Raw genomic sequence first — 57,671 nt, forward strand, 5'->3', positions numbered from 1 at the left:
TAACTTGATTATAAAATTCGCGTAATCATATTAATATAAAAAGCAAGCCTATTTTTAACATTACCTTTGATGGCACCAATAATGGTTCGTTCAGAATGTGAATGGGCCCTTAAGATAGCAGCTACTCCAGTTACCAAAATAACTCCTAAGTATAACAACAATGCAAAATAAGCCATGATTCGATAACAATTCGTGAACTTACTTATCCACATATAAATTATCAGCACAACAATGCCAAGTAAATAACTACTTAAAAAACAGCCTTGATCATCTACAAAAGTGTCAAACGCATCATCAAAATTCGACATGCCCAACAAATTACGAACATTGGCTTTTTTTAAGTTATGTAAATTAGCCAAAATAATAACGATTCCCATTACTAAAAAAACCAATATTAGAATACTAGATATTTGGGTGGTATTCAGAAAATTAGAAATATTCCAATTCCAACTCTCGTTGATTTGGGCGTACTGGATACCATTACGTTTAAACATTCGTTGAATCGAACCCTGACTAACATGCCCGACAAAGTAAAGGGGATAACGAATATCACTCGTTTGCATCTCTTGTTTTGAAGCAAGCGATTCTTTAGGCACTCTGGCCTTTCCATAAACGTACATTTTAGTTTGGGTATTTCCTGTATCGTTTACGGTTTGCACATTAAACACCTTTATAGCCGAAACATGATGTTTGTTGGTGTAATTTGTAACCACCCTATTAAACTTTTTACTATCAACCCCACCCTGCATTCCATTGATTTCATACGCGTTCGACTTGATTCAATATATGTCGGTGCCGTCGACTGAACAAAAGTAAAAAGTACGAGTAAACAAATGATACTGACCATCCAAATCGTGATACGTCTAATTCTATTCACTTTAATTACTCCCCCCCGAGAATTTTATATTTGAGGACCTAAATTCACAAAAACTGAATATGGTGGATCTGTAACTACATAAATTCATAATAACTACTACTCTGAAAAATTTTAGCTCACTTTAGTTTAGCAGTTACCAACTCAAATGAAAATGTTACTATGCCAATGACATTCAAAAGACTGGAAAATAAAAAAGGTCGTTATATCAACGTTTTACCGTTGTATAACGACCTCAAAATCATATATACTGCTCCGGCTGGGCTCGAACCAGCGACCTCTTGATTAACAGTCAATTATTCTACCACTGAACTACGGAGCATTACTATGTTTATAGTTATATCATGAAAACCACAGACTTGTCAACTAAATTTTAATAATTGATGCCCAGATAGTCAGTTTTGACCGGAATATAACTTATGAAATATGATTTTCTTTTAAAACAGCATTAAAATCCGTCATAATCTTATCGTCTTTTTTCCATTCTTCCCAATGATCCATATCTTCTTCGGGCACCTGATAGCGTTCGTTAATATAATCCTCATAATTCACAACATGAGCAGAATGTGGAATGTTCAATTGCAAAATTCGAACTTCCTTAATAAAATGACGTTCCGCTGCTAATTCAGCGCGCCCATTCATGATCATGTTTGCAATCTCTGTATATTTTGAACCATCATTACGCGTAATTTCTTCAATTAATGTAAATGTTTGTTGTCGTTGTCCCATCAGTATCATTCCTCCACCATTAAGTATAGAGGACAAACAATCTGTGAAGCAAGTGATTTTCAAAAAGAAAAAAAGAGTGTTCTGAATTTCCGTTCAGAACACACCTTTTTGGCATAAGAGAGAAAGAGAATTGATTAAAGGTAGAGGAGATGCACTACTACCTTTCAAAGGTAATCATACCTTTTTATGTAAGCGGTGTCAAACTATTTTTTTAAAATATTTAAAGGGTAATAAAAAAGGACCAGAATGTAATTCTGATCCTCACCATCTGATGTATACATCGTAGAGATGTCCCTCAACTATGTTCATTTGGGGTAAACAGGAAGAGGAAATAAATAAATGGTAATTACAATATACCTCATTTTCTCATTTTAGTCTACAGTGTTTTTAATTTTTGCTCATACTTCTTTAATAAATTGTGTTAAGCATCAACCACATTAGTTAAAGCACCACCATAAATCCAACCAATTTGCTTACTACCAATATAGCAACGATAATATGGTGTCCTAGTTCCGACGCGGAGGGCTTGCATATTAATTGTCACATTCCGATTTTTATACGTCTTACCATAATGAAGTCGTTTAGTCGCGTAAACACTATAGGTCAAATGGTTATAAAAATCATTGGAAGGTGCCGCACTCACTGTGGCTGTCTTTTTAACTGTCTTATACCTTGCGACCTGCACAACGGCAGTAGAATAAATCCAGCCAATTAATTTTCCCTTATAATAGCAGCGATAGTACGGTGTTTTAGCTCCACGCTTAACACCTTGGTTATTAATCGTAATTGTTTTTCCTTTATAGGTTGTTCCATAATGCTTAAGTTTATAGGCATACGTACTACCGGGAATATGTGTATAGAAATTATGACCAGGCTTTAATCTGACCTGCATAGTTAGTTTCTTTGTCGTATATTTAACTGCGACTCCATCAACCAACGCATGCAAATTGTATCCCTTGATAATGCTAATTAAAGACTTCGCATAGGAAGGTGCAGTTGCATAACGACCAGTTAAGTAATTAGCTGCAGCTTCAGGCGTTGACGCGTTTTCTTTCCAAGTTCCTTTGTAATAGGAACTGTTCCACGCCGTTCCATAACGAAGCACTTTCCCGTTATCATTCAACGATGCCTTTACATTAGGATATTTTCGGAACTTTGCGTTTGTATAGTAAAGCTTGCCCGATGAAGTGTACTCAGCCGTCCGCATCGTCACCGATTTCCCGTTATATGTACCTTTAATTCCAAAATAATTATTACCTTTGACCGCCAATTGACTTTGTCCCCAAGCACTTTCACAGGCTGCTTGAGCCATCATCAAAGATCCATATAAATTATATTTATTGGAAACTGTTTTAACATCAGGTGTTAACCGCGAAATAAACGCCTGTGGTGAATCTGCATGAACCGCTTTTGTATGTGTGCTAAAAACAGCAACCGCCGAAAGTAATATTAAGAATGAAACAAATGTTATCCATCGTTTATGCATACTGCTTCCCCCGTATCTTAGTCATCTTAAATATAAGTATATAACTTAAATCCGGAAAAATTAATGCCTTTAATTGTATTGAAACATCCAAAAATTACCGACATTTGCTAAATCCCTACAAATCAAGCTTCTTCAAGGCTCATATATTGATTGTAACTAAAACTTAACATTTAAAAGAAAGACTTTTCCACAAAAAAAGAGTCTTACCAAACGATGGAAATGGTAAGGCACTTCATTCTTCTTTATTCTACTGTGACACTTTTGGCTAAATTTCTTGGCTGATCAACATTGTATCCGCGCTCTAGGCTGGCATAGTATGCTAACAATTGAGCGGGAATCACACTTATTAATGGCATGAGTAATTCAGAAATTGTTGGGATCACGATTTTATCATCAGGTTTGGCTAATTCTTCGGAAACAATTGCCAACACTTGAGCCCCACGCGACTTCACCTCTTGGATATTACTTCGTGTGTGACTAGCCGTTTTCCCCTGCGTAATAAGCGCGATAACTGGCGTTTGATCTTCAATTAACGCAATTGTGCCGTGTTTTAACTCACCTGAAGCAAAGCCCTCAGCCTGAATATATGAAATTTCTTTGAGCTTCAATGCAGCTTCTAAAGCAACAAAGTAATCCACACCACGACCAATATAAAACGCATTGCGGGTTTTAGCCAAATCTTCATGGGCAATCTCTTTGATTTTCGCTTTTTCGTCTACAATGGCTTGAATTGCATTTGCAGCCAAACTCAATTCTCGCTGCAAGTCAAAGTTCTTCGCAACCTCAACACCACGTGCCATTCCAAGCGCTTTAGCCACAACGGCTTCCACAGCAATTTGAGCAGTATATGCTTTCGTTGAAGCTACAGCAATTTCTGGACCTGCGTTCAACAACAATTGATAGGTGGCTTCTCTGTATAACGTTGAGTTTTCAACATTGGTAATCGTTAAACTTGGTGCGTGCCACTCTTCATTGACGCGAACCAAAACTTGCCTACTATCTGCTGTTTCTCCGCTTTGAGTTAAGAAAATGAAAAATGGATGTTTGGAAAGCATTGGATCTGCATAAGCAAACTCAGAGGCCAAAACCACCTCGGTAGGAATCTCAGTCAACTTTTCAAATAATTGTTTGCCAACCAGGCCAGCGTGGTAACTTGTTCCTGCGCCCACGATGTACAAACGATCAGCTTGTTTCATGGCTTCCAATAAATCGGGAGAAATCGCAGGTTTGTCGCCAGACTCTAGATATGCTTTTTGAATTCGATGTAAAACTGCAGGCTGTTCATCGATTTCTTTCAACATGTAATAAGGATAGGCACCCCGATCCGTTTCCTTTGGATCCAAATCAACGTGGAAAGAGTCCCGTTTTACTTGCTTCCCAGTTTGATCCGTAATTTCAACTGCCTGTGGCGTAACGACCACCATTTCCCCATCGTGTAATTCCAAAAAGTCTTTGGTGACATTCAACATAGCGAGTGCATCGCTGCAAACAACATTAAATTCATCACCTAGTCCAATTAACAAGGGACTTTTGTTTTTTGCAACATACAGGGTATCTGGTTCTTCATGGTCCATTAATAAGAAAGCGTAAGAAGAACCCTTCAATAAACTCAACGTTTTTCTAAACGCCTGTTTTGTTGTCATGTTTTCTTGAACGACAAAGTGATCAACAAGTTGCACAACCACTTCAGTATCTGTTTGACTTACAAACTCAACATCACTTAAATACTGTGCTTTTAATTCCTCATAATTTTCAATCACACCATTATGAACTAAATAAAAACGATCATCTGCAGAAAACTGTGGATGCGCATTTTCGATACTTGGCACTCCGTTTGTTGCCCATCTTGTATGACCAATTCCAGCAGTTCCCTTAATCTCAGGGGTTAATTTAAGTTTCAAATCTGTAATTTTTCCTCTTGCCTTAACTAAATGAGCTTGTTTTTCTGCAGTATTTACATAAATTCCGGCAGAATCATAGCCTCGGTACTCCAATTTTTCTAATCCAGAAATCAAAATTTCGACTGTATCTGTTCTTCCTGTTACACCGACAATTCCACACATAGCTGACATCCTTTACAAATAAGTTATAATTGGTATATATAGATAATTAAAATTGGTACGCTTGAAACATCTATAAATTTATCGCTAATTAAAAGGATTGTCAACTGTTTTAATCATATTTGGTTTATTTAGTTCTCTAGATTGGTCTATTTTAGTATTGGGACAAAAAAATAGTTACTGTTATCGTTTTTAAACTTCTCGATAACAATAACTACTCATTTTTTAATTCTAAGCACCAACTTCTTCACGCACGACATCTACAATGCGATCAACATATGCAGAAACTTCTTCCTTGGTAGAAGCTTCGGCCATTACTCGTAATAGGTCCTCGGTCCCACTTGGGCGAACTAACACACGACCTTCGCCATTCATTTCTTTTTCGACCGTTTTGATGATTGCCTGAACTTTTTCATTATTCAAAGCGGCCTTTTTGTCTTGGACTTTTACATTAACTAATTTCTGTGGATAAGTTTTAACTTCAGCTGCTAATTCAGATAACTTTTTGCCAGTCTGTTTAACGATATTCATTAACTGTAAGGCAGTCAGCATCCCGTCACCAGTTGTATTAAAATCAAGGAAAACAACGTGACCAGATTGTTCACCACCAACGTTATAGCCATTTTTTAACATTTCTTCAACCACATAACGGTCACCAACTTGTGTTTGCACGGAGTGAAGACCATTTGCTTCAAGTGCCTTGTATAGGCCTAAATTACTCATAACAGTTGTGACCACTGTGTCTTTCTTGAGACGACCACGTTTGCTGAGATATTTTCCACAAATGTACATGATTTTGTCGCCATCAACGATATTTCCCAATTCATCTACTGCGATACACCGATCACCATCACCATCGAAAGCGACCCCTAAATCAGCGCCTTTTTCGACAACAAATTTTTGTAATTGCTCTGGATGAGTAGAACCCACATTGGCATTAATATTCAAGCCATTCGGCGAAGTGGCCATGGTATCAAAATCTGCACCAAGATCGGCAAAAATTTGAGAAACAAAACCACTAGTGGCACCATTAGCAGAATCTACACAAATGTGCAAACCGTCCAAATCATCTGGGATCGTTTGTTCTAGAAATTGGGTATACTTCAAAGCGCCTTCTGGATAATCATTTTCAGTTCCTAAGCCTTCAGCAGAAGGACGTGGTAAGTCATCGGTTTCTTTGTCCAAGAGAACCTCAATTTCACCCTCTAGTTCATCAGAAAGTTTGTAACCATCTGCACCAAAGAACTTGATTCCATTATCCTGTACAGGATTATGTGAAGCTGTGATCATAACACCCGCATCGGCTTCTTGTTTTCGAACTAAGTAAGCCACCCCAGGAGTGGTCACAACCCCCATATTTAAAACTTCAATTCCGACTGATAAGAGACCGGAAATCAAAGCTGTTTCAAGTAATTGTCCTGAAATTCGTGTATCACGGGAAACCAATACCCGTGGTTGTTCGTTTTTATTTTCAGCGTGCTGGGTTAAAACATAGCCTCCCGTTCTTCCTAATTGAAAGGCCATTTCAGGCGTTAAGCTTTCATTTGCTATTCCTCGTACACCATCAGTTCCAAAATATTTTAATGCCATAATTTTCCTCATTCCTAACTTTTGAATTTAATTACTTTTTGAACTTGTACTACTTGATGAAGTTGAACTCGCCGAACTAGTTTCTTGGGACGAACTTGATGAACTCTTAGTCCGTTTATTATCAGCCTCAGTACTAGACGACTCTTCATCTGATCCACTGCTTGATGAACTCGTCGATTTTTCGACAGGCACGGTCACACTGACTGTTTGTGGACTTAGGATAACATTTACTGTATCGCCAGAATTATCCAGTGCCTGTAACAACACTTGACTTGTCACATCCTGTTTTGTGTTGTTGGGTAAATTAACCTTAGCCACAACTTGTGTAATTCGATTGATTTCTGAAACCGAACCTGTTGCCGAAACTGTCTGGGAACGTAAAATGGCAGCCTTGCTTTCATACCCTTTTGCAATCGCGTCTTGATTAATTTCTGGCTGAATTGCAAATGTCTTCGTTCGTCGATTGGCGATTGTCACCTTAATCGTTTCAGGTTCAAAACTGTATGAAAGTTCTTTGTTCAAACCTTCTTCTTTAATCCGAACCTTATGCTCACCAAGCCCCAGTTTTCGAAGAGAGACATATGCCTTAAAATTCTGTGTGTTAGTAGTGGTTGTGACCAATGCACTTGGCCCAGTAATTTTAATTTTTACTTTTGAGGGATACCCGCTAACCAAGTACTTACTACTGTTTACGTCCAATTCAAGGGGAACCGTTAATGTTTTTGATTTATTTGCCATCAGCGCTGTGTCACTGGAACCGCCACTAGTAGAAACGTTGCCTGAATTCATTCGATCTGATTTCACGTAAAAAAAGAGAAGAACTGCTAAAACTAACGCCAAAAATCGGTAAACCCAACGTTCTGTCCAAAATTTTTTCATTTTTTCGGACCCCCTTTGAAGAAGGAAGTAATGCCCTCCAAGAAGTCTTGAATAACATTGTGATTTTCTGGTACCTCATCACTGAGAAACTGATCGCGGAAGTAACGCAGATAATCTTCTTGTGTCATATTACGCAATAATTCATTATCTTTTGTAATAGAAATTTCACCAGTTTCTTCAGAAACCACAACCGTAACGGCATCCGTAACTTCACTAATACCAACTGCCGCTCGATGTCGTGTGCCCAGTTCTTTAGGAATCATCGTACTTTGTGATAAGGGAAGATAGGCAGCCGCAACAGCTATCTTATTATCCTTAATAATCACTGCCCCATCATGAAGTGGGGTATTAGGAATAAATATATTGATTAGTAGTTCACCAGTAATATCGGCGTCTAGCGCAATCCCAGTTTCAATATAATCCTCTAACCCCGTATCCATTTGGATGGTGATTAGTGCCCCAATACGCCGCTTTGACATATATTGAATGGCCTTATCAAGCCCTGCAATCATATGTTTTTCAGCTTCATTTTGAGTTTTGTTTTTGACGAACATAGACCCACGGCCCAAGTGTTCCAGTCCACGCCGAATTTCAGGCTGAAATATGACAACCATGGCAATTACACCCCAGTTGATAACTTGATCCATAATCCATGAAACGGTGCTTAATCCAAGAAGGACACTCACCACTTTGATCAAGATAATGACAATTATCCCTCGAAAAAGTTGAACGGCTTTTGTTCCCCTCAACAACATGATTAATTCATAAATCACAAACCAAACCACGAGGATATCGATTAGGTTCATAAAGTTATGTAAAGTAATCAGTCGATCCCAAGCAAAATTCATTTGTTTTTTCCTCCAAACCAATACAAAAATAATTATAGCACAGAGACCCTTAAGAAAAACTTCAGAATCCGGTCATTTTATAGCAAAATATTCTTTCCATCTGCTACAATAAACCTAGCGAGGAAAACACTATGACTACAAAGACAAAATGGATAATTCGACTTTGTTATGGCTTGGGTTTACTATACATTGCTTTTTTTGTACATCCACCATATCATTTTTTGCTACTCAACACTTTTTTAGCGTATATACCAATTGAATTTGCCTTTCACATTGGTTCAAATCGACCAAAAAATTCACTCGTTTTTTGGTTAGTTATTTTATTGTGGTTACTATTTTATCCAAATGCGCCTTACCTATTAACGGATCTTTTCCATCTCAGTTTGTTGCATCCTTACGCTGATACAGGCTTAATTCGTTTATCAATTTCAATGTGGATTTATTATATTTATATGTTACTAGCTGTCATCCCCAGCGTCATGCTTGGCATGTGGAGCATGACTCAGGTCACCAGATCAATTGTCAAACGTTACCACATTCATCATCGGATCGTCGAAATGGGAATTGTAGGCGTCTTTACAACTCTGTCTTCCATTGGCATTTTCATTGGCCGTTTTTTACGTTTACATACCATCTACCTCTTGATTAGTCCTGAATGGGTTTTAAAACCAATCTTTAACATGTGGTCATTACAAATGTTGGCTTTCGTATTTTTAATGACCTTACTTCAAAGTATCATCTATGTGGTTCTCCGCGTAATTCGAAACACAAATTAAAAGAGTGGAAAATATGAGATTTGGCAATAAAAAGCAAAAAAACCGCAACAAAAATTACGCTTTTGTTGCGGTTTCGTTGTGTTTCCCGAATATTATTTCTGAAACATCAAAAATAAGATAATCTCTGCCACTTAATTTTCATGACTTTATTTTTCACCGATAATGCGTACTTCTGTTTGTAAATGAACCCCAAACTTTTCAAAAACGGTATTTTGAACATGATGAATAACATTGAGATAGTCCGTGGCAGTTGCCCCACCCACATTAATAATAAATCCTGCATGTTTCTGGGAAACTTGTGCACCACCAATCTGAAAACCTTGAAGGCCAGATTCATGAATCAATTTACCGGTAAAATAGCCTGTTGGTCGTTTAAACACACTCCCACAGGAAGGATACTCCAGTGGCTGTTTAGAGGCTCTCAATCGATTTAATTCATCCATCCGTGACCTAATCTTTTCTGCATCCCCAGATTTCAAATTAAACGTTGCCGATAACACAATATCATCATAGTCTTGAATACTACTGTGACGATAACCAAAATCCAATTCATGATTAGTGAGCGTTCGGATTTGACCTTGACGTGTCAAAATTTTAGCCTCACTAACGACTTCACTAATTTCGCCACCATAAGCCCCAGCGTTCATGAAAACAGCGCCACCGACGCTACCTGGAATTCCTGCAGCAAACTCTATTCCTGTTAGACCAGCTTGGTAGGCAACTTCAGTGGTCTGAATCAGCGCAGCCCCGGCTTCGGCAACGACCTGGTTTCCAGTCACCTGAATTTCTTTCATTTTTGTAAGGATGACCGTCAAACCACGAATTCCGCCATCTCGGACAATTAAATTACTTGCATTTCCCACAACTGTCAATGGCATTTCCTGTTGATTGGCCCAGTCTAATAATTGACTTACCTGCTCTACAGTTTTGGGGAAAGCTAAGTAATCGGCTGGTCCACCCGTTTTAGTATTTGTATACTTTGACAGTGGCTCACGTTCTAATATTTGAATGTCTGGAAATGTTTCAGTTATCGTTTGCAAAATCATACGAGTCCTTTCAATTTACGATTAAATTCTATTTTAACACTTCAAATTGACGAACAGCATCCCGACAAATACGATGACTCTCGATTGCAGATTCCGGTGATACCGGATTGGCTTGCTGACCATCTATTGCGGCCAAGAATTGACGAATCAATGGATCGAAACCTCTTGTGACCAAAGTTGGTTGCCAATCTGGAGAGGCTATTTTTTGTTGCCCTTGCGGCGTTTTCAACGTATAGTTCTGACAATTCTCGACTGTGGCTAGTCCTCTCTTAGTTTCAAGTGAGGTTGTTTCCTCATTTACGCCACCGATTAAATTAATCTCGGCAGTTGCTAAGCTATGTTTGGTTTTTAGTGACACAATGGCTTGATGTAAATTACTATTTTCGGTAAATAGAGTAGTTTCTTGGCTTTCAATTGGTTCATCTAACAGAAAATTAACCGTATCAACCACATGAATTAGCAAATCATAAATTGCAAACTTTGTTTCTTGTGCGCCATTTTCACGAATTTTTGTACCACGAATCACCTGCTTATTAGACAATTCCTTTAATTTCTGATTCATTGGCACAAACCGACGATTAAACCCACAGGTTAAAATCAGTTGACGCTCTTTTGCCAGTCGATATAGTTCCTCAACCTCTTCAAAGTTTTCTGAAACTGGTTTGTCCACGTACACGTTAATATTGTTCTCTAACAAAGCTTTGATAATTTGATAATGGGTAGCTGTTGGCGTATGAACAAATACTGCAGCTGGTTTTTGAGCAATTAATTCTTCCACATTTCCTTCACCATGAGTTATCCCATACTGCCGCATCAATTTTTGTCTTTTATCTGCGTTGCGAGTGCAAAAATGCCATTCATAAGTATCCTGTAGCGACGTGATGACCGGCAAATAAGCCTTTTGAGCAATATTACCTAGACCAAGTACTCCAATTTTTTTCATATTGCGATCCCCTATCATACCTTTAATAAACTCACACAGAGTTAATACTATCTTTATAGATTGCTTCAGATTATAATAAAACCACTAGAAATACTTGGTTCTAATTATTATTCATGACCAGTTTTTCTAACTACTTCTAAATTAATCATTTTCGAAAGGACTTTTTGTTATGAATTTTGTTGCCATGGATTTTGAAACAGCCTCTCCCAAACGGTATAGTGCCTGTTCCTTAGCACTAACAATTGTGCGCAATAACCAGGTTGCCGATGAATTTTATTCCCTTATTAAACCAGATACTGAGTTTAATTGGCGAAACGTTCAAATTCATGGGATTCATGAAGAAGATGTCGTTGATGCACCGAGTTTTCCAGAAATTTGGCAGGTTATTAATCCCTTTTTTCAGACCAATCAACTGATTGTGGCTCATAACGCGCCATTTGATAACGGTGTTTTAAAAAGTTGTCTTGAACATTATGAACTTCAGCGTACTCACTACCTAACTTTGGATACGGTGCGCTCTAGTCGTAAATTTTTCCCGGAATTTGAGAACCATAAATTAGACACAGTTTGCACCCACTTGGGCATCGAGCTCAATCATCATCACAATGCGTTAGACGATAGTCTAGCCTGCGCCAATATTTTGTTATATGAAGCAAATAATTTTGGTGCAGAACAGTTAAAACCGTTTGTGCGGATGATTAACTAAATAAAAGCTGCATATCTACTGTTGCATAGGGGATTCCATTTTTATCATGGAATCCTATTTTGTTACGCTGAATGTCTTTGAAACCTAGTTTTCGATAAATGTGATAAGCTCCCTGATTACGTTCCTGAACTGTTAACATTAATCCTGGTAACCAGCTAAACGACTCACCCCAAGTAATGGTTTCTTCAACTAGCGCGGTTCCCAACCCTTGATTCCAAAATGACTTCAATACGGCAACGCCTACTTCTCCTAATTCAGTAGTTTCGTCCTTCATTACTGAAGCTAACCCAATTGCATGTCCCTGATATTTTGCCAACAGAATCAAGTTTTCACGACTCTGTTGAATCAGTTCAAGTTGCTTTTCTTCAGTCGCTGCTGTCAATTTGTTTAAATCATCTTCAACCGTAAATGTTTCCGTTTCTTGATCTAGTTGTTTCAATAATTTCAATACTTCATCTGCATCTTCTCGGGTGGCTTCAACAATGGTCACTTCTTCACTCATTCAAGAACCTCTTTCAGTTGAGCTACCAATTCTTCATAATGCTGGCCTTGAGGCTCAAAAGTTAAAATTCGTTGATCATCATCGTCGTCATTACGAGCAATTTTTAGTTTTAAGTAATCATCTGGTAAATAATCACGAATATATTGAGACCATTCAATCACAGAAACACCGCCACCAAAGAAATATTCATCCCAACCAAGGTCATCGCCACCACCATCTTCAAGGCGATAAACATCCATATGATAAAGTGGCATCCGTCCTTCGTGATATTCATGAATAATCGTAAATGTGGGACTTTTTACATAGCGCTTAATTCCGAGTCCTTTTGCTAATCCCTTTGTAAAAGTCGTTTTACCCGCACCTAAATCGCCATCCAGTAAAAGCACATCGTTGGGTTCAAGAATGGGGGCAAGTTGAGCACCAATTTTTTCAGTCTGTTCTGCATCATTTGTTTTGATCTTAAACATGAGCTACCTCGTTTGCTGATAATTATGTTTTGCGTCCTCTGAAAGTTCCACATGCTCTGGTAACTGCCAGTCAATTGGCTCTTCACCTAAAGCTTTTAAAGCCGCGTTCGTTTTTGAAAAAGGATGAGAACCAAAAAAACCGTGGTAAGCAGAAAATGGACTTGGATGGGCAGATTTAATAATAATGTTTCTTTTCGTATCAATTAAGGAAATTTTTGCTTGAGCCGCCTTTCCCCACAAGATAAATACAACTGGCATTTCACGTTCCGAAAGCTTTTGAATCGCAACATCCGTTAGTTGCTCCCAGCCTTTACCTTTATGTGAAAATGCCTGCCCATTGCGGACTGTTAATACCGTATTCAGCATTAACACACCTTGTTTGGCCCATTTCTCCAAATAACCATGTGAAACTGGCTTAATGCCCAAATCATCTTGTAATTCTTTATAAATGTTTTGTAAGGAAGGTGGAATTCGCACACCAGGTAAAACTGAAAAACTCAAGCCATGTGCTTGATGAGGTTCATGATAGGGATCTTGCCCTAAGATAACAACCTTAACCTGATTAAAAGGTGTCCATTCAAATGCTTCAAAAATATGAAACATATCAGGATGAATGAGCTGTGTGCGATATTCTGTTTTTAAAAAATCATGCAAATCTTTATAATAAGCCTTTTCAAATTCAGGTCCTAAGACCTCTTGCCAATCATTATGAATAAACGTTTTCATTTTTACACCTCACCTCCATATTCTAGCATAGCCATAATTGATTTAATAACATTAAATCCAATGAGTTATGACTAAAAAAAAACAAGGGTTCATGTTAAACTGAAGATATAAAACCTAACAAGGACGTGAAAATATGATTTCAATAATTGCTTCTGACATGGATGGCACATTGCTCAACGAAAAAATGGAAGTTTCAGAAGAAAATGCTGCAGCAATCAAACAAGCACAAAGTGAGGGCGTTCACTTTATCGTTGCCACTGGTCGCCAGCTTTCTGAGGCCAAACCTTTAATCGAAAAGTTTGGTATTCAAGTTCCTATGATTACCTTAAATGGAGCCGCAGTTTATGATGTTGATGGTAAGGCTTTAGATATGGTTCCCCTTCACCGAGCTACAGTTACTCAAATTATGCGTGAACTAAATTTGGCTAATTTATATTATGAAGTTGTAACAGCCGACGGAGTGGTTTCTAATAGTCGTACCATGCACATTCAAAACTTGGCTCAACTTTTAAATAATCTAAATCCTGACACGCCTTTTAAATTGGCCGTCTCATTGGCTTCTGCTCGGGTTGAATTGATGGATATTTCATACGTGGATGATTATCAGGAACTAATTGATGATCACAACGTTCGAATTCTTAAAATTATCGCATTTGCAAATGAAGGTCCGAAAAAATTAAAGCCAGTTTCAGATAAAATTAATAAAAAAGTGGAAGTTGCAATTACTTCATCTTCTCGAACTAATATTGAAATCAATAATATCCGTGCTCAAAAAGGAATTGCCTTGCAACATTATGCTGACGAATTAAACATTCCTATGTCTCAGGTAATGGCAATTGGTGATAATTTAAATGATGCGTCAATGCTAAGAATTGCCGATACCAGTTATGCAATGGGCAACGCAATCCCGGAAATCAAAAAACTTGCGAATCATTTAACCGTTTCAAATAACGAAAACGGGGTTGGTAAAGCCATTTTGGAACAACTCAAAAGCAACCGCCAATAACGGCCTTGTTATGGGGGTATACTTATGCGTAAGCTTTATGTAAGGAACCAAGATGCAACCAATAAGGGCGCTACCGTTGTTCGTGACGATCACAATAATTCCTGCTATCTGCTGGTTGGAAAATGGGGAATTCGCCATGATGCCCTGTCTGTCTACGATATTCAAGGTGACCTCTTAGCGGAAATCAAACAGACCTCAGTGGGAATTTTCCCTAAGTTTGATATCTTTTTTAACGGTAATAAAATCGGTTCGATCTCTAAAACTTTTGGCCTTTTTCACGAATTCTTGTATATCAATAAACTAAAATGGTTCATCACAGGTAGTTTGCGAACGGGTTCACATCATGTCTACAGTGTCCACAAACGCATTATGACCGTTACTCCTGTCATTTTATATGGTGCTGGTTACAATGAGCTACTTATCACTTCGCAGGCCACAGAGCCTGTTTGTATTTGTTTAGCCGCAATTCTTGATCATTGGACTAAAAAAGATTCCAAAAGTGGTGTCAAAAAGACAGCATCCATCCCTGGATGGCAGTTATCTAATGGTGAAACCAGTTTTAATAACATTCATGAACATAAAAAGAATAAAAATAAACTTACTGAATAAACGGAGGAAAAAACTTGCAAATCCAAGCGGCACAAACAAAAGATGTTCCACAAATTGTTGACTTGATTAAAGTCATCCTAGAAGAAATGGAATTGCCTGCTCTTCACGAATTATCGAATTCAAAACTAACCCAGCTTTTTGAAAAGACATTTGCTTCCCCGGAATACCAAGGTGAGCTGGCCAACTTAATTGTTGCGAAAGATCATGATGAGGTTCTTGGTGTCATGTTTGGCTACGTAGGCAAACATGAACAGCAACTATTTGACGTTTTTAATCGTTACTATGAAGAATTACAAATTCCAAAAACAGTCGTCATCTTTTCAGATGCTGAGGCAGATAAAGACGAATGGTACCTGAACTCCTTGTGTGTTGCTGAAACGCACCGTGGCAAAGGTATTGGCACCCAATTGCTCAATTATTTACCGACAATTGGCAAACAAGTCCACACGCACAAAATTGGTTTACTGGTAGATTTTGAAAATCCTGAGGCCGCAAAACTTTATCAACGGGTTGGCTTTAAAAATGAACGCGTCCAAGTGGTTGCTGGTCACCATTACTATCATCTAAAAAAGCAAGTTTAATCTTCAAAAATTAAATCTGAATCACCCTTTAGAAGATTGAGGCAAAAAAATTTATTTTTGTCTCATTTTTTTATAGCGTTTTGGATTTAAACTATGCTAAAATTAAATGATTTTTGAGAATGGAATTTGGAATATGAAAAATACAAAATATATTAGTTGGCCAGTCTTAGGACTTATGGCTTTCGTCAATGTGATCGGCTTTGATGATATTATTTATAACTTTAAAAACCAGGGTCTTGGTGTCATCACAACATGGGTCTTTTTATTTGCTTTATATGTGATCCCGTACGGACTGATGGTTGGTCAATTAGGTTCAACCTTTAGTAAATCTGGTGGTGGCCTTAGCTCTTGGGTACGTGAAACTAGCGGTGACACTCTAGGTTATCTCACGGCATGGACTTATTGGGCGGCCTCAATTCCGTACGTGGTCGATACCGCCAATTCAGTGGTTGTCGCTTTTGGCTGGTTAATCAATGGCAGTAACGCAATGGAACAACATATGTCTAATGCGATGTTTGCTTTGCTCACCTTTTTAGTTTTTATCATTTTTATTTTTCTTCAGAATCACATCAAAAACTCGTTACAGGTTTTAAATGCTTTAGGCGGTGGCGCAATGTTTATTATGACAGTTCTTTTTGTCGTTTTAACGGTGGTTAATCTGACCCACGGCGAACACATTGCTTCCGCGCCATTACATGTATCGACTTTTACACCGAAAATTGATTTGCACTTTTTTTCAACATTAGGTTTGTTAATATACGCCACAAGCGGTTCAGAGCTGGTTGCACCCTATGTTACCCGCATGCGCCATCCAAAACGAGACTTTCCAAAGTCAATTATTATGCTGACTGTGATGGCTGGTTTCCTAACCATCTTTGGTTCGTTTTCACTAGGCGTTTTCTTCAACGATCACCATTTGCCAGCAGATTTAAAGATGAACGGAAGTTACTATGCGTTTGATTTTGTTGGGCGCCACATTGGCTTAGGGCACTCCATGATGTTTTTGTTCTCAATTGCCCAACTACTTTACATGTTTGCTCTTCTAGCCTTATTGCTAGACGCAATGACCCGGATGCTAATCTTAGATACCGGCAAACGCTTCATGCCAAAACAACTATTGAAACTTAATCGAAATGGCCGACCTATTAATGGTTACCTTTTGACTTCTGGATTATCTGGTGGAATTCTACTTATGGGCGTCTTCTTACCGGACATGAATGAAATCTTCAATTGGTTGCTAAATCTGAACGGAATTGTTTCACCCTATGTGACTTGTTGGATCTTCTTTGCTTTCATGCAAGTCAGAAAGAATTCGCAAAAATTTCACTCTGACTACGTGTTTATCAAAAACGATCGTACCGCCTATCTCGTGGCCTTATGGTGCTTCATCATTACGTTTGTCGCCGCAACGTTTGGAATTTTACCTCAGGACGTGTCACCAAGTTCATTCACCTACTGGCAAGAATTAGTTATGAACATTGTCACTCCAGGAATTCTTTTGGCATTAGGCTTGATTATGCCATCAATTGCAAGAGCACAAAGAAAAAAAGAAACACAAAAATAATGGATACCAAAAAAGGGCTGGGAAAATACTTTTCCTAGTCCTTTTTAACGGTATCGTTTCACAGCTTTAGCAATTTCACGTTCTTGGTCGCGTCGTTTCAATGTTTCTCGCTTATCGTATTCATGTTTACCTTTAGCTACCCCGATTAAAACTTTGGCAAACCCATGTTTGATATAAACTTTTAAAGGAACTATTGTGATTCCCTTATTTTGAGTTTGTTCAGCTAACTCAGTGATTTGTTTCTTGTGTAAAAGTAACTTGCGATTACGTAACGGATCATGATTAAACTGATTACCTTCTGTATACTCACTAATGTGAATATTCATCAGGATTGCTTCACCATTTCGAATTTGGACATAACCATCTTTCAGGTTAATCCGACTAGCGCGAACCGATTTGATTTCGGTTCCCGTCAGGACCATTCCCGCCTCATAAGTCTGAGAAATAAGATAGTCATGACGCGCCTTTTTGTTTTGTGCTAAGGCTGAATCTTGCTTCTTCTTTTTAGCCTTTGCCATTTACATCACTCCTACTTTTTACGATTGTAAGTTTTTGAAGTTGACGTAGCCTTGTGTGAATTATTTTCATTAAATTTCTTGGCAGAATTATTTTTGTAAGTGCTTGATGATTTTTTATGAAAGTTCTTATTATGATTGCCCTGTCGATTACCAGATTTAAAATTCCCACTATTCCTAAATTGACGTGGTGGTAACTGAATTTCACTCGTTGCCGTTTTTTCAGGATGCAACAATGCAAAATCAACTTCACTTTGATCCTTGTCTACTCGAATCAGTTTGACTTCAATTTCTTGACCAATCTGATAAGTTCGATGTGTGTTTCGGCCAACCAATGCAAGTTGGTTTTCTACATACTCGTAATAGTCATCTTTCATTTGACTAATATGAACTAGGCCTTCAACTGTATTATCCAATTCCACAAACAGACCGAACTTCATAACTGAACTCACAACCGCTTTGAATTCTTCACCCACATGGTCGCCCATATATTCAGCTTTCTTCATGCCGTCAACATCACGTTCTGTGTCAATACCGCGACGTTCTAATTTTGAAGTATGTTCTGCAATTTCAGGAATCCGATCCACATACTGCGCCTTAGATTCTTCACCAACGCCATCTTCAGCATAGTGCCGAATGAGTCGGTGAACAAACATATCTGGATAACGACGGATTGGTGAGGTGAAATGCGTGTAATACTGAGCAGCTAATCCAAAATGACCCAGTGAATCTTCAGAATATTTGGCTTGTTTCATACTCCGCAACATCATGACTGAAATCATTGTTTCTTCTTCACTACCCGAAACTTGTTTTAAGACACTTTGTAACATCTTTGGTTTAATGTTTTTAGAACTGCCTTTTACTGAATAACCAAAGTTTGTTAAGAATTCGAAGAAACTCAACATTCTCTCACTATCTGGTGTTTCATGGACACGATATAAGAATGGTACCTTTAATTCAGAGTAGTGTTGCGCAACTGTTTCGTTGGCAGCCAACATAAAGGATTCGATCATCCGCTCTGAAGTGCCACGAACCCGCACTTTAATATCAATTGGATGACCTGTTTCATCAACGATAATTTCTGCTTCATTATCGTCAAATTCAATGGCTCCACGACGTTTACGCCGCTTCAATAAGAGCTTGTGCAATTCGCCCATTGTTTCAAACATTGGAACCAAATCGGCATACTTTGCCCTTGTTTTTTCATCATGTGCCTCAAGGATTTTGTTAACATCCGAATAAGTCATTCTGGCATCAGACTTAATAACACTTGGATAAATCTTGTGACTGACAACCTTGCCTTCTTCATCCATTTCCATTTCACAGGTCATCGCCAAACGTTCCACATTTGGATTCAAGGAACAGATACCGTTTGACAACTTTCTAGGCAGCATTGGTACCACCCGGTCAGTCAAGTACACACTGGTACTCCGGCGATAAGCTTCATGGTCTAGTGGTGAACCTTCTTTAACGTAATGGCTCACATCAGCAATGTTAACGCTCAAATGGTAATGCCCATTGGCCATCTTGTACACACCAACTGCATCATCAAAATCTTTCGAGTCGTCACCATCAATAGTCACAACTGTTTCCGAAGTTAAGTCCTTACGACCAATCTTTTCGGCATCTGTAACTGTGTCAGGAATTGATTTAATCTCTTCTTTAACATCATCTGGAAATTCATAAGGAACCTCGTGTTGGTAGATTACCTGGAGAATATCAACACCAGGATCATCCTTAAAACCAATGGTCTCAATTGCTAAACCCGCCATTAATTTAGGATGTTTTAAATTGGGATACTGGGTTACTTCTGCCGTAATCACAGCCCCATCCTGAGGTTTGATCCCAGAAGCAAGCACATCAAAATGATAAGAAGAAAGCTTCTTGTCCTTTAACTCAATTTCCCCAATAACACCATTTTCAGGATCAGGAACCGATTTAAAAACGCCAACCGCCTGCGTAAAGTGTCTGTCTGTAACCTTGGTAACAACACCTTCTGGGCCCTTGTCATCCCCTGGTTTAGCTGCTCGGATAATTCGAACATCAACTTCGTCTTGATTTAACGCAAACGCCGTATGATCCTCGCTGATATAAACATCAGGAACTTCCGGATCAACAGCTACGAAACCAAAGCCACGATCGTTGGCATGAAAAACACCATGCACCAATTGTTGATTAGACTGAATAGGCAAAGTAAATTTACCTTTCTCCGTAATGTGAACCCGATTTGCACGTTCCATTACTGCCAACTCTTTTACTAAAATATTAAAAACGCTGGCACCTTCCAAATTTAATTGTTGAAAAATTTCTTCGGCAGTAAAACTTTCTTTTGGATGTTGATTTAAAAAGCTACTAACTGAAGCTTGTAGTTTATTTGTTTCCATACTCTACCTCAAATTTTATATTGTTTTAAACCTTAATTAAAAGCCTCCTGCGAAACACAGGAGGCTTAACCGTTAGTGTGATGAAACGTAAACCATTGCGATCGCAACCGCAAAGAAAATAATCCCCAATACTAACGTTACTTTTTGCATAAATGCTTCGAATCCACGTGGTTTTGACTGAGCAAAAAGATCGTCCGCACCACCTGTAAGAGATGATAACGCATTATCCGTTTTTGCTGGTTGCATCATTACCGCAAAGATAATCAAAACGGAAACAACCAATAATATTGTCATTAATAAATTATACAAGTAGCAACCTCCTACCTAAACTTGTAGTATATCCTCTATAATTTATCATAGTTTACCTTTTTTTTCCAGTCCTACCACTAACTTTCTCTAACAAACCACTACTTCGTTTGCATCGGAAGCTGGTGTAATAAATGTAAGAGATTGCCGCGATTACGATGATTCGTGGTAACAACCAAAGTATCGCCCGCAATCAGCAAGGTATCACCATGAGGAATAACTTCCCGTTCTCCACGTCGAATCGCAATCAACAAACTATTTTGAGGCCACTGAAAATCACGGACTTGATGGCCTACCATGTATGACTCTGCAAAAACTGGAAATTCTACCCGATCCAGTTTCCCCGTAGCATTAGGAACACTCGGTTTTACAATCTTGTGCAGCAAAGATTCATAAATTGGTGCACCACCTAATAAATCAACCACTACATATGCCGTGATCGAAACGATAGCCAGTGGCATCAAATGATGAAGGGTACCAACCATTTCAGTTATCAATAGGATGGCCGTAAATGGCGCCTTACCAATTCCGGCAAAATAACCAGCCATTGCAATAATAATAAAGTTTGTGAGATAACTCGCTGGAAAAATACCTAACCAAATCATGGTTTGACCATAAATTGCCCCCAGAATTGCTCCTAAAGACAGGATAGGCAAGAAAATTCCTCCAGGCAAACCAGATCCATAAGAAATCATGGAGAAAACAAAGCGTAAAATAAAAATGCCAAGCAAAATTAGAAGTCCCGGTGTATGCCCAGCAATATTCAAAATAATACTATTGCCCCCGCCTAATAAATTTGGAACCAATAAACCAATTGGAATCACTAAAATAAAGGGCACCATGCCAAACAACCATTTTGGTAATTTAATAAGATATTCGTACCAATCCCCCATCTTCAATAAAACACGCTGGTAGACGAATCCCATTACTCCCAAAAAAATCCCAAGAAACAACAAATGAGGATACATCGTCAGCGGCAATGTTTTGGTATAAACAATATATAAAACTGGAGTTAAACCAAAAAATACGGTTGAAACAAAGTTAGAAGCGATTGCACTTGCTAGAGCAGTTGTCCAAATTAACGGTGAAAAATTATGATAAACTTCCTCTAGAACAAACAACGTGCTCGCAATGGGTGCACTAAATGCCGCAGACAGACCTGCTGCCGCTCCACTTGCAATAAATACGCGTCGATTAACTTCTGATTCATGTGTCAATTCAGCGTATCCCTGACCAATGGTTGCTCCTAACTGAATTGAGGGTCCTTCACGACCAAGAAATAAGCCAGGCCCAATTGCCAGAATACCACCGATAAATTTACGCCACAGGATTGACCACCAGGGATACTCCAAATTTCCAGACAATTGGCCTTCAACTTGGGGGATCCCCGATCCTTTTATTTCTGGAAACTGTTTTCCTAAATATCCCACTACAACAGCCAAACCCAACACGACCAGTAGCCAAATTGGCAATATAGTCCAATTGTGGGAAATTTGATCATAAACAATCGTCACTAATTTTAAGCTTTGTACAATCGCCAAGCGAAACACGCTCACCACTAAACCGGCCAAAGCACCAGTCAAACAACCCTTTAGAATTGACACCAACCTTGTATCATCTGGTGAACTTTTTTTATTATCTAAGGAACCTTGCCACTGCATATCTTCATCTCAATTCTTTTCTCTTCTTATTCAGTATATCACCAAAATACGGTCACGAAAAAAAGACCAGGCAAAAAGTATATTTTGGGTATGGTCTCTTTATATTTCCAGAATATTATTACTAAAATGTAAGTAAAACAGATTTTTTGCAGCCAGTTCTTGCGGCTTGATTTGAAGCCACAAGAATGGTCATCGTCCGAAAGATACAAGCTTATTAGTGGGTTTTACTAATAAGCTTCCTAAATACTGAGTAGTCGCCAGACTAACGCACGGTCCAACCACCTTTTTGCCACTGTCTTTCGTTTCACTTTTTTCGATATGGTTGATGCCTGAATGATTGTGCGGCTTGCACAGCCTCTTGCCAACCGGAATAAAGGTTCTGGCGTTCCTCTTCATTCATATCAGGCAAAAAGATTTGGCCCGTTTTATAAATGCTTTTGATATCTTCAATATTTTTCCAAAACCCAACACCTAGTCCTGCTAAAAAAGCCGCTCCTAAAGCCGTCGTTTCCAAATCCGCCGCTCGGTCAATTTCAATTCCTAAAATATCCGCTTGAAATCGCATTAGATAGTTGTTATGTGAAGCCCCACCATCAACTTTAAGCATAGGTATCTTAACGTCAGCATCGTGCTTCATCGTATCCACAACATCACGCGTTTGATAAGCAAGCGACTGTAAAGTTGCCTTTATAAAATCATTTTTCGTGGTTCCACGGGTGATCCCAAACACGGCTCCACGCGTCACTGAATCCCAATACGGAGCCCCAAGTCCGGTAAATGCGGGCACCACATAAATTTCATTTCGATCAGTAGATGCGTTGGCCGCTTGTTCAGAATCGGCAGAATTCTTGAGTAATTGCATACCGTCACGCAGCCACTGAATAGCAGACCCGGCCACAAATATACTGCCCTCAAGTGCATAATAAATTTGATTATTAATGCCATAAGCAATAGTGGTCAGTAAATTATGATCAGACAACTGAGGCTTTTTGCCGGTATTCATCACCACAAATGCACCGGTACCGTACGTATTTTTTACCATGCCAGGTTCAAACGCCATTTGCCCAAATAAAGCTGCCTGCTGATCTCCTGCCATACCAGAAATTGGCACTTCGCTACCAAAAAAATGATAATCTTTTGTGTACCCATAAATTTCTGAGTTTGATTTTACGTTGGGTAAGAGCACCCGTGGAATATTAAGTAGTTTCAAAATATCTGAATCCCACTTTAAGTCGTGAATATTGAATAGCATTGTCCGGCTGGCGTTGGAATAATCAGTCACATGAACCTCGCCACCAGTTAATTTCCAAACCAGCCAAGTGTCGATGGTGCCAAATAGCAACTCGCCATTTTCTGCTCGTTTCTGAGCATTAGGTACATGATCAAGAATCCAGCGAATTTTGGTAGCTGAAAAATATGCATCCACAATTAAACCTGTTTTTTGATGAATTTCTTGCTGATAACCAGCCAAAATCAATTCATTGGCAATATCTGCCGTTTGCCGTGATTGCCAAACGATCGCATTATAAATTGGCAACCCTGTTTTCTTATCCCAAATGACTGTGGTTTCCCGCTGGTTAGTAATTCCAATTCCTTTAATTTGCGAAGGCCGAATTCGTGATTTAATCAGGGCGTCGGCAATCGTTGATAACACAGCGTCCCAAATTTCGTTCGCATCATGTTCAACCCACCCAGGATTAGGAAAGTTTTGTGGGATTTCACGTTGAGCATCAACCACCTTTTGACCTTGATGATCAAAGATTATCGCCCGCGTGCTGGTGGTTCCCTCATCAATTGATAATATGTAGTTCTCTACCATATGATTGCTCCGTTCCCTGTAATTTAAAGTGCTTGTACTAATTCGGCGGCAAGTGTTAGGCCCTTTTCTTGCGACTGGGCACCCCAACTTCGTTCATTATAAGCTTTCAAATTTGCTAAAGAATCGGCTGTAAAGAAAATTTGACCAAAGTCTACTTTTCGAAATTGTGCACATGCCGCCAATGCCGCACACTCCATTTCTACAACTTCACAACCTTGTGCCTTTCGTTTTTGAATAACTTTGGGCGTTTCCCGAAAGAATCCGTCTGTCGTCCACGTTTGTACTTCATGAAAGTTTAAGTGGTGCTCTTTTAAACTCTGCTCGATAGTGCTGATAACGGATTGATTCAATTTAATGAAGTCGCTCTTAGGTGCGTAGTGAAAAGAAGTCCCTTCGTCGCGTAACGCCACCGTTGAAACCAGAAATTTATTTTCTGGTATATCTACTAGAACCCCACAACTACCGACGCTGATAACTTGCCGTACGCCAAAATAAATTAAGAAATCTAAAAATTGTGTCGCTGCTGGTGCCCCTAATGGCGCTTGAGCAACCGTAAGAAGCTCATTTTGGTACAAGCATTCGTATACAGGAAAAGTTTTTGTAATCGTTTCAAAAATACCGATTTGTTTACCATTATGCGTCGTCACAAATTGCAAAATGTCGCTATCACTTAAAAAAGGAAAAATAGCTTTTGCATGAAACTGAAATGGACCATCATGGCCAGGCATCAGTACCGCCTCCTGCTGTTCGTCAAAATCAAATAAAGATAAGTTCTCCTGCATATTGTTTACCTTCTTCACGGCTTTTTATTCTATTTTACACTTTTTTACTTATTAGCAAACCCAAAAAAGAGCCATTCGGTATAAACCGAATGACTCTTAATGAACTAGTTGGTAAACGTAGAATTACTTGTTTGTAATTGCGTTACGTGCTTGTTCGCTTAAGTTGTAAAATGCATGGATACCCTTGTATTGTGCAACTTCACCTAATTGATCTTCAATACGCATCAATTGGTTGTACTTAGCAATACGCTCAGTACGGCTCATTGAACCAGTCTTGATCTGACCAGCGTTCAAAGCAACAACTAAGTCAGCAATTGTTGTATCTTCTGTTTCACCAGAACGATGTGAAACGATTGCTGTATAGCCAGCTTCTTTAGCCATTTCAATAGCATTAACAGTTTCTGTTAATGTACCAATTTGGTTCAACTTGATCAAGATAGCATTACCAACGCCCATCTTGATTCCCTTAGCAAGGTAGTCAGTGTTTGTAACGAACAAGTCATCACCAACGATCTGAACTTTCTTACCAAGTTTTTCAGTAGCCATTTGCCAATCTTCCCATTCGTTTTCATCCAAAGGATCTTCGATGGAAACAACTGGGTATTTGTCAACAATGCTGTCAAGTAAGTCAACAAATTCTGAAGCAGTATATGACTTGCCGTCACCCTTTAAGTCATACTTCTTTGTTTCAGTATTGTAGAATTCTGATGCAGCACAGTCAAAGGCAATTGCAATATCCTTACCTGGTTTGTAACCAGCACGCTTGATAGCTTCAACAAGGATTTCGAATGGTTCCTCATTGTTCTTCAAGTCAGGAGCAAATCCACCTTCATCACCAACAGCTGTAGAGTATCCTTGTTCGTTTAACAAGTTCTTTAAGTTGTGGAATGTTTCTGATGACCAACGAATTGCTTCTGTAATTGTTGGTGCACCAACAGGCATGATCATGAATTCTTGGAAGTCAACATCATTGTTTGCATGTTTTCCACCGTTGATAACGTTCAACATTGGTGTTGGTAAAACGTGTGCATTGAATCCACCTAAGTAGTTATACAAAGGAATTTGGAGTTCATCAGCAGCAGCACGTGCAGCAGCCAAAGAAACACCAAGGATTGCGTTAGCACCCAATTTAGCCTTGTTTGGTGTACCATCAAGCTTGATCATAGCTTGGTCAATTGCTAATTGGTCAGTTACTTCATAACCAACGATTTCCTTAGCAATTAACTTGTTAACATTTTCCACAGCCTTGGTTACGCCTTGGCCCATGAACTTGCTCTTGTCGCCATCACGAAGTTCAACAGCTTCATGTTCACCAGTTGAAGCACCAGAAGGAACGATTCCACGGCCAAAGCCGCCATCTTCTGTATATAATTCAACTTCAACAGTTGGGTTACCACGTGAATCTAAAACCTGACGTGCATAAATATCAGTAATAAGTGACATATTGTAATTTCTCCTCACTAAATTTAGTAAATTCTGTTACAGATCAATTGTATTACAAAACTGCTCTAAAATTAAGCATTAAAGTTAACTAATTCCAAGAATGAGTCAGGAACTAGACTTGCACCACCGACTAATCCACCATCGATGTCTTCTTTGCCCATTAATTCCTTCACGTTAGCAGGTTTTACACTACCACCGTATTGGATACGAACTTTAGAAGCGGTTGTTTGGTCATATAACTTAGCAACAGTTTCACGAAGTACGTGACAAACTTCTTGTGCTTGATCACTTGAAGCTGTTTTACCAGTTCCAATAGCCCAGATTGGTTCGTAAGCAATTACAAGTGATGCCACTTGGTCTGCAGATAAGCCCTTAAGAGCGTTTGTGATTTGGCCTGAAACCCAGTCATTTGTTTGGCCAGCTTCACGTTGTTCTAAAGTTTCACCACAGCAAATGATTGGTAACATGTTGTTAGCAAAGATTGCTTTAGCTTTTTTGTTGATGTCTTCGTCAGTTTCCTTGAAATATTGACGACGTTCTGAATGGCCGATAATTACATAATCAACGCCCATTTCAGAAAGAACTTTAGGTGAAGTCTCACCAGTAAAAGCACCTTCGTCTTCAAAATAACTGTTTTCAGCAGCAACTTTTAGGTTAGAGCCTTTAGCGGCATCTAATAAAGCTTGTAAATCAACTGCAGGAGCACCGATAACTGATTCAACTTTGTCGCTTGCAGGTAAATCTGCTTTAACAGCGTTGACAAATTCGGTTGTTTCCTTAGGGTTCTTATTCATTTTCCAGTTTCCAGCAATAATTGGTGTACGCACAATAATACTTCCTTTCATTGATAACAAATCTCAGTCATTTCACGGCAAAGAGCCTGAATTGGTTTTCAAGCTCACTATTTGCCTATTTATCTGAAATAGCTGCAATTCCTGGTAATGTTTTTCCTTCAAGGTACTCAAGGGAAGCACCACCACCAGTAGAAATATGAGTTAACTTGTCGCCAACACCAAGTTGTTTAACAGCAGCAGTTGAATCACCACCACCAACAATTGTAGTTGCGTCAGATAATGTGCCTAAGAACTTACCAACTTCAAGAGTTCCTTTAGCATAGTTACTCATTTCGAATACACCCATTGGGCCATTCCAAACAACTGTTTTAGCATCTTTCAAAACATCTTCAAATGCCTTGATTGATTTAGGTCCGATATCAAGAGCCATGTAGCCATCAGGAATATCTCCCTCAACGACTTTGTTTGGCACATCGTTATCAAACTTTTCAGCAACAACATTGTCTGTAGGAAGCACAATCTTGTCACCAGCTTTAGCCAAAATTTGTTTTGCTAAATCAATCTTGTCTTTTTCAACAAGTGAATTACCAATTTTAAGTCCCTTAGCTGCATAGAAGGTATATGTCATACCACCACCGATAATAACTTTATCAGCTTTATCAAGTAAGTGATCAATAACACCAATCTTGTCAGAAACCTTAGCACCACCCAAAATAGCAACGAATGGATGCTTTGGATTATCAACAGCGTTTCCTAAGAATTTAATTTCCTTTTCCATTAAGAAACCAGCTGCAACTGGTTTACCAGCAGCTTTCATAGCTGTTGAAATACCAACGTTGGATGCATGTGAACGATGAGCTGTACCAAAAGCATCATTTACAAACTCGTCACCAAGTGAAGCCCAGTATTGACCTAACTTAGCATCATTGCCGCTTTCCTTCTTGCCGTCAAGATCTTCAAAACGAGTGTTTTCAAACAAAAGAACATCGCCATCTTTCATATCAGCAATGGCATCTTCTAATTGTTTGCCATGAGTTGCTGGTACAAAAGTTACAGGTTTGCCCAAAAGATCTGACAAACGTTGTGCAACTGGACGCATTGTTAAAGCCTTCTTGTCATCTTCAGTCTTTACACGGCCAAGATGTGAGAACAAGATAGCTTTACCATTATGTTCAATAATATATTTGATGGTTGGTAATGCAGCCACAACACGGTTATCATCACCAATTACACCGTCTTTTACAGGGACGTTAAAATCAACACGCATTAAAACTTTTTTGTCGTTAACGTCTAAATCTGAAACTGTTAATTTAGCCAAAGTTAATTCCTCCTGTTTAAGAAATTTCATGTATTTTTAAATTAAAAAAGGCGGAGGAAGTTTGCCTCCCTCCGCCTTAAACCGTTAGACGGTTTTGAAATCTGCAAACTTAAAGATTAATTTAATCCTAGAGAGTAGCAAACTTCAATAAAGTACGTACCATTTGGCAAGTGAAGCCATATTCGTTGTCGTACCAAGCAACAGTTTTAACTAATTGTTTGTCTCCAGCGGTTGTAACTTCAGTTTGTGTTGGGTCAAAGATTGAACCGAATGTAGTTCCGATAACATCACTAGATACGATTTCGTCTTCGTTGTAACCAAATGATTCGTTGTTTTCAGTATGTTTCTTGATTGCAGCATTAACTTCGTCAGCAGTAACGTTCTTACCTAAGATAGATACTAATTCTGTCAATGAACCATCAACAACACCAACACGTTGTGCATGTCCTTGTAATTTACCATTCAATTCTGGGATTACAAGACCAATAGCCTTTGCAGCACCAGTTGAATGAGGAATTGTGTTAACACCAGCAGCACGAGCAGCACGTAAGTTTCCACCACGAACTGGGCCATCAAGTAACATTTGTGTACTTGTGTAAGCATGGATTGTTGTCATAGTACCTACTTCAATACCAAATTCTTGGTTTAAGAAGTAAGCCATAGGTGCTAAACAGTTTGTTGTACATGAACCAGCAGAAACAATCTTGTCATCTGCAGTCAAAACGTCATCATTAACGTTGTAAACAACAGTCTTAAGGTCGTTACCAGCAGGAGCAGAAATCAGAACACGTTTTGCGCCAGCATCCAAATGAGCTTGTGATTTTGCCTTTGATGTATAGAAACCTGTACATTCAAGAACAAAGTCAACACCGTCAGCCTTAACCCATGGAATATCTTGTGCTTTAGGTTCTGCGTAAACACGGTATTTCTTGCCATCAACGATGATGGAGTCTTCTGTTGCGCTAACCTCACCAGGGAAAGTACCATGTGTTGAGTCATACTTCAATAAGTGTGCCAACATTGCTGGACTTGTCAAATCATTGATAGCCACAACTTCGATATCATTTGACTTTGCGCCTAATTCATAAATACGACGGAAAGCTAAACGACCGATACGTCCAAAACCATTAATACCAATCTTTACAGTCATACTAAGATTTCCTCCTTTAGGAAAGTAAAAAAATAATTTTTTTATTTTAAAAAGTGATATTTGTAAACAAATATTACTTTTTTAAAATCAAGTTTGCTGCACCTTCATCAGTCATCAAACATGTCTGATGTGGTGCTAAATTCATGTAAGAACGAATTGCTTGCGCTTTTGTATGCCCACCTGCAACCGCAAAAACATGATCGATTGAATTGATACGCTCTAATTGTAACCCAATTCGAGGTACCCGATAGACGATGTCACCTTGCTGATTGTAAAAACAACCAAAGGCTTCTCCGACTGCTTTCTTTTGCTCGAGAAGTTGGAGAATGGTTGGATCAACCTCTCGTCTCTCAGCCATCTCGTCGGCTCGTCCAATGCCATGAATCACAACGTTACTTTGCTCAATTAATTGAAGAACTAACTGAACACTTGGTTCTTCTAGCAACGGCTGGTAACTTTTTTCACTCAACTTCTCTGGCAGATACATTGACTGGCTCTCACCATGTGTCCGTTCCGCCATAATTGCACAAACTGTATTAGCTTGCATCGCAAGTGATTGTCCCATACCACCACGCCCAGGAACAAATGTGAGTTGGCGTTTTGTGGATAATTCTGGTGAAAACTCTTTAGCAACTTGTGCCATTGTGTTACCACCCATAACCACTATTACATTATTACCCTCTGGCAAGATTTTTGCAAGTGTATCGTTTAGAATTCCTCCCAAACTATCAAACACCCTGTCTTGGGCATCACAATCTCCAGAAACAATAAAACAACGATCAATGTTTAGTAACATTGCTAGGTCTCTTTCTGACTGCTGTAAACCAAGCATATCATTAACCATATCGTTCAAACCGTCTAAAACTAAACGGCCTTCCCTAGTTAATGTCATTCCGGCGGGTGACGACTGTATCAAGTCCAACTGTCTAAGCATATCAGTATGAGTTCTTAACCCACGTTCGCTCATATTAAGATGAACCGATAAGCCTCGTCTGCCAATGGGAGCCATTAAAGCGATCGTCCGTAGAACCGAAAAACGCTTCAAAAACACATCTACCATATCTGGTGCGATGGCTTCCAGCCATTTCAACTCGTTTTGCATGATCATTGCTCCCAGTCGGGACGTTTGACGTCCACATGCGTCATTTAGTGACCCGACAGATTCAAAATAAATGGCATACAGACCTGAACTACTTCAGTTGTATACCCCTTACTTACATATTGAATTATATCAGGAGACAGCCACTATTGCAACTCAAAGCCTAGAAAAATTCGCTGTCGGTCCTTAATTAACACTATTCATAACGTTTACGTGTTGAAGAGGATGCAATGTTCAAGCTTTCCCGATATTTAGCTACCGTTCTTCTTGAAACTTCAATATTTTTTTCTGCAAGTTTCTTAACAATTTTTGCATCTGACAGTGGTTTGCTTTTATTTTCCTCATGGATAAACTTCTGAAGCAGTCTCTTAACGGAATCTACTGATAACCCTTCTGGAGATGCATCTGTCTTTGCAACCGCACTACTAAAGAATGACTTTAATTCAAAAGTTCCAAAACGAGTTTGTAAATATTTCCCGTTGACTGAACGACTAATTGTGGATTCATGTAACCCCAGTTTCAACGCAACATCCTGTAATAACAGTGGACGCAATTCTTTGGTTTTTTCAAGGAAAAAATCTTGTTGATATTCCAGTAATACTTTTCCCACCCGGAGAATAGTACTCTCTCGTTGATCCAAACTACGAGATATCCAGTCAAATTCTCGTTTCTTTTCTTTTACATAATCTGTTACTTCGTCGTCCTTACGTTGCAACATTTGCTGAAAATATTTTTTTTGAAAATGAACTTTGGGTTTTGCTGCTCTTGATGTATAAATGCTTAACTTTCCTGCTTCATTTTTTACAATTAGATCCGGAAAAATATATTGCGAACCTTCCGAATTAAATAAAGCACCCGGTTTAGGAGTCAGTGTGCGCACGTAATCAAATACAGTTTGAATCTCCTCCAGCGTCACATTCTGCTCTTTAGCTATTGCCTGCCATTTTCGATTGGCGAGTTCGTCAAAGTTATCTCTTAGAATTTCTACTGCCGCCTTTGGTGCCCAGTCATCATTCTCTGCTTGCAGTAGCAAACATTCTTGAAGATTCTTTGCACCAACACCTGGAGGATCTAGCTGTTGAATCAACGTAACAGCATCGACAATGTCCACTTTATTAGCCCCAGTTTTTTCCATCGCCTCTTCGATTGGCATTTTTAGATAACCATTATTATCAATGGATTCTATTAAGAACAAAACTAAATTACGTAAGGGTGTGTCACGCATCGTTAAATGCACTTGATCCAATAAATATTCAAAAAGTGACTGACGTGTATCATCTGGAATTTGATTCATGTAATTTTCATCAACTGATTGGCTTGAAGAATTTTGTCGTGAACTATTCATATAATCATCGTGATTAGTCGTCACAGTGATTAATGGATTCTCAAGTGCCTTCTGGTTTAAAAAGTTTTGTAATTCTTCAACGTTGTATTGCAGAATCTGGATTGATTGTTGTAAAGTTTGCGTCATTGCTAACCGTTGAACTTGTTTTTGTTGCTGATGAAGGCCTTGTTGAAGCGCCAAACTAATCACCTCGATTAAATAAACTTGTGTTTTTAATATTAATACAGTAAAATTAAAAGGTAATTTGCGCCGTTAGTGTAGTGGATCGCACGTGAGATTCCGGTTCTCGAAACGCGGGTTCGACTCCCGCATGGCGCATTTTTTTGTACCCTGAAATTAGATTGATTCTGTAAAACAAGCACTGTTTCACCATTGAAAGGGTGTTCATAATTCAATCTATTATTTAACACTAACTATAATAAGTCAACTGAAACCAATTGTGGTACAAGAATAACAATGAACGACACTGATAAAATAATCGCTCCATAGATGACATTTCCAATCACCTATGGAGCGATTATTATTTAGAACCAAGATTCAAAAAATACTATTTTAAATTATGCTGTTTACGTTGCTTTCCTAAAGTCCCAAAAAGGCCAAGTAGAATAAGAAGTTCATAACCTATAAGAACAAAAATATTTGTTTCTTTTTCACCTGTTTGAGGCAAAATAGAAGTTTCACTATTACTTTTACCGGTTCTTTTAACCTTTGCAGTTCGTTCCACTTTTTCTTGGCTAAGCGTTCTAGATTCTGCAAGTTTTTTCGCTACGTTAGCTTTGGTAGAAGAATGCTTAATGAAATTTGAGCTTGGCTTGTTACCTTTATGTTGTGTAATTTTTTTTGAAATAGGTACATACACAACTTTCACTTCTGAATCAGCATCCGGAATTATAGGTATTGCTGTTACCTGATATCCGGGTACATCTGGCACTGTCACTGGTTGTCCAGTGACACCTGTTTCTTGACTAGGTGTGGTCCCTGTAATCGGCTTACCTGTTGGATCAACCGGTGTCACTGTGTAACCATGATTGGTTGCGGTATATATAACTTCCTGCGTTTGATTAGCTGGCTCTCCATCTTTTTCAGTTACATTTGTAAAGACTACCTGTGACTTATCAGGAGAATATCCAGAAATTATAGGGGTTTGAATTGTTGTAGTACTTGCATCACTTGTCCAAACAACGTCCTTTGTTACCTCGTCAGTATCAGATGTCCACTGAATTGTGACTGAATTACTAGTGAGACTCACCCCATCAATCCCCGCGTAAGTTACCGTATCAGTTGTATTCTTTTCATTACTTATCGTATGCACATGAACTAAATGAACTACCACATTTGCGTTGTCACTTGCGCCAAAAGTATAAGTACCATTTGCCACTTGATTTTCGGCTAGTTGATAACCTGACGGTATACTGTCACTCGTATTCCAATTGACAGTTTCATTAGTAGTTCCATTAATAGGAACCAATGCGCCAACTTGCACATCATTATTGTCGTCATCAACGTACTGCACATAACTCGTTTGTGCATCTGCAATATACTTAATAGTGACTACTTGATTAGGGTCAGTAATCTCTCCAGAAGTTGGCGTATCCGTATCAATTTCATAGCCCGGAATTGTTGGTGCATCTGCTTTGTAGGTTCCATATACAGTCCCTTGAGTTAACACTTCATCAGTTGCAACTGCAACACCATTTTCATCTTCATAATGAACAGTTACGGTTGCCGGTACACCTGTATAACTGATGCCTACAGCTGCTACCGGAGTATAACCAAAATGCCAATTATTAGCTTCACTTGGTTTAACGGGATTCGGATTGTTATAAAAAGTACCCGTAAATGTTGCAATATAGTCGCCATCACTATTCTGAGAAATTGTCCAAAATTCACTACTAATTGGAATCGAGTTTGTTGGAATCAATTTATTTTTAGTCAAATCAATTTGAAAACCTGACAATTCTTTTAAATTAACAGCTAAAGTACCATTAGGCAATAAAATTGAACCAGTTTTGCTACTCCACTTATCATCTTGTGGGAGATTGTCGTTAGCCAAGGCTGTCTCAACTGCATAATAAAGTTGATTTGTTCCAATTGTACCAGTCTCCTCAATGCCTTCAGTATTCTTCGCTGTATCAGCAATACCAGTAACGCCCACTGATATCGGTGCAGTCACACCAAAGACCTCAACATAACCGGCGGTATTATCAGCACTAACCATCTGAAAAGCCAAAATCGCACTAAAATTACCACTAGTGAGCAGGTTTAACCCCTCGTTAGTTAAAGTAAAAACAATTTTTTCATCAGTTTGTGTAATATTGCTAACCATTGCCGAAGTAATCTCTGAAAAATCACTAATGGTAATCGTATCATCATTTGCTAAGCTAGTATATTGTTCATCTGTACTTGAGACGCCATTTAACTTATTTACTGTAATGGTTCCTTGACCAATATCAACCGTTACTGCAGATTTGTCAGTATAATTGTATGGATTAACTGCATATCCGGTATGTTGAACAGCATTTAAATTGTTTGATTCATCCATACCTTTAAGAGCAGCCAGTACAAAATCTGGCTGTAACGGTAACATATCAGTATAGTATGAATTTACCGTATTCGTTTTAGTATCCCAAGCAGCGGCCAGCAAACTAGATTCACTTATATTTGACAAATCAATCCCGTTGTCTTTTCCTAAAGCAATTAAATTATTAATAGCTTTCTGCTGATCCGCAGTGATGGTGGTATCAGTTGTTGGCGTATCAGCACTACCTGTTGACTCATTTGTGAGGTCACTTGCTTCCGATGACGCACTTTCTGCACCTAATCTACTGCTACTTTGTGTCACACTATCATCTGATGCTTGACTAGAATCATTCGTTTCACTGACTGGTGCACCACTTGCTACCTCGGAACTCTGAGATGCCATACTTGATGTACCTAAAGTATTTGAAGCTATGCCGCTATTGCTTGTATTTGAACTTTTGGATGCAACAGAACCGGATGACATCGCACTTTCCGCCACACTATTCGTTACCGCAGACGAAACGCCTGTCCTTGCCATACCACTGTTATCTGAATCCGATGCCGCGGATCAAGCTGCTATCTCAGATGTTGCGGCGCTAGTCGTCACACTAGATGAACTACTTTTTTCCGTGCTAGACTCAATCACATTATTATTTGTATCAGCATGCACATTAGACGAAGTAACTACCCCTGTACCAAAACTTAGAACCGCTATGCCAGCCACTAGCCAGCGTTTGCCTTTTTTATACATCTTAAAATGCTCTTTTGTAGTTGCCTCATAATTTGCAACACGTTGTTTCCGCGAACTTTTTGCCATAGCACTAACCTCTTTTTTTATATGTACCTATTTATCAACCTCAAATAAAGATAGCACTTACATTATTCTATTTTGTACACAAACATACTCAATTAAATAAATGTTGTACTATAACGACTTGATTATAGTGTATAAAAATTAACTTTTCAATTTATTTTTTAAAAATTCCCTCGTATACTTAATCTACTTCGATTTCAGCTCATTTATCAATACAGTTTTCATGAGTAACCACTGCCGTATTTCATGTTTCGTGCTACCTGTTAGCCTAATATTTACTAGTAGCAAAATTCTTATTTTTGTGCTAAATTATAGACTTTGAAGCGTAACCGATTACGTTGAAAAACTTTTCTTCAGTTGAGTTAAATTGTTTGACCTTTTTTGACCATAGCGGTAAGCTGTAAACATGTTAGCGATGAGCTAATAAAATTAAGATGAATTTTAAAGGGAGGTTGCTAAGTTATGAACTTAGTTCCAACAGTTATTGAACAGTCATCACGTGGCGAACGTGCTTATGATATTTATTCCCGTTTACTAAAAGACCGAATCATCATGCTCTCTGGCCCAATTGATGATGATGTTGCAAACTCAATCATTGCCCAGCTTTTATTCCTAGACGCTCAGGATTCTGATAAAGATATTTATCTTTACATTAACTCACCAGGTGGTGTAGTTACAGCTGGACTCGCGATTTATGATACCATGCGGTTCATCAAATCCGATGTCCAAACCATTGTAATGGGAATGGCAGCATCCATGGCAAGTGTTCTGGCTTCTTCTGGTACAAAGGGCAAACGTTTCGCATTGCCTCATTCAGAAGTTTTGATTCACCAACCATCCGGTGGTGCTCAAGGACAACAAACTGAAATTGAAATTGCAGCAACTGAAATTTTGAAGACTCGTAAAGAATTGAACAAAATTTTGGCAGATAATTCTGGTCAGCCTTTGAAGAACATTAATCGCGATACGGAACGTGATCATTACTTCACAGCCCAAGAAGCTGTTGACTACGGTCTGATCGATGCAATTATGCAAAACAATTCAGATTTAAAGTAATCTGAGCAAACAAAAATGGTGTGGATTTTAAAATCCACACCATTTTTTAGTTTAAGCTCGCAATTTTTCTGCATATTCATTGAGTTTACGTAATCGATGATTAATACCTGACTTAGAAATTGCACCACTCGGAATTAATTCTCCTAATTCCTTTAAACTCACTTCTTGATTGGCCAACCTAGCCTCAGCGACCTCTTGCAGTTTGGGTGGCAAACTATTGATACCAACAACCTCATCAATATATCTGATATTGTTAATTTGCTTACTGGATGCATTGGCTACTTTGGATAAATTGGCATTTTCACAATTTACCAGTCGATTTACAGAATTGCGCATGTCACGCAAAATCCGAATGTCTTCAAATTTCAGCATTGAATTTGTTGCTCCAATTAAAGACAAGAAATTAGCGATTTGCTCTGCCTCTTTCAGATAAACAATGTAACCACTTCGCCTTTCTGTCGCTCGAGCATTCAAATCATAACGGTTCATCCAGTCCATAATCATGGCATTGTGAGTTTCGTAAAGAGAATAAATTTCCAAATGATACCGACTAGTCTCTGGGTTATTAACTGAGCCTCCCGCCAAAAAAGCACCACGTAAATATGAGCGGATTTCGCCTTCCGTCGTTAATAAACCATCCGGAACCTTTTCATTAATTTGATAACCATCGGCCAAAATTGACAAATCCTCTAAAATTGCCTGGGACCTTGTCATTAAACGCACAATGTACAAATTGTTTTTCTTCAATTTCATTTTGCGTCGAACAATTAGTTCACCCTCAACGGAATAAAAATCCTTTAACAGTGCATAAATTCTGCGCGCAATGGCAGGATTTTCGGTTTGAACGCTCAGAACTAATTGATGATGGGCCAAATTAATTGATCCATTCATACGAATCAACGCCATTAACTCTGCTTTTGCGTTTTGTTGATGTACCTTAATCCCCGTTAATTCCTTTTTTACTTCACTCGCATAAGACACGAAAATCCCTCCCTTCACAAAATTTAATTACAGGCCTTAGGATTACCCGCAACGTTTAATAATTCTTCTGCAACCCGATCCCCATCATGAAACGCGCCATGATCACGTAAACACAAAAAGTTATCTGAAACAACTCGACAATTTTGGGCACGTAATCCTTTAAAATCAGGCCGAACTTGTGTCGAATATTCATCATAACGATTATAGTCCATATAATCGTCAGGCACTTTTGCCGTGTTTACCAAAACGGTATCCACAAAGTTTTGACCTAAATGGCGGTTCAAAACTGCGACATGGTCAGAATCCGTAAAGTTATCAGTCTCACCTTTTTGCGTCATAATATTGCAAATATAGATAACTTCAGCTTTAGTTTTTAGGACTGCATCCCCGATATTTGAAATCATAAGATTGGGCAAAATACTGGTAAACAAACTGCCGGGGCCTAAAATGATTTCATCAGCATCTAAAATGGCATCAATGGCTTCCTGAACGGCATGTGGCTTTTCGTCAGCATTCCAAGAAGTTGGCTCAACCCAAACCCGTTTGATGGTTTTGTGCGCCGCCGTAATTTCTGACTCACCTGCTAATTGTGTCCCATCAGTAAATTCAGCATGCAAAACTAATGGTTCGTTTGAAGCCGGGTAAATGTGCCCATCGACTTTCATCATTTCAGAAAGTTCTTGCACTGCTGTAAAAACACCAGACTTCATTTCTGACAAGGCTGCAATAATCAAGTTACCAATCGCATGGCCTGACAAAAAGCTATCATTGCTTTTAAAACGATACTGAAAAATATCTAATTCCAATTTTGGTAAGTCAGAAAGGGCCACAATAACATTTCGAATATCACCAGGCGGCACAACGTTTACATAATTTCGAATGACGCCAGATGACCCCCCATCATCAGCCACGGTAACCACCGCAGTAATATCAGCATTTTGTTTTTTTAAACTCTTAAGTATAACGGGCAAGCCCGTTCCGCCACCAATCACCACAAACTTAGGACGGTTTTTTGCTGCTTGTCTCTTTGTCATGACCGGTTCACAGTTTCCTTTCGTTTATTCACATCCCGATGTTGAACATGAACAGTATAATCAGCAGTTAGATCATCAGCTATTCTTTGAGCTATGGCAACTGATCGATGTTGCCCACCGGTACACCCGATGGCAATCGTAACCGTTGATTTGCCTTCTTTTTGATACCCCGGCATGACATAACGCAATAGCGAAATGAAATGGCTATAAAACTTTTCCGTTACCGGTTGCTTCATAACATAGTCATAAACAGGTTTATCCAAACCAGTTTTATTTTTTAATTTTGGATCATAATAGGGATTTGGCAAGAAACGGACATCCATCACGATGTCAGCATCAATTGGCAAACCGTATTTAAAACCAAATGAAACAACTTCAACATGGAAGTTTCCAGCTGTGCCTTCAGTCCCAAAAGTTTCAAAAATTTGTTCTCGTAATTCACGTGGCGTCATGGTCGTTGTATCAATGACGTATTGCGCATTTGAACGAATTGGTGCCAATAACTCCCGTTCTTTACGAACACCATCCACAACACGACCTTCCATTGCTAATGGATGTGAACGCCGAGTTTCCTTATAACGGGAAACTAATTCTTTATCTGATGTATCCAAAAATAAAATTTGGGACTCAATAGCTGGAGAGCCTTCGTTTTCATCAGTCAGCATATGCAGAATTTGATCATAAAATGCACGTGATCTTAAATCGATAACCAATGCTACTTTACTGATTTTTCCAGATTCTTTCACCAGTTCCCAGAATTTTGGCAACAATGCGGGCGGCATATTATCCACACAGAAGAAGCCTAAATCTTCAAAACTTTGCATAGCTACTGTTTTACCGGCACCACTCATTCCAGTAACAATGACTAATTGCATTTTTTCATCTGTCATTTTAAATCCCCCGATCGTGATTCCTAATTATAGCACACCGGGTGTGCCATTTTAAGTAAAACCAGTCTTTGTTTCTATTTTAGTAAAAAAGCCGAAGCAACTTTATCACATTTGCTTCGACTTTTTTTAATTCACTTATTTTTTCGCACAAATGCAATAATAATTGCATTTACACCAAAAATCACAAGATAAAAACCAACAATTGCATTCAAAGTCAAGATCGTTAGCATCGGCCGAATTAATAGTACAACCGCCACTACTAAAAGAAGTAAATCAATTATAACTGACAACCAATAAATACCATTGCCAAAAATCTTCAGATGATTACTTACGACCAATCGCTCAACAACATCAACAAAAAACCAAAATGCAAATAAATAACTCAAGAAGGTAATGGCACTCGGTATATCAAACATAAAGATCGCACCTATAAAAATATCAACGATTCCCAAACCAAGTGCTAAGTTTGCTTTAGTTCCTGTTGCTCTTTTTAAACGTCGGTACCCACCAATGATTGTAATACCACGGACAACCGCGGCAATTCCAAAAACAATAGCTAAGCTGGTAATTGCCACTTGTGTTAAACGAAAAACAAAGTATCCTGCGATCAGGAAAATGATCCCGGTAATTAGCTCAGACCAATCAAATCCCCAGCCATCTTCACGATTCATTGCTTTCACCATCCCTTTATAGTTAATTAGTTGTTTTTGTTTCTGACACTTCCATCGTCCGTTGCTTATCACGTTCCAAAACCGGCTTCAAATACTGTCCAGTATAGCTTTCTTTAACTTCTGCCACCTGCTCTGGAGTCCCAGTTGCTACAATTGAACCGCCACCGGCCCCGCCTTCTGGACCAAGATCAATTAGATAATCGGCTGTCTTAATGACATCTAAATTATGTTCAATCACTAGAACCGTATTGCCTTTATCAACCAATCGCTGTAAAACATCAAGCAATCGTTTGATGTCATCGGTATGCAAACCAGTAGTCGGTTCATCCAAAATATAAAAGCTTTTTCCTGCAGATTGTTTATGCAGTTCAGAAGCGAGTTTCATTCGCTGTGCTTCTCCACCAGATAGTGTCGTAGCAGCTTGCCCCAATTGCACATAACCTAAGCCAACATCTACAATGGTCTGTAATTTACGCCGAATTTTTGGAATGGGTTCAAAGAAGTCCAAGGCTTCTTCGACAGTCATTTCCAGAACATCAGCAATACTCTTACCTTTATATTTCACTTCAAGCGTTTCTGAGTTATAGCGTTTCCCTTTGCAAACCTCACATGGAACATAAACATCAGGTAAGAAATTCATTTCAATCTTTAATATCCCGTCACCTTTACAAGCTTCACAACGGCCACCCTTGATATTAAAACTAAAGCGTCCCTTATGATAACCACGTAGTTTAGCTTCATTAGTTTGGGCAAATAAACCACGAATATCATCAAAAACACTAGTATAAGTTGCCGGGTTACTCCGCGGCGTCCGCCCAATCGGGCTTTGATCAATATTAATTATCTTTTCAATATTTTTCACGCCAGCAACCGAACGATATTTACCTGGTTTTTCTGAGTTACGATTTAATTTTTGTGCCAAAACACGTTTTAAGATCATATTAACCAACGTAGATTTACCAGATCCCGAAACACCAGTTACTGCAATAAACTTTCCCAGCGGAAAATCGACATTAATTTTCTTTAAGTTGTTTTCGGCTGCACCTTTAATTGTAATTTTTTTGCCATTTCCTTTACGCCGTTTCAGTGGAACAGGAATAAACTTCTTTCCTGCCAAATATTGACCAGTCAAAGAAGTCGGTACTTTTTCAACCTCAGCAGGTGTCCCAGCAGCCATTACTTTACCGCCGTTATCACCAGCTCCAGGACCAATATCGATTAAATAATCAGCCGCTCGCATTGTATCTTCGTCATGTTCAACAATAATTAAAGTATTCCCTAGATCGCGCATCTTTTTAAGCGATCCAATTAACCGATCATTATCGCGTTGATGTAGCCCAATTGACGGCTCATCCAAAATATACAGAACACCAGAAAGATTTGAACCAATTTGAGTTGCAAGACGAATTCGTTGTGCCTCACCACCAGACAAAGTTCGTGAAGCCCGGCTTAAAGTTAAATATTCAAGACCAACATTTCTGAGGAAGGTTAAGCGATCACGAATTTCTTTTAAAATTGGCTTGGCAATCGAACTTTCTTGCTCTGACAACTCAACATGGTTAAAAAAGTTAATGGCATCGTCAATTGGCAACGCCGAAACTTCACCAATATGTTCGCCCATGACTTTAACACTTCTGGCTTTTCGATTTAATCGATAGCCATGACAAGTCTGACAAGTTAATTCGCGCATGTAGCCCCGCATAACATCCCGGGTAAAGTCACTATTTGTTTCTCGATAACGGCGATCAACATTTTCAATGACCCCTTCAAATGCCACATCCACATCACGAACACCACCAAAATCATTTTCATAATGAAAGTGAAATTGCTTGCCATTTGAACCATGTAACACCGTTTTTTGATCCTGACTGCTTAACTTCTCAAATGGCGTATCCATATCAATCCCAAATGCCTCACAAGCCTGTTCAAGCAAACTTGGATAGTATTGAGAACTAATTGGATTCCAAGGCGCCAAGGCCCCTTCTCTTAAAGTCTTAGATGGGTCCGGAACAACTAAATCCATATCAACTTCCAATTTAACTCCTAGGCCATCACAATCTGGGCAAGCCCCAAATGGCGCATTAAATGAAAATAGACGAGGTTCTAATTCACCCACTGTAAATCCACAAATTGGACAAGAATAATGTTCAGAAAACAAAAGGGGTTCTCCATCAATGATGTCAGCTGTAGCATATCCACCACTTAAACGTAACGCAGCTTCGAAGGAATCAAACAAACGAGACCGAATACCTTTTTTGATCACAATCCGATCAATAACAATCTCGATGGTATGCATTTTGCTTTTGTTTAAATCAAGTTCTTCTTCAATATCATGAATTTCACCGTCCACACGGACCCGGACAAAACCTTCACGCTTAATTTTTTCAAAGATTTTTTTATGTTGACCTTTTTTAGCACGAACAATAGGTGACATAATTTGGAGTTTTGTGCGTTCCGGCAATTCCAAAACACGATCCACCATTTGTTCTACGGATTGACTGGTAATTTCAGTTCCATCATTTGGACAAATTGGGTGGCCAACACGCGCCCATAGTAATCGCAGATAGTCATTAATTTCAGTCACTGTCCCAACTGTTGATCGGGGATTTTTGGAGGTTGTTTTTTGATCAATCGAAATGGCTGGACTTAACCCGTCAATTGAATCAACATCTGGTTTATCCATTTGGCCTAAAAACTGACGTGCATATGCAGACAAACTTTCTACATAGCGTCTTTGTCCTTCTGCGTACAAAGTATCAAATGCCAAAGAACTTTTTCCTGATCCTGAAAGACCTGTAATCACAACCATTTTATTTTTTGGGATTGTGACATCAATATCCTTTAAATTATGTGCTCTAGCTCCATGAATGACAATTTTATCGTTTGCCAAATCAATACCCCCTAACTTATTTCGGCTTTTAATTCCATTATTGTATCACGTAATGTAGCTGCCGTTTCGAAGTCTAATTTTTTGGCCGCGGAACGCATTTGTTCAGTAAGATTATCAATCATTTGTTTTTGATCTTTCTTAGACATATCGTCGAAATCAGTCTCTAAGAAATCATCTTTTTTACCTGTATCTTCAGTTGTTTTCGTTGGCGAAATAAGATCCCGAATCGATTTTTTAATCGTATGGGGGGTGATATCGTGTTTTTCGTTGTAAGCTTCCTGAATTTTCCGACGGCGGGCAGTTTCATCAATGGTTTCTTGCATCGATTGCGTGACACTGTCTGCGTACATAATAACCCGGCCATGAACATTTCGTGCTGCTCGTCCAGAAACCTGAATTAAAGAACGGGTATTCCGCAAAAAGCCTTCCTTATCTGCATCCAAAATAGCCACTAACGACACTTCCGGTACATCAATCCCCTCACGTAATAAATTAATCCCGACTAAAACATCATATTTGCCCGTTCGTAAATCACGAATAATCCGCGTTCGCTCTAACGTTTTGATATCACTATGCAGATAAGCAACCTTGATTCCAAGTTCTTTAAGATAGTCAGTCAAATCTTCTGCCATCTTCTTTGTTAAAGTGGTCACAAAGACCCGTTCATTTAATTCTGATCGTTTATTAATTTCACCCACAAGGTCATCCATCTGCCCCATAATTGGGCGAACTTCAATTTCAGGATCCAATAAACCAGTTGGTCGAATAATTTGTTCAACCACATGATTCGTTTGCTCTTCTTCATAAGGTCCAGGAGTAGCAGACATGTAAACGATCTGATTCACATGGTGTTCAAATTCTTTTAGTGTTAACGGTCGATTATCCAACGCACTTGGCAATCGGAAGCCATAATCAATTAACTGTTGTTTACGTGCCCTATCACCATTGTACATCCCACGGACTTGTGGCATCGTCACATGCGATTCATCAACCACCGTCAAGAAATCTTTTGGAAAGAAATCCAACAGCGTATATGGGGGTTCTCCCGGTTTGCGACCGTCCATAAACCGCGAATAGTTTTCAATACCACTGGTGTAACCCATCTCACGCATCATTTCAACATCATAGGTTGTCCGTTGTTTTAAACGTTGAGCTTCAAGGAGTTTTCCCTCAGACTCTAAAACCTGTAAACGATCTTTCAACTCTGCTTCAATTCCTTGAATGGCAACTTCCATTTGATCTTCATTTGTCATAAAATGGGTTGCCGGGAAGATGGCAACGTGTTCACGGTCACCAACAACTTCGCCAGTTAAGGCGTCCACTTCGCGAATTCGATCGATTCCATCGCCAAAAAACTCAATTCTTAACGCTTTTTCATCATGTGATGCTGGGAAAATTTCGACAACGTCCCCATGCACACGAAAACGCCCACGTTGAAAGTCAATGTCATTACGTTCAAACTGGATATCAACCAATTGACGAAGTAACGTATTCCGTTCAATTTGTTGGCCAACTCGTAATGATACAGTGTGGTTCTTATACTCAGTTGGGTCACCTAATCCAAAAATACTAGAAACGGACGCCACCACAATGACATCATTCCGTTCCAATAATGAGCTAGTGGCTGAATGCCGCAGTTTATCGATTTCATCATTAATTGAAGAGTCTTTTTCAATATACGTATCGCTTGATGGTACATATGCTTCGGGCTGATAATAATCGTAATAGCTGACAAAATATTCCACAGCATTGTTAGGAAAAAATTGTTTGAACTCACCATAGAGTTGTCCCGCCAAAGTTTTATTGTGTGACAAAACTAGTGTTGGCTTGTTCACTTGTTGAATCACATTAGAAATGGTAAAAGTTTTACCAGTCCCAGTTGCCCCTAACAAAATTTGGGCTTTTTCACCCGTATTAATTCCAGCCACTAACTGCTGGATTGCCTTTGGCTGATCACCAGTCGGTTTATATTTTGAAACTAAGTCAAACTTATTATTATCAGTACGATCTATCATCGAGAAGACCCTCCATTTCGTTCACAAAAAAAGGAAAGCGATTGCCTTCCTCTTCAACAATGTATTCAATTTTACCATACCGAACATACTTTCGCTATCATCTTGTTTACTTGATAATTTGCTGGGTAATTTTTCCTAACTTAGCCTGATCAGTAAACTTTTCCCGCAATAAATCTGGTAAAACTTCATGCAAAAAATACTGCACGGATGCTAGCTCTTTAAACTTTACAATGGTACTTAAACTTTCTTTATAAATTTCCTCGTAGGTTGCTTCCGGATTTCCCTTTTGAATCTCACCAAAAGATTCATACAGGAGATCAATTTTATCAGCTACCGACAATATTTTACCTTCCAAAGTGTCATCCTTACCTTCAGAAAGACGCCGCCGATAAGCACTTCGAAATTCGCTAGGAATTTCAGTATTCACAAAACTTTCAGAAAGCGAATCCTCGACATCAGCCAACATCGATCGTAATTTAGGCGTCGCATATTTCACAGGTGTTTTGATGTCACCAATAAATCGCTCATTATAATCATGGTTTAAAGCTTTTTCATAAAGTGATTGCCAGTTGACTTTATTTCCTTTATTTTCTTCCACATCACCTAAGAATTGGGCAATTTGGGTTACCTTGAAAGAGTGCTCAGCAACTGAATGCTTCTGATATTTAAAAATTCCTGGTGCACGCACTAAAGTCTCTAAATTACTTAAACTCTTGATATATTGGTGAATTCCCATCAGCGGCCTCCTAGTCAAATTTTATCCGAAGAAGTTTAAATTAAGCTTCAATAAATTTGTCAATTGCCTTTTCAAAATCAGCAACTTTCTTTTGAGCAATTGCATTGTCTGATCCCACAGTACCCACATAGAATTTAATTTTGGGTTCCGTCCCAGATGGTCGAATAGCAATCCAAGTACCGTCCTTAAGTTGATACTTTAAAACATTTGAAACGGGTAAAGCAATCTTTCTGGTTGTGCCCTCCGCAAACGTTGTCACTTGTTTTTCAAAGTCTTCCAAAGCGGTAACTTCTTGACCCGCAAAATCAGTCGGACGTTCTTCCCGAAACTTCGTCATTAAGTTGGCCATCTCTGCCTTACCATCGACGCCGGGAAAATCTTTTGAAATCGTTTTTTCTGCATAATAACCATATTTTGCAAAAAGATCTTGTAACCCGTCATAAAGGGTTTTCCCCTGTTTACGATAGTAAGCCGCAATTTCTGCCAACATCACAATCCCCTGAATGGCATCCTTATCACGCACGAAGGGTTTAACCAAATACCCATAGCTTTCTTCGAATCCGAAAACGAAAGTATGCTCATGAGTCGTTTCATAATGTTGAATTTGATCAGCGATGAATTTAAATCCAGTTAAAACGTTAACCATGCCAACCCCATGTGCTTCAGCAATTTTGGTAGCCAGTTCACTAGAAACAATGGACTTTACTGCCACTGCATTTTTAGGTAATGTGCCATTTTCCTGCCGTGCAGTCACAATATAATTGAGCATTAACGCTGCCATCTGGTTACCTGTTAGTAATTGATACTCACCATTTGGTCGACGTACTGCGGCCCCTAATCGATCAGCATCTGGATCCGTTGCTACCAGTAAATCAGCATTTTGTTTTTTACCTAGTTTAATGGCCAAATCAAAGGTCTGTGGAAACTCTGGATTTGGAAATGGGGTGGTAATAAATTCTGGATCTGCGGTTGCCTGTTCAGGAACCATTGTAAAATCATTAAATCCCGCATTTTGCAAAGCACGATTGCCTAAAACTTTGCCAGTTCCATGAAGTGGTGTGTAAATCAGCTTCATGTCTGCTCCATACTCTTTAATCAAATCCGGATTAATCGTAATGGTTTTTACTTCGGCAAGATATGCCTCATCCACATTTTCACCAATCAAGGTAAGTAAGCCATTTTGACGTAATTCATGCTCGTCAGCAACGGGGACATCAAAAATGTCCGTTACTTTGCGGATATACGCTGTAATTTTATCCGAATCCACGGGTGGCATTTGCCCACCATCTGGCCCATATATCTTATAACCATTATATTGCTTTGGATTATGACTCGCCGTAATCATTATTCCAGCATAGGTATGCAAATGACGGACTGTAAAAGATAGTTCAGGCGTTGGTCGCATGTCATCAAACACAAAACTAGGAATATGATGAGCACCCAAAACGTGTGCAGCCTCATGTGCGAACTCTTTAGAGTGATAACGTGAATCAAAACTAATGGCAACGCCCTGTTGCTTCGTCTTTTCATCCAGCTCATCCATGAAGTTTGCAAGTCCCTCTGTCGCTTGACGCACTGTATAAATGTTCATCCGGTTAATTCCGGGACCCATGACCCCCCGCATTCCAGCGGTTCCAAATTCCATTGGTGCATAAAATGCTTCTTCTAAGTCAGTGTCTTCTCCTGCCAACTGATCTAATTCTTTTTTTAATCCAGGTTCTAAATCAACCCGTTCCATCCATGATTGATAGGTATCTTTCCAACTCACGTTTTTTACCCCCAAATATTGGCGTATTTTATTCAACACCTTAAGTATACAACAAACCAGCTGGTTGATTGAAATGTTTTCTTTGGTATAGGCAAATTTTTAGTCATATCGGTTTCCTCCGATACTTTTTTAACTCAAAAAAAGTTTCGAGAAATTAGTATTCCCGAAACTTTACTTGTTTATTTGACAGTAGCTTTAGCTTTTAAATCTTGAATGTATGAGAAAACTTGTTGTCCAGCGATACCACCTTCACCAACAGCGGTTGCAATTTGGCGAAGATCCTTTTGGCGAACATCACCAACAGCAAAGATACCGGGAACTTTCGTCTGCATATGATCATCTGTTGGAATCCAGCCATTTTCGTCTAAGATTGGGAGATTATGCAGGTTGTCAGTCATTGGATGATTACCCACGTAGATAAACACGCCAGAGGCTTCAATCGTACTGTCCTCACCAGTCTTATTATTGTTAACTTTAACACCAGTAACTTTTTGATCGTCACCCAAGATTTCAGTGACATTGCTATTCCAAACAAATTCCATTTTAGGGTTAGCAAAAGCACGTTCTTGAGTGATCTTTTGTGCACGTAATTGATCACGACGATGAATAACAGTAACTTTTGAAGCTAACTGGGTTAAATAAATTCCCTCTTCGATAGCAGAATCCCCACCGCCAACAACGATTAAATGCATGCCCTTAAAGAAGGCACCATCACATACCGCACAATAGGAAACGCCGCGGCCGCTGTAGGTATCCTCGCCAGTCACACCGAGTTTCTTATATTCAGAACCGGTTCCGAGCACAACTGCCTTCGTTGTAAATTCGTCGGTATCCGTCTTTACAATTTTAACATCCCCATGATCTTCGATTGACTGAACACTCCCGTAGGCATATTCCGCTCCAAATTGAATTGAACTATCATACATGTCTTTAGCCAAATCTGGTCCTAAGATGGATTTGAAACCAGTATAGTTTTCAATTGCTGCAGTATTATTCATCTGACCGCCATAAATTCCGCGATCTAACATTAGAACGGATAAATTAGCACGTGAAGCGTACAAAGCGGTTGTCATTCCGGCAGGACCCGCACCAATTACAATAACGTCATATTCTTTTGCCAAGTACTTTCCCCTTCTCTCAATTGATAATGATAATAATATACTATCTTCTTATCAAAATGTCTAACATTTTGCTTACAATTAGTTAGTCCGTTTCTCCTTGCGATAACGAAACTGGCAATTCCAGAGAATTCCGGTAATTGCCAGTTTCTATTCAGACCTATTTTGATTTCTTAATTATTTTGATTTTTTGCTAACTTTATCTTCTGCAGTTAGTTTAGCACCTAACTGCTTGATGTATTCGCGTAAATCATCTTTTACTTCGGGATGCTTCAAACCATATTGAATGTTCGTCTTTAAGAAACCAAACTTATTTCCAACATCATACCGGTCGCCCGAAAATACGTGAGCAAATACCCGTTGTGTTTTATTAAGCTCGTTGATAGCATCTGTAAGTTGAACTTCGTTGCCTTTACCAGGTTTTTGATTTTCCAAAATATCAAAAATTTCTGGTGTCAACAAATAGCGACCAATGATGGCATAGTCACTTGGTGCTTCTTCAGGGATTGGCTTTTCAACAAAGCTTTCAACGTTAAATAAATCAGGTTTAATTTTAGCTTGAGGTTTAATCACACCATACTTTGAAACTTCTTTATGAGGGACCTGCATAACCGCCAAAGTTGAAGCATGTGTTTCCTCGTAAGAATTCATGAGTTGCTTAGTTAATGGGACCTTATCTTCCATCAAATCATCACCAAGCATAACCACAAATGGTTCATCACCCACAAAATCCTTCGCCATTAATACGGCGTCACCTAATCCACGAGGATGTGACTGACGGATAAAGTACAAATTAATATCAGTCGTTTCTTCGACCAATTTTAAAAGATTATCCTTGTGCTTGGCTTTCAAATTGCTTTCCAATTCCGGAACAGAATCAAAATGATCTTCGATAGCACGTTTACCCTTACCAGTGACAATCAAAATGTCTTCAATTCCAGCTTTACGGGCCTCTTCAACAATAAATTGAATGGTTGGTTTGTCCACAATTGGCAACATTTCTTTAGGTGAAGCCTTAGTAGCTGGTAAAAAACGAGTTCCTAATCCAGCAGCTGGAATGATTGCTTTTCTAACTCTATCTGACATAAATAACTCTCCTTTATTTAAAATCTACTTACTCAATTTCGGGTTTGCCTTCGCGATCCATCAATTCTTCGATGGCGGTCTTTACATCTTTACCATTATATAAAACATCATAGATGGCATTGGTGATTGGCATGTCAATATGGTTTTGAGCCGCCAATTCATAAGCTGCTTGCGTTGAAGGAATTCCTTCAATAACCATGCCCATTGTATCAATAACTTCTTTTAAGGGCATTCCTTGACCTAATTCATTACCTGCACGCCAGTTACGTGAATGAACACTAGTGGCCGTCACAATCAAATCACCAACTCCAGATAAACCGATAAAAGTCAAAGGTTTTGCCCCTAAGGCAACTCCCAAACGGCTGATTTCTGCCAATCCACGAGTCATCAAAGCGGCTTTTGCATCATCACCATAGCCTAAGCCATGAAGGGCACCAGCACCTAAAGCAATAATATTCTTTAAGGCTGCTCCCGTTTCAACTCCAATGATGTCATCGTTCGTATAAACTCTGAAGTACTTATTCATAAATAATTTTTGAATTTTTTGTGCTGCTGTTTGATCTGTGCTTGCAGCTGTTACCAAAGTAATATCTTTTTTAGCAACTTCTTCAGCATGACTAGGACCAGACAAAACAACGATAGCTTGACGATTCTTTTCTGGAATTTCTTCTTCCAAAACTTGAGAAAGGCGTTTGTGCGTCCCCTGCTCTAATCCCTTGCTAGCATGAACGATAATTGGTTTGTTGCCAGTTTTTTCTAAAACTTCGACCATTTCGTTAGCTACCAAGCGCATCACTTTAGTAGGAACAACAAACAAGACAACTGCAACTCCATCGAGCGCTGCTTCTAGATCATCATAAGCAACTAACTTATCCGAATACTTAAATCCCGGAACATAGTGTTCATTAGTGTGCTTTTCGTTTAATTCCTTAACTTGTTCCGGTGCATTTGACCAAACACGAACATCGTTACCGTTCTCTGTTAACAGGTTGGCCAAAATACTACCCCATGAACCAGCACCTAATACCGCAATTTTCTCAGACATCAATATAACTCCTTATAATTAATCATTTCTTGTTCTACTTTTCCATTATCTAACAATCCCAGCGATTACTCAACTTTTCTGCGGATTTAATTCATTTCCATCTAAATACCAAGGATTATTTGTCAGCTTTTTCCTTCTAATAAACCAGAACGTCAGCCCACCGACAAACAAAATCACTGACAAGACCTGCGACACCCGAATCACATTTCCAATCATTAGACTATCAGTCCGCATCCCTTCAATAAAGAAGCGACCAAATGAATACCAAATCACATAACTAAGAAAAACTTCACCTTGCTTAAATAAATGTTTTCGATGGCGAAAACTCATCAACAGGATAAATCCCAAGATATCCCAGATTGATTCATACAAAAATGTTGGTTGACGATAGGCACCATTAATGAACATCTGTTGAACAATAAAATGGGGAATATGTAAATTTTGCAAAAACTGGAGGGACGTGATCCGTCCAAAAGCCTCTTGATTCATGAAGTTTCCCCAGCGACCAATTCCTTGAGCCATCAAAACTACGGGTCCTGCAACATCAAGCATGAGCCAAACTGGAATCCATTTGGATTTGCAGAAGAAATAAACAACCAAACCAGCTCCAATTAAAGATCCGTAGATGGCGATTCCCCCATCCCAGATAGCAATAATTTGACTTGGATGTTGGGAATAATAAGACCACTCAAAGGCTACATAATAGGCGCGAGCCGCTATTAAAGCGGCAGGTAACGCCCACAAAATCATATCGTAAATATCGTCGGGATCGATTTGTCTTTTCTTTCCTTCACGAACAGCCAAGAATGTTGCAATAACAACCGCACTGGCAATAATCACACCATACCAGTGAATCTCAAAAGGACCCAGTTTTAATGCAATTGGGTTTAGTGCCCCTAAAAATACCTTCACACCCGTCATCTCCTGTTAGTTGTTCTTCGAATTATCTTTAATTAACTCGTTCAAATTCTCGTCAAAAACCTTAGTTGCATCGTAACCCATATTTTTGGCTCTAAAGTTCATCGCCGCTGACTCAATAATAACTGCCAAGTTACGTCCAGTACGAACAGGAATCGCGATCCTTGGAATTTCGACATCAAAGAATTTACGTGTTTGTTGTCCATTACCTAACCGGTCAAATTGCTTATCATCATCCCAGTTTTCAAGATGCACAATCAAGTTAATATCCGTTTCGGTCCGCACAGCACCCGCACCAAACAAGTTCATCACATCAATAATTCCAACTCCGCGGATTTCCAAAAGGTGACGTAAAATTTTAGGTGCTTCGCCCACCAGCGTTTGTTCATCTTGCTGATAAACATCTACACGATCGTCAGCAATCAGACGATGTCCACGTTTAACCAGTTCCAGTGCCGTTTCACTTTTACCAACCCCAGAGTCTCCAGTAATCAGAACACCAAGTCCATAAATATCAACCAGTTCCCCGTGAACAGATTGCCGTTCGGCCAGTTTACCTTCCAGATAATTGGTCATATTACTCAATAACCGCGAGGTAGGTAAGGCAGAACCCAAGACAGGTATATTTTTTGCCTTCGCAGCCGTCGTTAGCTCTTCTGGAATTGGTAACCCACGCGAAATAACAAATGCTGGTGTGTCATCATGGGCCATACGCTGATAAACATCAAGACGTTCCTCACTGGTCATACTGCCTTTTGCATAAGAGATCTCGGTACGCCCAAACAGTTGCACACGTTCATGTGGATAGAAATTAAAATACCCGGTTAACTCTAAACCGGGTCGTGAAATATCACTAACTGTAATATCCCGTTTTGTTAAAAATTCTTTTCCGGAATAAACATCTAGTCTTGTTGATTTTACAAGATCTGCTACCTTCACACTATCTGCCAAAATAAAACCCCCTGTGATTTTATGACATGACGCACTATCGATTAATAAAATAATTCGAAATAATCGCATTTAAAATGGACATCAGCAGTGCAATCCACATAGTCATTCCAAACGATGAAAAATAGAAACTAGCTGATCCTACTAGAACCGAAGTTAATTGCAAGATAACCGCATTAATCACAATACTAAAAAGCCCGAGGGTCAATATTGTGATTGGTAAGGAAATCAACTGTAAGAATGGTTTGACTGATGCATTTAAAATAGCTAAAACTAAACTAGCACCAAGGGCAACCCAGACACTGGTGACCACAAAATTACCGCTATTTCGATAAAATCCTGCCAAAGCAATAAAAATAATTGCATCGGCAACTACTCTTTGCCAAAACTTCATAAGGCACCCTCCTCCTATTTTTGATGTTTAGAAGTTGGATCGTCCTCTTCTTGCACATCTTTAATAACTTTTCGTTTTCGGGATTGTGATTTTTGTTGTGGTTGGTCAAAACCAGTAAAGAAGTTTTCTGTAAAACCGCTGGTACGTTGTTCTTGACTTTCTGGCATTAACCAAGCCAGTAAAGCATAGATTAAAATTCCTGGCCAAATATGCGAGATTAATGTCAAAATAACAAAGACGACCCGCACAATTGAAGAATCAATCGCAAAGAAATTTGCGATTCCACCTAGGACACCTGATACCATTCGACTATTTGATTTTGTAAATTTTCGTTTTGTATTTGATTTCATAAGTTATTCACCTCAAGTTGTTAATTAATTATATTCTACAGCTTGTGTAGCTAAATTGGCAAACTTAACCCCTAAAATAAAAAACTTGATAGATTCTTAAACTTTCATCTATCAAGTCTATCATTCATTTTTCTTCTGGATGATGATCTGGGGTTAATTCTGCAAGATGACCCGTTTCATTGTAAACCACCCATTCCGCAATATTCCCAATATGATCACCAATGCGTTCTAAATAACTAGCAACCATCAAGTAACTTGCACTTCCTGTGATCACTTTTGAATCCTGTTTCATCATTTTAATTGTTTTTTCACGAACTTCCGCATAGTCCTCGTCAATTTTTTGATTTGCGCTCGCAATCTTTTTAGCACCCATCTCATCTTCTTTGACATAGGCATCCAAAACTTCCTCTAACATCGAACGCACATTATTGGTCATTTCGCCAATTTCGTTTTCAATTTCCTCAATCCGGTGTTCACCTCTTAACTGAATGGATTCTCTAGCGATCCCTACCGCATGATCACCAATGCGTTCCAAATCAGAACTCGCCTTTAAAACAATGATAATCCGCCGAAAATCTGTTGCCACTGGCTGTTGTAATGCAATTAACATTAAGGCTTGGTCTTCCAATTTGATCTCTTCCTCATTAATCTGTTCATCATGATCAATAACCTGTTGCGCAAGTAATTTGTCATGATCAATAAATGATTTTGAAGCCCGATAAATGGCCTCACTAACATTAATTCCCATTTCAGTAAATTTTCCATGCAATTTTTTGAGTTCATCTTCAAAAATTCCGCGCATCTTCATAACCTCCGTCTAGCCAAATTTTCCATTCAAATAATCACTGGTTGCTTCTTGCTTTGGTGCCATAAATAATTGTTTGGTCGAACCCGTTTCCACTAATTTTCCATCAAGGAAAAATGCCGTTTGATCTGAAATTCGTGAAGCCTGTTGCATATTGTGCGTCACAATGGCAACGGTAAATTTGTCCTGAATGTCCAACAATAATTCTTCAATTTTTCCTGCTGAAACGGGATCTAACGCACTGGTGGGCTCATCCATCAAAATAATTTCTGGGTGAACTGCTAAAACACGGGCAATACAAATCCGTTGCTGCTGGCCACCTGAAAAAGATAAGGCATTATCGGTTAAATTATCCTTAACTTCCTCCCAAACAGCTGCTTGTTTCAAACTCGTTTCGACCCGTTCCTGAATTAACTTATGATCCTTTATGCCAGCTAATCGTAGGCCAAATGCCACATTGTCAAAAACAGAGAACGGGAATGGGTTGGGCTGTTGAAATACCATTCCAACTTTTTTACGTAACGCCACCACATCGGTCTGAGGACTGTAAATATCTTTACCATCTAATTTTAAACTACCAGTAATAGTTACGCCACTTACAAGATCATTCATTCGATTTAAGCATCTCAGAAAAGTCGATTTGCCACTTCCAGAAGGACCAATTAAAGCTGTAATTTGATTTTTAGGAAAATCTAAGTCAATTCCGTGCAGCGCCTCATGATCTCCATAATATAGCCGCACATTGCGAGTTGTAATTATATTTGCCATGTTTTTCTCCTTCTACAAAGTTCCGGTTAACCAAAATTCCCAGAAATATAATCCTCAGTTGCTTGAATATGAGGTTTGGTAAAAATGCGTTCTGTACGATCAAACTCAAGAACATGTCCCATGTGGAAAAAAGCCGTATAATCACTAGTACGCGAAGCCTGTTGCATACTGTGTGTCACCATAATAATCGTGTACTGATTTTTTAGTTCAAACAAAGCCTGCTCAAGTTTTCCCGTTGAAATCGGATCAAGAGCGCTGGCCGGCTCGTCCAGCAACAACACATCCGGGTTCATAGCTAATGCTCGAGCAATACACAGGCGTTGCTGTTGGCCACCTGAAAGAGCCAAGGCACTACGATTCAAATCATCCTTAACTTCCTCCCATAAAGCTGCTTGCCGTAAACTTTTTTCCACCCGTTCTTTTAGCTCAACCTTTGATTTAATTCCCGCCTTTTGCAACGGATAGGCAATGTTTTTAAAGATGGATTTTGCAAACGGATTGGGTCGTTGAAAAACCATTCCCACATGTTTGCGCATTTCATAAACATTGATTTCTGGTGCATTGATATCAATTCCTTGATACACAATTTTGCCCTTTACCGTCGCAATATCATCGTTCATTCGGTTTAAGCAGCGTAAAAAAGTTGATTTTCCCGAACCCGAAGCCCCGATCATTGCTGTAATCGCATTTTTAGGAAACTGTAAATTGCCATCATACATGGCATGATAATCACCATAAAAAACCTGTAAATCCTCGGTTGACAACCCAATGGTGGTTTTATTTGGATCAAATTTGTGAATATAATTTTCTGTTAGTGAATATTTTTTCAATTAAACCACCTCATTTATTTGGACGCCGTGATTTTTCGATAAATTCGATTGCCTAGCCAGCGCGCCGAAAAATTAAAGAGGAGCACAACCACAATTAAAACGGCGGATGCCCCGGCCGATACTGCGCTTGCATCTGGCATAATTCCCTCTGAATTAATTTTCCAAATGTGAACTGCAAGTGTTTCGGCAGGACGCATTGGATTCAAAGGACTAGTTGGACTGAAAGGATTCCAGTTGGCAAAATTTAAAATTGGGGCACTTTGACCTGCTGTGTAAATTAACGCGGCCGCTTCACCAAAAATTCGACCCGCACTTAAAATTACGGCCGTCAAAATTCCCGGCAATGCTTCAGGAAAAATTACCCCTAATACTGTTTGCCATCGTGAAAATCCTAACGCCAACCCAGCTTCTCGTTGTAGTTTTGGGACAGCAGTTAAGGAGTTTTCAATGCTCCGGGTTAGAAGCGGCAGGTTGAAAAACGTCAATGCAATCGCCCCCGACAAGATTGAAAAACCTAGCTTAAATTCAACCACAAACAATAAAAATCCGAACAACCCGACAACCACTGAAGGTAAGGAACTAAGAACTTCAATTGCTACGCGAATGGTATTTGTCACCCAATTTTTAGGTGCATATTCAAATAAGTAAATACCCGCCCCAAGTGCAATTGGGAATGAAATTACAAGCGTCAGAACCAACAAATAAAATGAATTAAATAGTTGATCACCAATTCCGCCACCCTTTAAAAAAGCTTGGGAAGGTGAAGTTAAAAAATGCCATGAGATATGCGGTAATCCGGTTACCAAAATATATCCAATTAATGACAATAAAATTAACACCACAACACCAACTAAGAGGCTGATAACGGCTGTGGCCAGTTTATCAATTCTTTTTGCATTCATTATTTCGTTAACCTCCCTTTGCTTCCGATCACACGTACCAGCAGATTAAATGCTAGCGACATCAATAACAAGATTAAGGCAAGCGACCACAACGCATTGTTAGGCAGTGTGCCCATAACCGTGTTACCAATGCCTGTTGTCAAGACACTGGTTAACGTTGAAGCAGGTGAGATCAAATTGTGTGGCAACAATGAAGCATTTCCGATGACCATTTGGACGGCTAAAGCTTCACCAAATGCTCTAGCCATTCCAAAAATTATGGCCGTCAACAATCCGGGTACTGAAGCTCGCAAAATAACTTTATATATGGATTGCCAACGCGTAGCCCCTAGTGCCAAGGCTGCTTCACGATAAAAACCGGGCACCGATCGTAAACTGTCGACGTACATGGAGGTGATTGTAGGTAACACCATGACAAACAAAACGAGTGTCCCAGATAAAATTCCAAATCCAGTTCCTCCGCCCAAGGCACGAACAACTGGAACCACAATCGTTAATCCTACAAATCCATAAACAACAGAGGGAATTCCTACCAATAGTTCAATAACTGGTTGGAGAACTTTTTGTCCTCTCTTTGGCGCAATCTCGGTCATAAACAATGCCATGGAGACCGCAAACGGCGTGGCTAAAATAGCTGATAAAACAGTCACAGAAAAGGAACCTACGATCATTGGTAAAGCACCCACTTCTGGTGTGCCATCCTTGCCAACTTGACTAGGATTCCAATTCTGATGACTTAAAAAGTCCCACAAGGAAACATGACCTTTAAAAAAGGTCGCTAACCCCCTGGAAGCTACCATATAGAAAATGGAAACAACAAGTAGCCCAATCAAAAAAGTACATAAAAAGGCAACTAGCTTTCCGATTCGATCTTGTCGGGTTGCTTTAGAAGAACTTGTTAATTGTCGTTTGATCTTATCCAAACTTTTCACACTCCTTTCTATTTATGCCGAAGGTTCCCGTGATAATCTCGAGTAACCTTCATATCATGAATTGAAATATAACCTAGATCAGTAATTAGTGTTTTTTGATTTTTTGGTGATCTGACATAATTTAAAAACTGTTTGGTTTGCACATCAGGTTTTCCCTTGGTATACATGTGTTCATAAGACCAAATTGGCCAT

At 39.1% G+C, this 57,671-nt stretch carries 54 protein-coding genes and 2 tRNA genes (1 of these 56 running past the window's edge); 8 read left to right on the top strand and 48 right to left on the bottom strand.

What is annotated here, in order from left to right; translation table 11 throughout:
- Positions 1-8: 8 nt before the first annotated feature.
- The 8 genes from DD627_RS03230 to cdaA all read right to left on the bottom strand — a co-directional run bounded on the left by DD627_RS03230 (position 9) and on the right by cdaA (position 8,466).
- Positions 9-749, bottom strand: a complete 741-nt coding sequence (locus DD627_RS03230; RefSeq protein ID WP_260274858.1) for a bacteriocin-associated integral membrane family protein — start codon at positions 747-749, stop codon at positions 9-11.
- A 375-nt stretch (positions 750-1,124) separates the two neighbouring features.
- A tRNA-Asn gene (locus DD627_RS03235) sits at positions 1,125-1,196 on the bottom strand.
- Positions 1,197-1,291: 95 nt separating this feature from the next.
- Entirely contained in the window at positions 1,292-1,603 is a 312-nt protein-coding gene (locus DD627_RS03240) for a hypothetical protein (RefSeq protein ID WP_260274857.1), read from the bottom strand.
- Positions 1,604-2,024: 421 nt separating this feature from the next.
- The gene (locus DD627_RS03245; RefSeq protein ID WP_057784325.1) at positions 2,025-3,089 is read right to left on the bottom strand and encodes a glucosaminidase domain-containing protein; all 1,065 of its coding nucleotides are present in this window, start codon (positions 3,087-3,089) and stop codon (positions 2,025-2,027) included.
- Between the two features lie 242 nt (positions 3,090-3,331).
- The gene (glmS, locus tag DD627_RS03250; RefSeq protein WP_260274856.1) at positions 3,332-5,152 is read right to left on the bottom strand and encodes a glutamine--fructose-6-phosphate transaminase (isomerizing); all 1,821 of its coding nucleotides are present in this window, start codon (positions 5,150-5,152) and stop codon (positions 3,332-3,334) included.
- Positions 5,153-5,380: 228 nt separating this feature from the next.
- A complete protein-coding gene (gene glmM, locus DD627_RS03255) occupies positions 5,381-6,739 on the bottom strand; it encodes a phosphoglucosamine mutase (protein ID WP_260274855.1) in 1,359 nt (452 codons plus the stop codon).
- Positions 6,740-6,766: 27 nt separating this feature from the next.
- Complete coding sequence (locus tag DD627_RS03260) at positions 6,767-7,618, bottom strand: CdaR family protein (protein WP_057784322.1); 852 nt, start codon at positions 7,616-7,618, stop codon at positions 6,767-6,769.
- Positions 7,615-8,466, bottom strand: coding sequence for a diadenylate cyclase CdaA (gene cdaA / locus DD627_RS03265; protein WP_057784321.1), 852 nt, complete (start codon positions 8,464-8,466; stop codon positions 7,615-7,617). The genes DD627_RS03260 and cdaA overlap by 4 nt, the downstream gene beginning before the upstream one ends.
- A 131-nt stretch (positions 8,467-8,597) precedes the next feature.
- On the opposite strand from cdaA, the gene DD627_RS03270 reads away from it, so the two are divergent.
- Positions 8,598-9,242 carry a DUF1361 domain-containing protein gene (locus tag DD627_RS03270; protein WP_057784319.1) on the top strand — a complete coding sequence of 215 codons (645 nt, stop codon included), beginning with the start codon at positions 8,598-8,600 and terminating at the stop codon, positions 9,240-9,242.
- A gap of 146 nt (positions 9,243-9,388) precedes the next feature.
- Here DD627_RS03270 and murB read toward each other — a convergent pair whose 3' ends face one another.
- Both murB and DD627_RS03280 read right to left on the bottom strand, forming a co-directional pair.
- Positions 9,389-10,288 carry a UDP-N-acetylmuramate dehydrogenase gene (gene murB / locus DD627_RS03275; RefSeq protein ID WP_068808210.1) on the bottom strand — a complete coding sequence of 300 codons (900 nt, stop codon included), beginning with the start codon at positions 10,286-10,288 and terminating at the stop codon, positions 9,389-9,391.
- Between the two features lie 28 nt (positions 10,289-10,316).
- The gene (locus DD627_RS03280; RefSeq protein WP_260274854.1) at positions 10,317-11,231 is read right to left on the bottom strand and encodes a Gfo/Idh/MocA family protein; all 915 of its coding nucleotides are present in this window, start codon (positions 11,229-11,231) and stop codon (positions 10,317-10,319) included.
- Positions 11,232-11,400: 169 nt separating this feature from the next.
- Here DD627_RS03280 and DD627_RS03285 point away from each other — a divergent pair, with 169 nt between their 5' ends.
- Complete coding sequence (locus DD627_RS03285; RefSeq protein WP_260266927.1) at positions 11,401-11,937, top strand: 3'-5' exonuclease; 537 nt, start codon at positions 11,401-11,403, stop codon at positions 11,935-11,937.
- On the opposite strand, the gene DD627_RS03290 is transcribed toward DD627_RS03285, so the two are convergent.
- The 3 genes from DD627_RS03290 to DD627_RS03300 are packed head-to-tail and all read right to left on the bottom strand — an operon-like array spanning position 11,930 to position 13,632.
- Complete coding sequence (locus DD627_RS03290; protein ID WP_260274853.1) at positions 11,930-12,439, bottom strand: GNAT family N-acetyltransferase; 510 nt, start codon at positions 12,437-12,439, stop codon at positions 11,930-11,932. The genes DD627_RS03285 and DD627_RS03290 overlap by 8 nt on opposite strands.
- Positions 12,436-12,906, bottom strand: coding sequence for a tRNA (adenosine(37)-N6)-threonylcarbamoyltransferase complex ATPase subunit type 1 TsaE (gene tsaE, locus DD627_RS03295; protein ID WP_057784309.1), 471 nt, complete (start codon positions 12,904-12,906; stop codon positions 12,436-12,438). Before tsaE ends, DD627_RS03290 begins: the two co-directional genes overlap by 4 nt.
- Positions 12,907-12,909: 3 nt before the next feature.
- On the bottom strand, positions 12,910-13,632 hold the full coding sequence (locus DD627_RS03300; RefSeq protein WP_057784307.1) for a uracil-DNA glycosylase: 723 nt from the start codon (positions 13,630-13,632) through the stop codon (positions 12,910-12,912).
- Positions 13,633-13,765: 133 nt separating this feature from the next.
- Here DD627_RS03300 and DD627_RS03305 point away from each other — a divergent pair, with 133 nt between their 5' ends.
- From DD627_RS03305 to DD627_RS03320, 4 genes are all read left to right on the top strand, one after another.
- Complete coding sequence (locus tag DD627_RS03305) at positions 13,766-14,638, top strand: Cof-type HAD-IIB family hydrolase (protein ID WP_057784305.1); 873 nt, start codon at positions 13,766-13,768, stop codon at positions 14,636-14,638.
- 24 nt (positions 14,639-14,662) lie between these two features.
- A complete protein-coding gene (locus DD627_RS03310) occupies positions 14,663-15,247 on the top strand; it encodes an LURP-one-related/scramblase family protein (RefSeq protein WP_068808222.1) in 585 nt (194 codons plus the stop codon).
- A 14-nt stretch (positions 15,248-15,261) separates the two neighbouring features.
- Positions 15,262-15,828: a GNAT family N-acetyltransferase gene (locus DD627_RS03315; protein ID WP_068808227.1), complete on the top strand. Its 567-nt coding sequence runs from the start codon at positions 15,262-15,264 to the stop codon at positions 15,826-15,828.
- A 133-nt stretch (positions 15,829-15,961) separates the two neighbouring features.
- Entirely contained in the window at positions 15,962-17,392 is a 1,431-nt protein-coding gene (locus DD627_RS03320) for an APC family permease (protein ID WP_068808230.1), read from the top strand.
- A 44-nt stretch (positions 17,393-17,436) separates the two neighbouring features.
- Here the strand turns inward: DD627_RS03320 and smpB are convergent, their stop codons facing one another.
- The 12 genes from smpB to rpoN form a co-directional block, all read right to left on the bottom strand.
- The gene (smpB, locus tag DD627_RS03325) at positions 17,437-17,910 is read right to left on the bottom strand and encodes an SsrA-binding protein SmpB (protein WP_057784296.1); all 474 of its coding nucleotides are present in this window, start codon (positions 17,908-17,910) and stop codon (positions 17,437-17,439) included.
- A gap of 11 nt (positions 17,911-17,921) precedes the next feature.
- On the bottom strand, positions 17,922-20,291 hold the full coding sequence (rnr, locus tag DD627_RS03330) for a ribonuclease R (protein ID WP_260266930.1): 2,370 nt from the start codon (positions 20,289-20,291) through the stop codon (positions 17,922-17,924).
- Positions 20,292-20,363: 72 nt separating this feature from the next.
- Positions 20,364-20,600, bottom strand: a complete 237-nt coding sequence (secG, locus tag DD627_RS03335; RefSeq protein WP_057784293.1) for a preprotein translocase subunit SecG — start codon at positions 20,598-20,600, stop codon at positions 20,364-20,366.
- 98 nt (positions 20,601-20,698) lie between these two features.
- A complete protein-coding gene (locus DD627_RS03340) occupies positions 20,699-22,258 on the bottom strand; it encodes a ClC family H(+)/Cl(-) exchange transporter (RefSeq protein ID WP_260274852.1) in 1,560 nt (519 codons plus the stop codon).
- A gap of 304 nt (positions 22,259-22,562) precedes the next feature.
- Positions 22,563-24,077 carry a glycerol kinase GlpK gene (glpK, locus tag DD627_RS03345; protein ID WP_260274851.1) on the bottom strand — a complete coding sequence of 505 codons (1,515 nt, stop codon included), beginning with the start codon at positions 24,075-24,077 and terminating at the stop codon, positions 22,563-22,565.
- A gap of 23 nt (positions 24,078-24,100) precedes the next feature.
- Positions 24,101-24,859 (bottom strand): nucleoside phosphorylase, encoded by a 759-nt coding sequence (locus DD627_RS03350; RefSeq protein WP_260266932.1) that lies wholly within the window; start codon positions 24,857-24,859, stop codon positions 24,101-24,103.
- A gap of 123 nt (positions 24,860-24,982) precedes the next feature.
- Positions 24,983-26,302 carry a phosphopyruvate hydratase gene (gene eno / locus DD627_RS03355; protein WP_057784285.1) on the bottom strand — a complete coding sequence of 440 codons (1,320 nt, stop codon included), beginning with the start codon at positions 26,300-26,302 and terminating at the stop codon, positions 24,983-24,985.
- Positions 26,303-26,373: 71 nt separating this feature from the next.
- Entirely contained in the window at positions 26,374-27,129 is a 756-nt protein-coding gene (tpiA, locus tag DD627_RS03360; RefSeq protein WP_057784283.1) for a triose-phosphate isomerase, read from the bottom strand.
- A gap of 82 nt (positions 27,130-27,211) precedes the next feature.
- On the bottom strand, positions 27,212-28,414 hold the full coding sequence (locus tag DD627_RS03365; protein ID WP_057784281.1) for a phosphoglycerate kinase: 1,203 nt from the start codon (positions 28,412-28,414) through the stop codon (positions 27,212-27,214).
- Between the two features lie 127 nt (positions 28,415-28,541).
- Entirely contained in the window at positions 28,542-29,564 is a 1,023-nt protein-coding gene (gene gap / locus DD627_RS03370) for a type I glyceraldehyde-3-phosphate dehydrogenase (protein WP_057806716.1), read from the bottom strand.
- 73 nt (positions 29,565-29,637) lie between these two features.
- The gene (locus tag DD627_RS03375) at positions 29,638-30,666 is read right to left on the bottom strand and encodes a sugar-binding transcriptional regulator (protein WP_260274850.1); all 1,029 of its coding nucleotides are present in this window, start codon (positions 30,664-30,666) and stop codon (positions 29,638-29,640) included.
- Positions 30,667-30,859: 193 nt separating this feature from the next.
- Positions 30,860-32,188, bottom strand: coding sequence for an RNA polymerase factor sigma-54 (rpoN, locus tag DD627_RS03380; protein ID WP_260274849.1), 1,329 nt, complete (start codon positions 32,186-32,188; stop codon positions 30,860-30,862).
- Positions 32,189-32,254: 66 nt separating this feature from the next.
- On the opposite strand from rpoN, the gene DD627_RS03385 reads away from it, so the two are divergent.
- A tRNA-Arg gene (locus DD627_RS03385) sits at positions 32,255-32,326 on the top strand.
- 229 nt (positions 32,327-32,555) lie between these two features.
- Here DD627_RS03385 and DD627_RS03390 read toward each other — a convergent pair.
- Positions 32,556-35,066, bottom strand: coding sequence for a MucBP domain-containing protein (locus tag DD627_RS03390; protein ID WP_260274848.1), 2,511 nt, complete (start codon positions 35,064-35,066; stop codon positions 32,556-32,558).
- Between the two features lie 30 nt (positions 35,067-35,096).
- Positions 35,097-35,345, bottom strand: coding sequence for a KxYKxGKxW signal peptide domain-containing protein (locus tag DD627_RS03395; RefSeq protein ID WP_260274847.1), 249 nt, complete (start codon positions 35,343-35,345; stop codon positions 35,097-35,099).
- A gap of 459 nt (positions 35,346-35,804) precedes the next feature.
- On the opposite strand from DD627_RS03395, the gene clpP reads away from it, so the two are divergent.
- Entirely contained in the window at positions 35,805-36,398 is a 594-nt protein-coding gene (gene clpP / locus DD627_RS03400) for an ATP-dependent Clp endopeptidase proteolytic subunit ClpP (protein ID WP_147206683.1), read from the top strand.
- A 51-nt stretch (positions 36,399-36,449) separates the two neighbouring features.
- Here clpP and whiA read toward each other — a convergent pair whose 3' ends face one another.
- The 21 genes from whiA to DD627_RS03505 form a co-directional block, all read right to left on the bottom strand.
- Entirely contained in the window at positions 36,450-37,379 is a 930-nt protein-coding gene (whiA, locus tag DD627_RS03405; protein WP_057784356.1) for a DNA-binding protein WhiA, read from the bottom strand.
- 23 nt (positions 37,380-37,402) lie between these two features.
- Positions 37,403-38,413 (bottom strand): gluconeogenesis morphogenetic factor MgfK, encoded by a 1,011-nt coding sequence (mgfK, locus tag DD627_RS03410; protein ID WP_260274846.1) that lies wholly within the window; start codon positions 38,411-38,413, stop codon positions 37,403-37,405.
- Positions 38,410-39,303: an RNase adapter RapZ gene (gene rapZ, locus DD627_RS03415; RefSeq protein WP_068804813.1), complete on the bottom strand. Its 894-nt coding sequence runs from the start codon at positions 39,301-39,303 to the stop codon at positions 38,410-38,412. The genes mgfK and rapZ overlap by 4 nt, the downstream gene beginning before the upstream one ends.
- 131 nt (positions 39,304-39,434) lie before the next feature.
- Complete coding sequence (locus tag DD627_RS03420) at positions 39,435-39,974, bottom strand: HdeD family acid-resistance protein (protein ID WP_260274845.1); 540 nt, start codon at positions 39,972-39,974, stop codon at positions 39,435-39,437.
- Positions 39,975-39,996: 22 nt separating this feature from the next.
- On the bottom strand, positions 39,997-42,864 hold the full coding sequence (gene uvrA / locus DD627_RS03425; RefSeq protein ID WP_057784352.1) for an excinuclease ABC subunit UvrA: 2,868 nt from the start codon (positions 42,862-42,864) through the stop codon (positions 39,997-39,999).
- Between the two features lie 11 nt (positions 42,865-42,875).
- Entirely contained in the window at positions 42,876-44,879 is a 2,004-nt protein-coding gene (gene uvrB / locus DD627_RS03430; RefSeq protein WP_260274844.1) for an excinuclease ABC subunit UvrB, read from the bottom strand.
- A 106-nt stretch (positions 44,880-44,985) separates the two neighbouring features.
- Positions 44,986-45,615, bottom strand: a complete 630-nt coding sequence (locus DD627_RS03435; protein WP_057784350.1) for a YfbR-like 5'-deoxynucleotidase — start codon at positions 45,613-45,615, stop codon at positions 44,986-44,988.
- Between the two features lie 40 nt (positions 45,616-45,655).
- Positions 45,656-47,383 (bottom strand): phospho-sugar mutase, encoded by a 1,728-nt coding sequence (locus DD627_RS03440; protein ID WP_260274843.1) that lies wholly within the window; start codon positions 47,381-47,383, stop codon positions 45,656-45,658.
- Positions 47,384-47,562: 179 nt separating this feature from the next.
- A complete protein-coding gene (gene trxB, locus DD627_RS03445; RefSeq protein WP_260266938.1) occupies positions 47,563-48,504 on the bottom strand; it encodes a thioredoxin-disulfide reductase in 942 nt (313 codons plus the stop codon).
- Positions 48,505-48,678: 174 nt separating this feature from the next.
- Positions 48,679-49,587, bottom strand: coding sequence for a UTP--glucose-1-phosphate uridylyltransferase GalU (gene galU / locus DD627_RS03450; protein ID WP_260266939.1), 909 nt, complete (start codon positions 49,585-49,587; stop codon positions 48,679-48,681).
- A 28-nt stretch (positions 49,588-49,615) separates the two neighbouring features.
- Entirely contained in the window at positions 49,616-50,632 is a 1,017-nt protein-coding gene (locus tag DD627_RS03455) for an NAD(P)H-dependent glycerol-3-phosphate dehydrogenase (protein WP_260266940.1), read from the bottom strand.
- A gap of 69 nt (positions 50,633-50,701) precedes the next feature.
- Complete coding sequence (gene lgt / locus DD627_RS03460; protein WP_186806937.1) at positions 50,702-51,544, bottom strand: prolipoprotein diacylglyceryl transferase; 843 nt, start codon at positions 51,542-51,544, stop codon at positions 50,702-50,704.
- A 15-nt stretch (positions 51,545-51,559) separates the two neighbouring features.
- Positions 51,560-52,501 carry an HPr(Ser) kinase/phosphatase gene (hprK, locus tag DD627_RS03465; protein WP_068806933.1) on the bottom strand — a complete coding sequence of 314 codons (942 nt, stop codon included), beginning with the start codon at positions 52,499-52,501 and terminating at the stop codon, positions 51,560-51,562.
- 34 nt (positions 52,502-52,535) lie between these two features.
- Positions 52,536-52,892 carry a phage holin family protein gene (locus tag DD627_RS03470; protein WP_068806930.1) on the bottom strand — a complete coding sequence of 119 codons (357 nt, stop codon included), beginning with the start codon at positions 52,890-52,892 and terminating at the stop codon, positions 52,536-52,538.
- 14 nt (positions 52,893-52,906) lie between these two features.
- Positions 52,907-53,242, bottom strand: a complete 336-nt coding sequence (locus DD627_RS03475; RefSeq protein ID WP_260266941.1) for a PspC domain-containing protein — start codon at positions 53,240-53,242, stop codon at positions 52,907-52,909.
- Between the two features lie 124 nt (positions 53,243-53,366).
- Positions 53,367-54,044, bottom strand: a complete 678-nt coding sequence (gene phoU / locus DD627_RS03480) for a phosphate signaling complex protein PhoU (RefSeq protein ID WP_260266942.1) — start codon at positions 54,042-54,044, stop codon at positions 53,367-53,369.
- Positions 54,045-54,059: 15 nt separating this feature from the next.
- Positions 54,060-54,815, bottom strand: coding sequence for a phosphate ABC transporter ATP-binding protein PstB (gene pstB, locus DD627_RS03485; protein WP_068806927.1), 756 nt, complete (start codon positions 54,813-54,815; stop codon positions 54,060-54,062).
- A 26-nt stretch (positions 54,816-54,841) separates the two neighbouring features.
- On the bottom strand, positions 54,842-55,645 hold the full coding sequence (gene pstB / locus DD627_RS03490; protein WP_084254307.1) for a phosphate ABC transporter ATP-binding protein PstB: 804 nt from the start codon (positions 55,643-55,645) through the stop codon (positions 54,842-54,844).
- Positions 55,646-55,659: 14 nt separating this feature from the next.
- Positions 55,660-56,547 carry a phosphate ABC transporter permease PstA gene (gene pstA, locus DD627_RS03495; RefSeq protein WP_057784339.1) on the bottom strand — a complete coding sequence of 296 codons (888 nt, stop codon included), beginning with the start codon at positions 56,545-56,547 and terminating at the stop codon, positions 55,660-55,662.
- Positions 56,547-57,470 carry a phosphate ABC transporter permease subunit PstC gene (gene pstC / locus DD627_RS03500; RefSeq protein ID WP_260266943.1) on the bottom strand — a complete coding sequence of 308 codons (924 nt, stop codon included), beginning with the start codon at positions 57,468-57,470 and terminating at the stop codon, positions 56,547-56,549. The genes pstA and pstC overlap by 1 nt, the downstream gene beginning before the upstream one ends.
- Before the next feature lie 17 nt (positions 57,471-57,487).
- Positions 57,488-57,671: the final stretch of a phosphate ABC transporter substrate-binding protein PstS family protein gene (locus DD627_RS03505; protein ID WP_057784337.1), read on the bottom strand. It continues 671 nt past the right edge of the window; 184 of the gene's 855 nt are visible here — the last part of the coding sequence; its start codon lies off the right edge, out of view; its stop codon occupies positions 57,488-57,490.

Source organism: Pediococcus sp. (assembly GCF_003533255.1).
GTDB lineage: Bacteria > Bacillota > Bacilli > Lactobacillales > Lactobacillaceae > Pediococcus > Pediococcus parvulus.

Excerpts from the sequence above, each read along its gene's own strand:
- DD627_RS03285 (WP_260266927.1), top strand. The coding sequence starts at position 11,401 with ATGAATTTTGTTGCCATGGATTTTGAAACAGCCTCTCCCAAACGGTAT.
- rapZ (WP_068804813.1), bottom strand. The coding sequence starts at position 39,303 with ATGACAGATGAAAAAATGCAATTAGTCATTGTTACTGGAATGAGTGGT.
- clpP (WP_147206683.1), top strand. The coding sequence starts at position 35,805 with ATGAACTTAGTTCCAACAGTTATTGAACAGTCATCACGTGGCGAACGT.
- glmS (WP_260274856.1), bottom strand. The coding sequence starts at position 5,152 with ATGTGTGGAATTGTCGGTGTAACAGGAAGAACAGATACAGTCGAAATT.
- DD627_RS03310 (WP_068808222.1), top strand. The coding sequence starts at position 14,663 with ATGCGTAAGCTTTATGTAAGGAACCAAGATGCAACCAATAAGGGCGCT.
- murB (WP_068808210.1), bottom strand. The coding sequence starts at position 10,288 with ATGATTTTGCAAACGATAACTGAAACATTTCCAGACATTCAAATATTA.
- DD627_RS03340 (WP_260274852.1), bottom strand. The coding sequence starts at position 22,258 with ATGCAGTGGCAAGGTTCCTTAGATAATAAAAAAAGTTCACCAGATGAT.
- DD627_RS03280 (WP_260274854.1), bottom strand. The coding sequence starts at position 11,231 with ATGAAAAAAATTGGAGTACTTGGTCTAGGTAATATTGCTCAAAAGGCT.
- DD627_RS03435 (WP_057784350.1), bottom strand. The coding sequence starts at position 45,615 with ATGGGAATTCACCAATATATCAAGAGTTTAAGTAATTTAGAGACTTTA.
- uvrB (WP_260274844.1), bottom strand. The coding sequence starts at position 44,879 with ATGATAGATCGTACTGATAATAATAAGTTTGACTTAGTTTCAAAATAT.
- DD627_RS03350 (WP_260266932.1), bottom strand. The coding sequence starts at position 24,859 with ATGCAGGAGAACTTATCTTTATTTGATTTTGACGAACAGCAGGAGGCG.
- DD627_RS03390 (WP_260274848.1), bottom strand. The coding sequence starts at position 35,066 with ATGGCAAGGACAGGCGTTTCGTCTGCGGTAACGAATAGTGTGGCGGAA.
- DD627_RS03395 (WP_260274847.1), bottom strand. The coding sequence starts at position 35,345 with ATGGCAAAAAGTTCGCGGAAACAACGTGTTGCAAATTATGAGGCAACT.
- DD627_RS03290 (WP_260274853.1), bottom strand. The coding sequence starts at position 12,439 with ATGAGTGAAGAAGTGACCATTGTTGAAGCCACCCGAGAAGATGCAGAT.
- gap (WP_057806716.1), bottom strand. The coding sequence starts at position 29,564 with ATGACTGTAAAGATTGGTATTAATGGTTTTGGACGTATCGGTCGTTTA.
- rnr (WP_260266930.1), bottom strand. The coding sequence starts at position 20,291 with ATGGAAACAAATAAACTACAAGCTTCAGTTAGTAGCTTTTTAAATCAA.
- DD627_RS03420 (WP_260274845.1), bottom strand. The coding sequence starts at position 39,974 with ATGAATCGTGAAGATGGCTGGGGATTTGATTGGTCTGAGCTAATTACC.
- DD627_RS03375 (WP_260274850.1), bottom strand. The coding sequence starts at position 30,666 with ATGCAAAACGAGTTGAAATGGCTGGAAGCCATCGCACCAGATATGGTA.
- phoU (WP_260266942.1), bottom strand. The coding sequence starts at position 54,044 with ATGCGCGGAATTTTTGAAGATGAACTCAAAAAATTGCATGGAAAATTT.
- DD627_RS03475 (WP_260266941.1), bottom strand. The coding sequence starts at position 53,242 with ATGAAATCAAATACAAAACGAAAATTTACAAAATCAAATAGTCGAATG.
- DD627_RS03455 (WP_260266940.1), bottom strand. The coding sequence starts at position 50,632 with ATGTCTGAGAAAATTGCGGTATTAGGTGCTGGTTCATGGGGTAGTATT.
- smpB (WP_057784296.1), bottom strand. The coding sequence starts at position 17,910 with ATGGCAAAGGCTAAAAAGAAGAAGCAAGATTCAGCCTTAGCACAAAAC.
- mgfK (WP_260274846.1), bottom strand. The coding sequence starts at position 38,413 with ATGACAAAGAGACAAGCAGCAAAAAACCGTCCTAAGTTTGTGGTGATT.
- pstA (WP_057784339.1), bottom strand. The coding sequence starts at position 56,547 with ATGAATGCAAAAAGAATTGATAAACTGGCCACAGCCGTTATCAGCCTC.
- galU (WP_260266939.1), bottom strand. The coding sequence starts at position 49,587 with ATGTCAGATAGAGTTAGAAAAGCAATCATTCCAGCTGCTGGATTAGGA.
- DD627_RS03245 (WP_057784325.1), bottom strand. The coding sequence starts at position 3,089 with ATGCATAAACGATGGATAACATTTGTTTCATTCTTAATATTACTTTCG.
- glmM (WP_260274855.1), bottom strand. The coding sequence starts at position 6,739 with ATGGCATTAAAATATTTTGGAACTGATGGTGTACGAGGAATAGCAAAT.
- cdaA (WP_057784321.1), bottom strand. The coding sequence starts at position 8,466 with ATGAATTTTGCTTGGGATCGACTGATTACTTTACATAACTTTATGAAC.
- DD627_RS03240 (WP_260274857.1), bottom strand. The coding sequence starts at position 1,603 with ATGGGACAACGACAACAAACATTTACATTAATTGAAGAAATTACGCGT.
- DD627_RS03470 (WP_068806930.1), bottom strand. The coding sequence starts at position 52,892 with ATGAAGTTTTGGCAAAGAGTAGTTGCCGATGCAATTATTTTTATTGCT.
- DD627_RS03305 (WP_057784305.1), top strand. The coding sequence starts at position 13,766 with ATGATTTCAATAATTGCTTCTGACATGGATGGCACATTGCTCAACGAA.
- tsaE (WP_057784309.1), bottom strand. The coding sequence starts at position 12,906 with ATGTTTAAGATCAAAACAAATGATGCAGAACAGACTGAAAAAATTGGT.
- glpK (WP_260274851.1), bottom strand. The coding sequence starts at position 24,077 with ATGGTAGAGAACTACATATTATCAATTGATGAGGGAACCACCAGCACG.
- DD627_RS03230 (WP_260274858.1), bottom strand. The coding sequence starts at position 749 with ATGCAGGGTGGGGTTGATAGTAAAAAGTTTAATAGGGTGGTTACAAAT.
- DD627_RS03260 (WP_057784322.1), bottom strand. The coding sequence starts at position 7,618 with ATGAAAAAATTTTGGACAGAACGTTGGGTTTACCGATTTTTGGCGTTA.
- DD627_RS03270 (WP_057784319.1), top strand. The coding sequence starts at position 8,598 with ATGACTACAAAGACAAAATGGATAATTCGACTTTGTTATGGCTTGGGT.
- DD627_RS03300 (WP_057784307.1), bottom strand. The coding sequence starts at position 13,632 with ATGAAAACGTTTATTCATAATGATTGGCAAGAGGTCTTAGGACCTGAA.
- eno (WP_057784285.1), bottom strand. The coding sequence starts at position 26,302 with ATGTCACTTATTACTGATATTTATGCACGTCAGGTTTTAGATTCACGT.
- DD627_RS03320 (WP_068808230.1), top strand. The coding sequence starts at position 15,962 with ATGAAAAATACAAAATATATTAGTTGGCCAGTCTTAGGACTTATGGCT.
- pstB (WP_068806927.1), bottom strand. The coding sequence starts at position 54,815 with ATGGCAAATATAATTACAACTCGCAATGTGCGGCTATATTATGGAGAT.